The sequence below is a fragment of the Actinokineospora sp. UTMC 2448 genome, assembly GCF_024760565.1.
Classification (GTDB): domain Bacteria; phylum Actinomycetota; class Actinomycetes; order Mycobacteriales; family Pseudonocardiaceae; genus Actinokineospora; species Actinokineospora fastidiosa.
The window spans coordinates 1243357-1301027 of the sequence record NZ_CP031087.1; the positions used below are offsets into that span (position 1 = coordinate 1243357).

The window sequence follows — 57671 nt, forward strand, 5'->3', positions numbered from 1 at the left end:
CTGGCCGAGGAGCTGGAGGTGTCCGTCGCCACGGCTCGGCGTGATCTGGAGGCGTTGTCGGCGGCGGGCGTCCCGGTGTACCCGCAGCCGGGCCGGGGCGGCGGCTGGTCGCTGGTCGGCGGGGCGCGCACGGACCTCACGGGGCTGTCGGCGACCGAGGCGCAGGCGCTGTTCCTGCTCGTCGGCCCGGCCGCCGCGGTCTCTCCGGAGGCGAAGGCCGCCCTGCGCAAGCTGGTCCGGGCCCTGCCCACCCCGTTCCGCGCCGACGCCGAGGCCGCCGCCACCGCGACCATGACCGACCCGACCCGCTGGGGAGACCGGCCGAGGGACCGCCCGGAGCTGGTCGACCTGCTCCAGGCGGCCGTGGTCCGCCGCAGGAAGGTCCGGCTGACCTACGTCAACCGGGCGCGCGAGGAGACGGTTCGCCTGGTGGACCCGTGGGGCTTGGTGGACAAGGACGAGGTCTGGTACCTCATCGCCGGCACACCGCGCGGCAGACGCACATTCCGCTTGGACCGCGTCGTCGCCGCCGAGCCCACCGACGAGCCCGCGAACCGCCCCGCCGACTTCGACCTGACGGAGGCGTGGGACCAGGTGGTGGGCGAGGTGGAGGACCGCCGCTCCCGGACATGGGCGACCCTGCGGATCGAGGCCCGGTACATCCCCATCCTCCGCGACCACTTCGGACGCCACTGCCACGTCGACGGCGACCTCGTCCGGGTCGGCGCCCCAACCCCACTCGACATCGCCCGCCAGTTGGCGGGGTGGGGCGGGCTGGTGGAGGTGGTGGACCCACCGTCGGTCCAGACGGAACTGGCGCGGATCGGTGGAGAGTTGGTGGCCCGGTATCGGACGTGAGGGCGCCCGGCTGGTGTGCGGGGGCTGGTGCTGAACCGCTGTCGGTTCGGGTGCGAGTTGACTCGGCGCTGAGCGTGGGCGGCTGGCTGAATGCGGGGCGGGGGCACCGATGGTGTGTTAGGCCGCTGTCGGTCCGGATGGGACTTGGCGCGGTGCTGAGCGTGGATTGGCTGGTTGTTGCGGGGTGGTGTGCGCTGGTGGGTGTGTTGGGTCGCTGTCGGTTCGGGCGGGGGTTGGCGCGGTGTTGGGCGTGGGTGGGCTGGTTGTGCGGGGCGGGGTGCGTCGGTGGGTGGTGGGTCGCTGTCGGTTCGGGCGGGAGTTGGCGCGGTGTTGGGCGTGGGTGGGCTGGTTGTGCGGGGCGGGGTGCGTCAGTGGGTGTTGGGTCGCCGTTGGTCCGGTGCGAGTTGGTTCGGTGCGGGGTGTGGGTTGGAGGGCTGGTGGGGTTGGGCCGCTGTCGGTCCGGGCGGGACTGGGTTCGGTGTCGGGAGTGCGTTCGCTGGCCGGTGTGCGGGGTGAGGAGCGGGTGGGAGCCGCTGGGTTCACCGTGCGGGCAGTCGCTGTCGGTGTGATCAAGCGAGCGAGGGCGCCCGCGTGGGGTGCGGGCGCCCTCGTCTCACCTCACGGGCGGCCTGTGGCCAGGGAGTAGCTGCCGGAGCCGCTGTACGCGTGGACGATCCAGCGGTAGTAGCCCGCTGTTCCGGTGTACGTGACCCGTTCCGATGCCGCCGGAGTGGTGCCGCTTGCGACCGTCTGCCAGGTCGAGCCGTTCCACTTCTGCAGGTACAGGTCGAAGTCGGTGCCGGAGGGGCCGGTCAGGCAGCCGAGGTGGCCGCCGGAGGACGACGAGTAGTAGTAGCTGCCGTTGGGCTGGGCCTGCTGGCCGCCGCTGGACAGCGAGCCGGTGTAGGTGGCGCTCGCGCCGTCGCAGTCCGCCGGGTCGGGCGGGTTCCCGCCGCCGCCGGAGGTGAGGAGGGTGCGGCCGTAGGTCTGCAGGATCTCGTTCACCGGCTGGAAGTACGTCGTCCCGCCGGTGCGGCAGTTGCCGGAGCCGCCGGAGGTGACGCCCTGGGCCTGGTTGCCCGAGATCGCCGAGCCGCCGGAGTCGCCAGGCTCGGCGCACACCGTCGTGCGGATCAGCCCGTACACCGATCCCTCGGGGTAGTTGACGGTCGAGTTGCGGGCCTGGATGGTGCCGCAGTGCCACCCCGTGGTCGAGCCGGAGCGGCAGATCGACGAGCCGACCGGGGCGTCCTGGGAGCCCGCGACGGCCACGCGGCCGCCGTTGTAGTTGTTGACCGCGGCGATCATCGTGTTGCCCGAGGACACCGCCACGTAGGCCATGTCGTCGCCCGGGAAGCTGGACCCGGAGAACGTGCCGCTGGGCTGGCTGGTCGTCGCTCCCCGCCGTCCACAGTGGCCCGCGGTGATGAAGCCGCCGTTGACCGAGAAGCCGATCGAGCAGCGGGTCCCGCTGCCGATGTAGTACGCGTTGCCGCCGACCACGTCGATCAGCGGGCGCGGGGCCTCCGTGGACGCCTGGACGCGCACGGCCTGCATCGGGACGCCGCTGGCCCTGGCGAACCGGTGGGCGTCGGCCAGCGCGTTCGGGCGGACGGAGACGACGATGGAGTTGGTGGTGACGTCGACGTGCCAGCCGATCACCGACGCCGGGACGGCGGCGCGGTTGGCGTCGAGCCTGGCCTTCAGCTTGTCCAGCGTGGCCTCGCTGCGGGTGACCATCCGGACCTCGGCGCCAGCGGCGCGTGCCGTCCGCGCCGATGCCGGGTCGGTGGCGCCGACGACGAGGGAGCCGGTGGCGGCGTCGTACCAGCTGCCGCCGAAGCGGTGGCCGAGACGCTTGCGGATCGTGCGGTCGGCCCGCGAGGCGGTGGCCTCGTCGGCGAGCCGGACGGTGGCCTCGGCCGAGGTCAGGCCGAGGTCGCGCTGGAGCGCGGTGTGCATGGTGTCGACAGGGGCTGCGGATACGGTGGGCGCTAAGGCCACGAACGTGCCCGCCGCCATGATGGCGGCGCCGAGCACGGCTGTGACTTTCCTGGCCATGCCGTTTCTCCTCTGAACGCAGGGCGAGTGCAAACGGATGGCTGCCACCCGGGTAGGCAGGTGCAGGAGACGGTAATCGGGAGAAATCGGTCAGTGGTAATAGCACTTGGTCATAGCGCCGCGCGGTCTCCCTCGACCCCGTACATGGGGTAGCGCTCCAGGAACCGGGAGTACCTCGGCCTGCGCGCGATCACGTCCTGGTATGCCGCGCCCGCGAGTTTGACCAGCTGGTCGGCGAAGGACGCGGTGGCGCTGTCGGGATGCCAGCCGACCAGGTTGCGCCAGCGCAGCGGGTTGCCCGCGATCGGCACGGGCACGACGCCGGGCATCTCCCGGAACATCGGCTGGCACAGCACGACGGCGTCCCCGGCCTCGACCATGTCGATGCAGGTCACCACGTCGGTCTCGTACAGGGTCCTCGGTGTGAAGCCCGCCCGCGCGCAGGCCGCGGCGAAGCATTCGGCGAAGCAGCCGTCGCCGGGCGTCGCGCCCCACTGCTCGCCCGCGAGCGCGGACAGCTCGACCTCGGCCTTGCCCGCCTCCGGGTGGTCGGTGGACAGCAGCACGAACACCGGGTCGGTGGCCAGGGTCCGCCAGATCAGCCCCGGCTGGGCGGGCGGCGGGGCGTCGCCGCACACGCCGACCAGGGCGTAGTCGACGCGGCCGTCGGCGAGCATGCCCGCCAGCTCCTCCGACGACCACGACACGTGCGTGGTCACCTCCAGCTCCGGGTGCACGGCGTTGAGCTGGTGCACCAGCCCGCCGAGCACCGGGCCGGTGGCCGAGCCCAGCCGCAGCCGGGCCGGGGTGTCGCCGGGCAGCGCGGCGTTGTTGGCGAAGCGGGCGGCCTCCTCGCGCAGGCCGGACACCGCGGGCAGCAGCAGCTTGGCCCTGGCCAGCACCAGTTCGCCCAGCGGGGTGGGCCGCGCGCCGCGACGGTCGCGTTCGAACAGCGGGCCGCCGAGCGCGCGCTCGATCCGGTGGAGCTGGGCGGTCAGCGCGGGTTGGGCGAGCCCCAGCGTCGACGCGGCCTTGGTGATGCTGCCTGCCTCGGCCACGGCGCAGATGATTTTGAAGTGGCGCAGCTCCAACTCCATGGTGCAACGCTAAGCCGGTTCTCCCAGCACGCCAAGTCCCAGCGCCGCCCGTGATCAGGTTGAGGCTTCACGCAGCAGATGACTGTTGCTGAGCGAAAATGGTGATTAATGTGCACCTTTGAACAAGGAGGTGGCGGTGTACTACGCCCTGCGGTTCCAGGTGCTGCCCGGTCCGGACGTCGCCGACACGGCGGCGCGGGTGGCGGATTTCTGCGGTGACCACGGGATCGGCGAGGTCGTGCTGATCACCGGCGGCGAAGAGGTCTGGACCGCGCAGGCCGACGAGGACGTCTGGTTCGACACCGTCGCCACCGCGGCCCCGGTGCTGCGCGCCGCCGGACTCCAGGTCAGCCTCAACCCCTGGGTGACCGTCGGGCACGCCGACCGAGGCCGGGTGTCGCGGCTCGGGTTCGCGCCGATGGTGTCCCCGTACGGGGAGGTGGCGACGGCGCAGGCGTCGTTCGCGTGCCCGCGCTGGCGGGCGTGGTTGGCCGCGCACTACGGCCGCTTCGCCGGGCTCGGCCTGCGCGTCCTCTGGCTGGAAGACGACTTCCGCTACCACAACCACGCGCCGCTGACCTGGGGTGGCGGCTTCGAGCCGGAGATGCTGGCGCGGTTCGCCGAACTGGCCGGGGAGCCGGTGACGCGCGCTGAGCTGGTCGCCGCGATCACCGGCCCGCCGCACCCGTGGCGGGCGCTGCTGGCACGCACGTGGTTCGAGGCCCAGCTGGAGGCCGTCGAGGCGGTCCGGGCGGCGGTCGCGGGGCGGGCCGCGCTCGGCCTGATGAGTTCGACGCTCGGGGTGGCGTCGGTGGAGGGGCGGGAGTGGCGGCGGCTGCTCGCGGCGCTGGGGCCGGGGGCGGTCCACCGTCCGCACTATGCGCCGTACACCGACGCGGTCGGCAGTGAGCTGGCGTGGTCGGTGGCGATGTTGGAGTTGCAGCGTCCGCTGCGGCCCGCGGGGGTGGAGGTCGCGCCGGAGGTGGAGAACTACCCGTTCACGTCGTGGGCGAAGTCGGACACGCAGACGTGGTCGGAGATGGTGGCGTGCGCGCTGTCCGGGGCGGACGGGCTGCTGCTGGACGTCGTCCCGTTCACCGCGGGCTCGCCTGACCGCTTCCCCGCCGTCGGCGCGATGCTGAGCGCTTCGCGGCCAGCACTGGACTTCGCGTCGTCCACTGTGGAGACACTGGGCGTCGGGATCCCGTGGTACGACGACACGGCGCTGCACGTCCACGGCACGGGCGACCTGGACTCCCTCGCCGTCGACCCGACCCGCGCGGCCAGGTATCTGCTGGGGTACGGCGTCCCGATCCGGGCGGGTTACGCGCCGCTCACCGCCGTCTTCGGCCAACTCGCCCGGGCGATCCCCGACGCCGACCTGCCCCGCCTCCTCGCGGGCGGCCTCCTCCTCGACGGTGTGGCCGCGTCGATCCTGACCGAGCGGGGCGCGGATCTCGGGGTCGTGGTGCACGAGATCGCAGACCGGGAGTCGGCGCTGTACGCGGTCGAGGATGGCGAGTCGGTGAACCAACAGCCCGCGCTGGCCCGCCTGACCGTTGGCCCTGGCGGTCGGGCGTTGACCACAATCCGCACACCGGACGGGTCGTACTGGGGCGATGGGATGGTGGTGACGACCACCGGCCATGGCGGCCGGGCGATCGTCCTGGCCGCGACGTCCCCCGAGGACCTGCCGCGCTCCGACGAACGCCAGGCCCGCCTGCACGCCGCGATCGCCGCGTTGGTCCCGGATATCCCGTTGGTGACAGGGGGTCCGCACCTGATCCCGCACGCAGCCTTGGTCAACGGCCGCCTCCGCGTCGCCGTCGCCAACGGCTCGGCTGATCCGGCGCACGCCAGGGTGAGTGTGGGTGGTGATGCGGCGGTTGCCGAGGTCGGCGGTGATGGGACCGTTGGTTCGGCTGAGTCAGCGAGTGCGCGGGTGAGCGTTGCTGTGGACCGTGGTTCGGCTGGACCTGGGGGCAGGGTCGCCGTGGCCGATGGCTGGGCTGGATCGGCGAGTGCTGCTGGCGATGGCACGGTCGGTCCCGCGGGCACCGGGGACGCTGAAGCCGACGATCCGGTCGGCGGTGCTGGCGCTGATGGGTCGGCTGGCGCCGGGGGCGGTTTTGGGGCTGAACGTTCGGCAGGTGGGCGGGTTGCCGGTGCAGGGGATGGTGTTCCGGCGGGTGCCGGGGTCGGCAGCGCTGCGGCCGGTCCGGGCGAGCCGGTTGGCAGTATCGGGGGCGACGGCTCGGCGGACTCGATGGGTGCACCGGCGGATGGCTCGGTCGGGCCTGCGGGTGGCCTGATTGCTGACGATTCGGCAGGTTCGGTGGGTGGCCGGGTTGGTCGCGAGTCGGGGGTAGGTGGGGTTGCCGGTGGTTCGCCCGGTTCAGTGAGTCCCTGGGGTAGTGGTGGGTTGGCGGGTGCGGTTGCCGGTGGTTCGCCGGGTTCTGCGGATGCCTGGGGTAGTGGTGGGTCGGCGGGGTCGGTCGCCGATGGCTCGGCCGGTTCGGTGGGCGTCTGGGGTGTTGGTGGGTCGGCAGCTGTTTCGGTTGCTGATGGATCCGCCGGTTCCGCGGCTACTCCCGAAAGCGGCGGGTTGGCTGGGGCGGAGGGCGGTGGGGCTGGGGCGCCTGTGCGTGCGACCTTGCTCGTCCCCCTGGCTGAGCCGGCGCCAGCCGTTGGGCCGATTCCGCACCGGGGGTGGGTTGTGTGGGAATGGTGATCACTCGTTTGGACTAATTTCGGCGGGTTCGCGTAATGGCGGGCGTCTTCGTCCCTTTCGTTCATGTCCGGCGGAAGGAGCAGGCGTGCGCATCGAGGCGGCCGTCTACCAGCGGGTCCTTGGGGACGAGTTGCGCAAGGCGCGCAAACAGCGGGGGTGGACGCGGAAGGAGTTGACCAGCAGGCTGCAGACCGGCATCTCCCTGCAGACGCTGGCCACCTACGAGCTCGGCACCCGCCAGTGCACCATCGTGCGGTTCGTGGAGTTGTGTCTGGCGCTGGAGGAGATGCCGCACGAGCTGATGTCGCGGGTGCACGACCGGGTGTTCGCGGGCACGACCATGGGGCGGGTCCGGGTCGACCTGCGGCGGGTTGTCCGGGATGACCGGCCCGAGTTGTCGCCGCTGCGGCGGTGGGCCGCGGGCAGGCTGGCCTGCCACGTCGGGCCGGAGCCGCCGATCGTGCAGCTCGACCCCGCCGCGCTCGAACGGTTGGCGGAGTTGTGCCGGGTGGAGACCGTCGAGCTGGTCAGGAAGCTCGGCGACGTGCGGTGATCAGCCAGGCGGCGGAGCCGTACCGGACGCCGTCCTCGGTGCGGTGGGCCTCGACGCTCTCCCGCAGGGCGGCGAACGCGCGGGCCTTGGCGTCGTCGTCCAGGCCGTCGGCGATGTCGCCGTAGTGGTCGGCGATGAAGTCGTAGGCGTCGTCGTCGCCGAAGTCCATCGGTTCGCTGAGGGCCGACATCTCCACATCGACGAACCCGGCCGCGCCCAGGATGTGGTGGACGCGCTCGGGCCTGCTGAGCGCGAAGGGGCTGGGCGCGTCGTCCGGCGGCACCGGCAGGGCGCGCCCGCCCGCCAGCGCGGCCCGGAAGGCGGTGAGGAACTCGTTGCGCTCCAACGGCTGCCAGGTGATCAGCGCGAGCCTGCCACCATCCTTGAGCGCGGACGCGATGTTGGCGAACGCCGCGACCGGGTCGCCGAAGAACATCGTCCCGTGCCTGCTGATCGCGACGTCGAAGCGCCGCTCGGGGAACGGGTGGATCTGGGCGTCGGCGCGGACGAACTCGACGTCGTCGCCGCCAGCGCGGCGGGCCATGGCCAGCATCGGCTCGGACAGGTCGACGCCGAGCGCGCTCGCGCCGCGACGGGCGGCCTCCCTGGTCGTCTGCCCGCCGCCGCAGCCGATGTCGAGCACGTGGTCGGTCGGCGTGATCGCGGCCGCGGCCATCAGGTGGTCGAGGTAGCGCGCGACGCACCGCTCGAACCGGGCGAGGTTGTCGGCCCAGAACGCGCCCCTCGGGCCGTTCCAGGCTTCCAGCTGCGCGGTGTTGCCCTGATCGACGTTCATCGTTCTCCCCCAAGCCAGGTGGACCAGTCGAGGGCGTCGGCCAGCAGGCCGTCGCCCGCGCGCTGCGCCGCCACGAGCCGGGCAGGCGGTCCGCGACGCGCAGCGGTCCCCCTGCCCCGCGTTGAGGACCAGCACCCGCACGTCGAGGTCGGCCAGCGCCTCGACATCCTCCACAACCGCCGCGGACAAGTCGAGCCGAATAAGCGCGGGTAGCGCGGCGAGGTCCGCCGCCAGCACGGGAAGCCCGGAGACGGTGAGCTCCCGCACCAGAACGCGCCGGAGGAGCTGATGCCCCAGCGCGCCCTCGCCGCGCACGGGGGCCACCAACTCGGCGATGAGCGCGTCTCGCTCCTCGGTCACACCGCCGGGGTCCGCCTCACACGTCCCGGGCGAAGGCCGCCAGGAGGGCCCGGACGTGGGCCTCCTCCGGCACCGACAGCTCGGCGAAGATCTTCAGCGCGGCCCGCCAGTCGTCCACCGCGCCGGGGATGTCGCCGGACACCTGCCGCACCAGGGCGCGCACGTGGCGGGCCCGGCCGCGGGCAAGGCGCTGGCCCGCGCGCTCGGACACGGTCAGGCTCTGCTCGGCGAAGTCGGCCGCCGTGCTCGTCTCGCCCGCGTCCAGGAAGGCGTGCGCCAGCTCGGTCAGGGCGCGGCCCTCCAGCAGCCGCATCCCGGTGTCGCGCATCAGCGCCAGCGCCGCCATCCCGTGCCGGATCGCCGACTCCAGGTCGCCGGTGCGGCGGGCCAGCGCGCACAGGCCGGTCAGCACGGACGCCTCGCCGTAGCCGAAGCGGATCTCCCTGGCCAGCTCCAGCGCGGCCTGGTAGTGCTCGGCAGCGGCCGACCACTCGCCCGTCCGCTGCTGGATGGTCGCCAGCACGTCCAAAGCGGACACCTCGTGCCTGCGCTCGCCCAGCTGCCGGGCCAGCTCCAACGCGCCGCGCACCCCGGCGGCGCTCTCGGTGAACTCCCCGGCGTCCAGGCCCGTCTCGGCGAGGCAGATCAGCATCGCGACCTCGCCGTGCCGGTAGCCGTACCGGCGGCACACCGCCAGCGCCCGCTCGTAGCACTCCGCGGCCCGCCGCAGATCGCCCAGCGCCCAGTACGCCAGCCCGAGCCCCTGCGCCGCCGCGCCCTGCACCTGCCGGTGATCAATGCGAGTCGACAGCTCCAACGCCTCGGTGTGGCGCTCGATCGCCACCTCCGGCTTGCCCAGCGACAGCGCGACCGCGCCCGTGTAGTGCAGCGCGGCGGCCTCGCCCCTGCGGTTGCCGATCGCCCGGTTGATCACCAGGGCTTCCTCGTAGAACGCCTCGGCCTGCGCGGGCTGGCCCAGCTGCGAGTACGCCCGCCCCAGGTTGTGCAGCGCCGTCGCCTCGACCACGCGGTTGCCCGTGCCCCGGCTCAGCTCCAGCGCCCAGCGGTGGTGCTCGACGGCGGCGCTGTAGTCCGACAGGTTGCAGTGCACCAGCCCCAGCAGGTCGTGCACCGACGCCTCGGCGTCGACGTCGCCCGCCGAGCGGGCAGCGCCCAGCGCCGCCGTCGCCGCCATGACCGCGTCCGATCCGCCGCCCCGGTTGACGAAATAGCCGCGCAGCGCCTCGGCGAAGCGCCACGAGTGCGCGGGCAGGCCCACCTCCGGCGCGGCGATGGTCGAGGCGACCAGGTTCGCGCGCTCCTCGTCCAGCCACGCCACCGCGGCCGCCTCCGCGCCGGGCGGGGCCGCCGCGGGCGCGCCGATCTGCCACAGCACCGCGCTGTGCGCGCGGATCGAGTCGATGTAGTGGTCGAACAGCCTGCCCAGGGCGTTGACCCGGTCGGCGGCGGTGTCCTCGTGCTCGGCGCGGTTGCGGGCGTACTCGCGCAGCAGGTCGTGGAAGGCGTAGCGGCCGGGGCCGGACTCGCGGATCAGGTTGCCCTGCACCAGCACCGTCAGCAGCCGGGTCGTCGCGGCCGGGGCCATGCCCGCCAGCGCGGTCGTGGCTGCCAGGTCGACGTCGGCGCCTGGCACTAGGCCCAGCAGCCGGAACAGCCGCCGGGCCGAGGGCAGCAGCTTGTCGTAGGACAGGTCGAAGGCCGCGCGCACCGCCGCGGACTCGTCGCCCGCCACCGCCAGCCCGCTCAGCCGCCCACGCGCGCGCAGCTCCCGGGTGTGGTCGGCGACGCTGTCCCCGGGCCGCACTGCCAGGTTCGCGCCCGCGATCCGCAGCGCCAGCGGCAGGTGGCCGCAGGTGTCGGCCAGTTCGGCCGCGGCCCGCGCCTCCCGGCGCGCCCGGACCGAGCCCAGCAGCCCGCCGAGCAGGTCCACCGACTCCGCCGGGGCCAGCACGTCCAGGTGCACCGACTGCGCGCCGTCGCGGGCGGTCAGCCCGGTGAGCCGGTCGCGGCTGGTCACCACGACGAAGCAGCCCGCGGCGCCGGGCAGCAGCGGGCGCACCTGCTCGGCCGAGGCGGCGTTGTCCAGCAGCACCAGCACCCGCCTGCCCGCCAGCATCGTCCGGTACAGCCCGATGGCCTCGTCGACGTCGACCGGCACCCGCTCCGGCGGCACGCCGAGCGCGTGCAGGAACCGGACCAGCACCTCGTGGGTCGACGGCGGCCTGCGCGCGGCGTACCCGCGCAGGTCGACGCTGAGCTGGCCGTCGGGGAACCGGTCGCGCACCCGGTGGGCCCAGTGCACGGCCAGCGCCGTCTTGCCCACGCCCGCCGCCCCGGAGACCACGGCCACCACGGCGCTGGCCTGCCGGTCCGGGGAGGGCAGCAGCGCGTCGAGCCGGGACAGCGCGGCGGCCCGGCCGACGAACCCCGGCGGGTCCGGCGGGAGCTGCGCGGGCGTGCGCTGCGGGCCGGGCTCGGCGTCGGGGGCGCGCAGCACCCGCAGGTGCGCCGCCCGGATCTCCGCGCCGGGCTCCACGCCGAGCTCGTCGCCGAGGCGGGCGCGGATGTCGGCGAACACGCGCAGCGCGGCGGCCTGCTCCCCGGTGCCAGCCAGGGCCAGGATCAGCCGGGCGTGCAGGCCCTCGTGCAGCGGCTCCTCGTGGGCCAGCGGCTGCAGCCGCTCGACGGCGAGGGCGGGCCGCCCCAGCGCCATCGCCAGGTCGGCGTGGGCGAGGGCGGCCTGTCGCCTGCGCACGGTCAGCCCGACCGCGGTGGGATGGCCGCGCAGCCTGCTGCCCATGTCGACCAGCGCGGGCCCGCGCCAGCAGGCGAGCGCCCGGTCGTAGAGGTCGAGCGCGGCGCCGGGATCGGTGTGCGCGCGGGCCTCGGCGCGGGTCAGCAGGTCCTCGAACACCAGCGCGTCGACCTGCTCCACGCGCGCGCTCAGCTTGTACCCGCCGGGCACCGACGCGATGGCGTTGCGGTTGCGCCTGCTCACCCCGCCCAGCGCCCGCCGCAGCCGGGAGATGTAGGTGTGCACCAGGCCGAGGCAGGTGTCCGGCGGCCGGTCGCCCCACAGCACGTCGATGATCTCGTCCCGGCGGACCGGCTGGTTGGCCCGCACCGCCAGAAGGGCGAGCAGGGACCGCTGTTTGTGCGCGCCCACCTCGACCGGACGGCCGCCCTGTGTCACGCTGAACGCGCCGAGCACCCCCAGCGCCAGCCGGGCGGTGTGCGGCTGTGCGGCGTCGCCTCCGCGCCGGGTCAGCTCCTCCGGGGCCACCCCGACCGCGGCGGCCAGCCTGCGCACCGAGTCCGGACGGGGGTGTCCGACGGACCCGCGCTCGATGTAGCGCAGGGCCCGGACGCTGATGCCGGAGCGCTCGGCCAGCTCCTGCTGGGTCAGCCGGGCCCGCAGCCGGTGCGCGCGCAGGACCTCGCCGAACGACCCGGCGGCCTGCCCGCCCATGGCCTCACCCCTTCTTGCCGCCCGGCCTGCAGGAAAAGTTGCCGGTCAGATCATTCTAGGACATCGAATTCTGCCATCCGCGCAGGTAGCGGGCCCACCGCTAAACGTATGCACGTGCTGTAGCGGGTACAGGTCCGTTGCCAACCGAGCCCCGTAGCCTAGTCACGCGGGCGGCGTCCTGGGGGTGCGCCGCCCGCGTTCGCCCTCCTCCTGCCGGTCCATCCACTAACCTGCCGGTCGTGGGGGGAGCCACGGTGGAGATGGGGGCGTCCGGGCGGCGCGTGTCCCTGCGCCTGCGCATCGGCTGGCTGCTGTTGATCGTGCTGGCCGCGGGCGGTTACGCGGTCGTCGCCTCGCGCGGGCCGCGCCCGCCGGAGCGGGTGCCGCCGAATCGGGTCACCGTCGCCGTCGACGCGTTGCTGGACCCGCGTCCGGACACCGATCCCACCCGCCTGCTGCCGCCGGACTTCGCCGCCGTCACCGGCGTCCGCCACGGCCTCATGCGCGCCCCGGACGGCACGATGCGCGCGGTCAACCTCGCGGGCGGCTGCTCGGCGCCGTGGGGCGACACCGCCACCCGCTGGGACTACTCGGTCGGCTGCATGGCCCACGACCTGGGCTACGACCTGCTGCGCTACGCCGCGGCGACCGGCCTGCCGGTCGACGGCGAGCGCAGGCGCGCCCTGGACGAGCGGCTCTCCCTCGACATGCACGCCCAGTGCCGGATCAACCCGCGCGACTCCGCCGGGCTCTGCCGGATGGTGGCCTCGCTGTTCTCCGTCGGCCTCGTCGTCAACTCCTGGCACCAGAACTGGGGTCCGCCCGCGGCCGAACCCGTCGGGGTGTGGGCCGTCGTGCTGGTGATGGTCGTCGTGCTGCTGGCCGCGCGGCTGCCCGCCTTCCGCAGGGCGCCCCGGCCGCTGCCCCGGCCGCCCCCCTCGGTCGACGACCCCGACCGGGCCGGGTACGTCTCGCTCGTCGGCGTGCTGGCCCTCGGCGCGGTCGTGCTGGCCGAGACCGCGCTGGCCTTCGCCCCGCTCGCCGCCGTGCCCGCCGCCGCGCTGTGGCCGCTGACCTGGGTGCTCCAGCTCGTCCCGCTGTTCTTCTTCGCCTGCGGCCACACCAGCCTGCTGGCCTGGCGCGCGGGTCGCGGCTACGGCGCCTACCTGGCCGGGCGCCTCTGCTGGCTGATCCGCCCCGTGCTCGCCCTGGTCACCGCCTGGCTGGCGGTGCCGCTGTCGTTGGAGCTGTTCGCCGCCCCGCCCGAGGTCGCCACCGCCTTCAGCCGCCTCGTGGTCCAGCCGCTGTGGCTGCTCGGGCTGTCCCTGCTGGTCGTGGCCGTCGCGCCCGTGCTGAGCCTGCTGCACCGGGCGATGGGCGTCGGCGCGGCGGGGCTGTGGCTGGTCGTCATGCTCGCCCTGGAGATCGCCGGTCCGAGCACCTTCGCCGACTACGGTGCGGGGATCGCGCTGGCGCTGCTGTTCGCCCAGCTCGCGCACGCCTACGCGGCGGGCACGCTGCCGCGCGCTGCACTGGGGGTGGCCGGGCCCGCCGCGGTCGGCGTGCTCGTGCTGTCGACGGCGCTGGGCTGGGTGGACCCGCTGCTGATCGCCGAACCCGCTGGCACGGCGAGCTTCGTGCCGTCCGCGGCCGGGGTGCTGCTGCTCGGCGTCGCCCAGGTCGCGGTGGTCGCGCTGCCGCGCAGGCCGCGGCCAGCGCCCGCCGTCGCCCAGGTCGTGGGGATCGTGCGGACCGCGCCGATGACGGTGTACCTGGCCTATCTGTGCCTCGCGCTGCTGGTGACGGGCCTGGTGACCGCGCTGAGCGCGCGGCCTGCCTTCCCCGCGGAGTGGCTGGCCAGGCCGTCGACGCTGCTCGCGCTCGGCCTGGTCGCGGTGCCGGGCCTGGTCGGGTTCCTGCTGTTCGAGTGGCGGACCGCGCCGGAGGACGGCTTCGCCGACGGGCTGTCCCGCTGGGACGGCGTCGCCGCCGTGCTCGGGGTTGCCTACGCCGCGCTGGGGGTACTCGGATTCGCCGCGGGACCGGGGACGGCGGTGCTGGGACTCCCGCTGGACCCCATGGCGGGGATCATCCACCTGCTGCTCGGCTGGTACCTGCTGCACGCGGTCCGGGTGGGAACCAGCGCGCTGCCCGGGCCGTGGCTGCTGGCGGCGCTGGCCTGCGGGCCCGCGCTGCTGGCCAAACCGAGCGTCGCGGGCCTCGTCCTGCACGGCGCGACGGTCGCGCTGGCGGGCGTCGCGGCCGTCGCGTGTGGCGCTCGTCGCAGCGGGCAGGCGGCTGACCGGGGAGAACCCGTGGTGTGTCAGGCTAGCGGGCAACCCGAGGGCGTCCGAGGACGTCTCTATCTGCACGGGTCAGGGAGGGATTGAGTGGAGCACCAGCGGCCGAGGTCTGGCAGTCGCGACGGCGCGCGCCGCTCGGTCCCGCCGCCGGACCGCCACCGCGAGGCGCACCGCCGGGACCTGCCGCCGGAGCGCCGCCGCGACCTCCCTCCCGACCGCGGGGGCGACGCGGCCGACCGGCGCAGGGCCGGGCGCGCCGCCGGGGCTGAGCGGGGGACCGCGTCGGGCCGGGGCCGCAGGCCCGCGGACGAGCGCGGGACGGCCGCCGAGCGCGGCGCCGTCGACCGGCGCCGTGGGGCCGCCGCCGAGCGCGGGGCCGGTGTGGACCGTCGGCGTGACGCTGGCGGGGTCGATCGTCGTAGTGAGCTGGCCGCGGAGCGCGGGGCCGCTGTGGACCGCCGTGCCCCGGACGGGTCGGCGGAACGGCGCCGGGCCGCGGCCGAGCGTCGTCGGGCCGTGCCCGCCGCCGAGGGCGGCGCGTCGCCCTCGCGTCGGCCGCGGCTGGCCGACCTGCGCACCGAGCGCATCGCGCCCAAGCGGCCAGCGCCCCGTCCGGTCGCCGCGCCCCCGCGCAGGCCCGGGCTGATGGCGGGCAAGGCGGCCGCGGGCGCGTTGTCGGCCGTCGTGCTGGCCGCCACCGGCTACTACTGGCAGGTCGCCGACGACTTCTCCGACGGCCTGGCCACCACGGACGTCATCGCCATGGGCCCCACCGAGCGGCCCGCCGACGGCGCCATCGACATCCTCATGGTCGGCATGGACAGCCGCACCGACGCGCAGGGCAACCCGCTGTCGGAGGAGCAGCTGCGCATGCTCAGCGCGGGCGTCGCCGACGGCGAGCAGAACACCGACACGATCATCATGATCCGCATCCCCAACGACGGGAAGCAGGCCTACGGCGTCTCCATCCCCCGCGATTCCTATGTGGACATCCCGGGATACGGAAAGCACAAGGTGAACTCCGCCTACGCCAGGGCGAAGATCCAGTCCAGGAAGGACCAGCAGGCCGAGGGCGTCACCGACGAGCGCGAGCTGGAGCGGGTCGGGCGGCGCGAGGGCGCCAAGAGCCTGATCGCCACCGTCCAGGAGCTGACCGGGGCGACGATCGACCACTACGCCGAGGTCAACCTGCTCGGCTTCTACGACATCACCAACGCCGTCGGCGGCATCGAGGTCTGCCTGAAGGAGCCGGTCAGGGACCGGTACTCCGGGGCGAACTTCCCGGCGGGCGTGCAGACCCTCAAGGGCGTGCAGGCGCTGGCGTTCGTGCGGCAGCGGCACGGCCTGCCCAACGGCGACCTCGACCGCATCGTGCGCCAGCAGACGTTCATGACGGCGATGGCGCGCAAGGTGTTCTCCCAGGACATGATCCTGCCCGGCTCGGAGAAGCTGACCGCGCTGCAGGAGGCCATCAAGAAGTCGGTCGTGCTGGACGAGGGCTGGAACATCATCCAGTTCGCCCAGCAGATGGTGAACTTCACCGGCGGGAACCTGGAGTTCCTGACCATCCCGCACGGCCGCATCGACCTGCCGACCCCGTACGACGGCTCGGCGGTGGAGATCGACCCGCTGCAGGTCCAGGAGTTCGTGGACAGCCTGCTGCGCGGCGGCCCGTCCGCCCCGGGCGAGGAGACCCGCGAGACCAAGCCCACGGTCACGGTGCTGAACGCGACCGGCCGCCGGGGCTTGGCGGGCGAGGTGACCGAGAAGCTGCAGGGCGCCGGCTACCAGACCGGGGAGCCGGGCAACTCGGCCGCGCGCTCGAACACGGTCATCCGCCACGCCACCGGCGAGGAGGCGGGCGCGCGCGGGGTGGCATCGGCCCTGGGCGGGGACTACACCGTGGAGCCGGACGCGAACCTCGGGCCCGGCCAGGTCAAGGTGTTCCTGGGCGCGGACTACGAGTCCGGCGGGCAGTCGCTGGCCGCGGACCCGCTGCTGGCCCTCAACGGGGCCCGGCAGGGCCCGCCCTGCGTGAACTAGGGCGTGAGCTGAAACCGGGAACGCGGGCCGCCCCCCGTCCGGGGCGGCCCGCGTCACGGGGTGCGGATCAGAACTGGAGCGCCCAGCTGTCGATCCGGCCCGTGTCGTAGCGCGCCACGTCGCCGACGCGCAGCTTCCAGGTGCCGTTGGCCGTCTCGCTCGACGCGTCGACGGTGTAGGTGGCGATCACGTTGTCCGCGGAGTCCGAGCTGGAGGAGTTCTTCAGCCGGTACGCCGTGCCGTCCGGGGCCACCAGGTCGACCACGACGTCGCCGCGGTAGGTGTGCAGGATGCTCACCTGGACCGCCAGGTCGGACGGGGCGTTGCCGCTGACGCCGGACACCGTGATCGGGCTCTCGACCGTGGTCAGGTCGGGGATGGCCACGTCGGTGCCGTTCTCGAAGCGCGGGTCGGGGTCGGGGCCGCCGCCGCCCTCGCCCGCCAGCGTCCAGACGGCGTGCGCGATCGCGTCGGTGTTGCGGTCCAGCGCCGCGGTGTTGACGTTGCCGGTCCGGTCGCAGGAGCGGTGGTAGCAGGCGTCGTAGGCCTGGCCGGCCGTGCCGCCCCACTTCTGGGCCTGGGCGCTGGTCTTGGTGCCCTCGGCGCCGGTGAAGGTGCCGCCGACGGGGATGCCCGCGCGGGCGAAGGCGGCGTGGTCGGAGCGGCCGCCGACGCTGGTCAGCTCGGTCGGCACGTTGATCGAGCGGAAGTAGCCCTCAAGCACCTGCTGCAGCTCCAGCGAGCCCGCGGGCTGGCCCGAGGCGCTGTAGACGAAGTAGCCGGGGTTCGGCGAGCCGATCATGTCGAAGTTGAGGTAGGCGTCAATCTTCGCCTTCTCGGTGGACGGCAGGCTGTTGACGTAGTTCGTCGAGCCGATCAGGCCGAGCTCCTCCGCGCCCCACCAGCCGAACCGGATGTGCTTCTCCGGGGCGAGGTCGGCTGCGGAGATCGCCAGCGCGACCTCCAGCAGGCCCGCGGACCCGGTGCCGTTGTCGTTGATGCCGGGCCCGGCGGTCACCGAGTCGAGGTGCGCCCCGGCCATGATGATCGCGTCCGGGTTCCCGCCCGGCCAGTCGGCGATGAGGTTGTAGCCGGTGGCGCCGTTGTAGGTGAACGACTTGACCGATGTCGTCCAGCCCGCGGCGTCGAGCTTGCCTTTGACGTAGTTGACCGAGGCCTGGTACCCGGGCCTGCCGTGCGCCCGGTTGCCGCCGTTGTTGGTCGCGATCGTCTGGAACTGGTCGAGGTGGGCCTGGACGTTGGCGACCGGGATGTTGGGCGCCGTCTGCGCGGCGGTGGCCAGCGGCGCCACGAGAAGCGCGCCGGTCAGCGCCACCCCGACCGCGATGGGCACGAGGGGATAACGGGACATGGTTGCTGCCTCCAGCAGGGTAAAGGGGGACAACCCGCTGGATGGTCGCGTACGGCTTGTTCACTCAGTAGGGGCCGACTGTGGGGTGAAATTGCCATATATGCATACCGTGAACGGACATTCCCGTCACGCGGCGAGCACGAGCGCGGGCCGCCGCACGGGCGCGGGCTGCCGGGCCCGGAGGAGTTGGGCGAGGATCGCCAGCTGGAGGACGAACATCATGCGCTGGAACAGGCCGCGCATGTCCTGGATCTCCGTGGGGACCAGACCGAAGTGGCTGACCAGGAACACCAGCAACAGGACCGCGGTGGCCGTCGCGCTGTGGAGGAGCCAGCGGCGGGTCGTCGAGCGGCGCAGGCGGGCCGCGACCAGCACGGCGGCGATGGGAACGCAGAAGAACGCCACCCCGGCGGCATAGCGGTGGATCTCCGCGGAGACCGTCAGCGGGCCGCTCCTGTTCGTCGGGAACACCGCGACCAGAAGGCAGGACAGGGCCGCCAGGCCGAGGGCGGCCCGCAGCAGCCGGTCGGTCCTCGGGACGGTGAGCAGCAGGCCCACGGCGGCCATGGCCATCGCCAGCACGCTCACCCCGAACATCCAGCCGTACCCGTCGACGAAGACGAGCGCGGACAGCGTCGAGTCGACGGGATTGATCTGTCCACTCCCGACGACGTGCACCCCCACCATGAACACCGCCGACAGCGCCAGGCCGACGAATCCCAGTGCCAAGCCCCGTGCGCGCACGCTCTCCGGCGCCGCGATCTCCCCATGAATGCTCACACGACAACGGTCGCCGAAACCGGCGCGCGGTCACATCCGGAACACTCCCGATTCGGGGCGGGGGTTGTCCCTACCCTTCCCCTCGGGTCCGCTGGACCCGGGTGGCCGACGGGCTCCGGAAGCGGACCGCGCCCCGTTTGCCGTCAAGGTCCCCTTAGGACTCTCGGGAGGCCAGGTATTCCGTCCAGACCTTCTTCGGGACCGTCATCCGCCACGAATCTATGACGAGCTCCTCCAGCTCCGCGTGGTCGATCGCGGCCAGGCGCACGCGCATCCAGTTGTAGCGCATGTCCGACGGGACGGGCAGGAAGAACTTGTCCGGCTCCGCCTCGATCAGCGCGGCGCGCTCCTCCTTCGGGTAGCCGAAGCCCAGGACCGTCTCGTCCGGGGACAGGGAGAGGAACACGATCCGGCCGACGCGGAACTTGACGCGGTCGCGGACCAGGGCCTCGTAGGCGCGGGGCAGGGACAGGGCGATCGCCCGGACGTCGTCGGCGGTGACCACGGGGCCTCCTCAGTTCGCGGCCGTGATGGTGACGTAGAGGTACTCGTCCAGAATCTTGGCCAGCGAGACGGGACGGGCGAGCATCGCGCACAGAGCCTGCTCCTCCTGGGCCGACTCCGCCAGCACGGCGTTGGCCCACGTGCGCCCGAGCCGCAGGTGGGCGGCAAACGCGGCGCCGTCGCGCGTGCCGTGCACGCGGGTCGCGATCGCGGCGTCCCACGGCATCACCGCGCGCGGCCGCAGCGCGTACAGGGCCTTCGACGCCGCCGTGGCGCCCAGCGTCCTGCGGGACGACACCGCGACCGCGGCCAGGTCCGCGTACGCCCGCCCCAGCGCGTCGATCTCGACGTCGGACAGCTCCGCCAGCGCGCCTGCGGGCAGCGCTGCCCCCCACGACTCCCACCAGGCCGCGAGGTCGGCGTCGAAAGGGTCGCCGTCGCCCGGGTAGCGGATGCGGCAGCCCCACGAGTTCAGGAACCGCAGCAGCAGGGCGCGGTGCTCGGCGTCGGCGAGGTCGAGCGCGGTCCCGGCCAGCCGCAGCCAGGACTTGTCGACGCCGCTGTAGTCGTTGAAAATCGCCGAAGTCCGGCGCAGCGCGGCCAGGGTGGGCGGGTCAGGTAGCACAGGCGAAACAGTAGTGGGCGCGGTCTGTTACGGGACCGGACGTTGATAGGCACTTTTTTAGGCCGACCGAGTGACGGTGCCTACCGTTCGGACCATTCGTCTTATTGCGTTTGGTCACTTTCGGCGAACTAATCACGTTCCTAGGGTTGGGCGTGGTTGGCCGTTGGGGGATATGGAGCGAGCTGTGCCATCAGGGGAGACAACGCATGGGCAGACCCGAGAGACCGCTGGACGGGACCAGCGGTCCGATCGTCGCTTTCGCGCAAGACCTGCGCGCGCTGCGCCATCAGGCGGGCAACCCGAGCTACCGCGAGCTGGCGCGCACCGCGCTGTTCGCGCCGTCGGTGCTGTCCAGCGCGGCGAGCGGGCACAAGCTGCCCACGCTGGCCGTCACGCTGGCGTTCGCCGCGGCCTGCGGCGGTGACCGCGCCGAGTGGGAGCGGCGGTGGCGGCAGGTCGCCGAGGACGTCGGCGCGCCGATGGACATCCGCGACGACGGCGAGCCAGCCGGGCCCGCCCGCCCGGCGCAGCTGCCCATGGGCCCCGCCGTCTTCCTGGGCCGGGGGCAGGCGCTGACCGCGGCGGGCAAGCTGCTCGGCGCGGGCCGCACGCCGCTGGTGGTCACCGGGCCGGTCGGCGTCGGCAAGACCGCGTTCGCCCTGCGCATGGCCGACGACCTCGCCGCCGCCTTCCCCGACGGCCAGCTCTACGCCGACCTCGGCGTCTCCGACGGCCCGGACTCGATCGTGCGCGACTTCCTGCGGGTGCTCGGCGTCCCGGCGCAGCAGGTGCCCGACGACTCCACCCAGCGGCTCGGCCTCTACCGGTCGCTGCTCGCCCAACGCAAGCTGTTCGTGCTGCTCGACAACGCGCGCGACGAGCGCCAGGTCCGCCCGCTGCTGGGCCGGTCGGCGCGCAGCCAGGTCGTGGTGACCAGCCGGGCCCGGCTGCTCGGCCTCGACGGCGCCCGCCGCGTCGAGCTGGCCACCTTCGCCCGCGCCGAGTCCATGGCGCTCATCGGCAGGCTCGCCGGGGCCGAGCGGGTGCAGGCGGAGTACGAGGCCACCGAGGCGCTCGCCGAGCTGTGCGACGGCCTGCCGCTCGCGGTCAACATCGTCGGCCGGATGATCGCCGCGCGTCCGGAGTGGTCGATCGCGCACACCGCCGAGCTGCTGGCCGACCACGAGCGGCTGATGGACACCCTGGAGGTCGGCGACGTCAGCGTGCGCGACCGGTTGGCATCGGCCTTCCGGCAGCTCTCGCCCGCCGCCCGCCAGGCGCTCTACCTGATCGGCCGCGACGGGGCCGGGTGGACGACCGCGATCGGCCTGGCCTCGGCGATGACGGTGTCCGTGCGCGACGCGGACGACCTGCTGGAGTCGCTGGTCGACGCGGGACTGCTGACCCGGTCCGGGGTCGCCAGCCGCTATCGCGTCTCCCCGCTGGTCGGTGTGTTCGCCTCCGACGCCGAACGCGACGCCGGACAGCGCACCCCGTTGCTCGTCGAGCGACGCGCGCGACGCGGCCTGGATTAGCGTTGATTGTTCGCTGACGCCGGTCCTTCCGGTCAATCCGGCGGGCGGCTTGACTGTCCTCGTGCGAGTGGGGCCCCGCCTCACCGCCGGTGACAGGGAGGCCGATCGTGTTGTGCCGCAACGGTGATGGCGCGCGTCCGGGAGGCGTGCGATGCGGATCGTGATGGTCGGCGGAGGCGTCATCGCGCTGCTGACCGCCATGGACTGCGTCTCCGCCGGACACGACGTCATCCTGCTCGACCAGGGTGACATCCCGTTCACCGGGGCGACTTCCTTCGATCGCAACCGGGTCATCCGGGCGCAGCACACCGACGACCCGGACGCCAGGGTCGCCGCGGTGCGCGCCCACTACCGGTGGATCGAGCTGGAAAGCCTGCTGTCCACGCGTATCTACGAGCGGATCGGCTCGCTCACGATGAACGCGACAGACCGGATACCGGGCGCACGGGTCGTCGGTACGGACGAACTGGCCGCGTATCCGACCGTCGCCTTCCCCGACGGCGCGACGGCGCTTCACGAGTCCCACGCGGGAATCCTGCTCGCCGACCGCTTGCTCGCGGCCTGCGCGGGATGGCTGCGCTGGCACCCGCGCGCCGAGCTGCGCCCGCACCGGCGGGTCGTCGCCGTCGACGCCGACCGCGCCACCGTGCGCTTCGCCGACGGCGGCGAGCTGGCGGGGGACGCCGTGCTGGTGGCGATCGGACCGTGGTCGCGCGACCTGCTCGACCCGGCCATCGCCGGGGAACTGGTGCTGCGCAGGCAAAGCATGATCTACTGCGATGTTCCCGACCCGGCGGCATGGGCGGGCGTGCCGACCATCCGCTCCCTCGGTCCGACAGAGGGCGCGTGGCTGGTGCCGCCGATCGCGGGCGCCGCGCTCAAGCTCAGCGCGGACAGCGCCTGCCGCGTGGTCGACGAGGTCGGCGACAACACCACGCCGCCGCACTGGCGCGACCACCTCATCGAGGTGTTCGCCGACATCGTGCCCGGCGTGCGCCGGGATCACGTCATCGACGCGCGCGACTGCTACTACCTGTCCCGCGAGTCCACAAAGGGCGCGATGGTCGCCGCGCTGGGCGACCGGGTCCTGTCGCACGCGGCCTGCGGCGGCACGTCATTCAAGTTCGCCCCGCTCATCGCCCGCTCCCTCGCCCAGCGGCTGACCGGCGTCGACCCGGAGCCGACCGGGATCGCGTCGCTCGACCGCGTGGTCCGCCCCTCACTGACCCGAGGTGTCTCATGAAGCTGCTCGCCCTGGAAGCCCGCCAGAACGGCTACTACTACCAGAGCCGCTACCAGCAGATCGCCGACTTCGGCGCGGAGCTGTACGTGCTCAACGGCGTCGGCACCGACGACCTGTGGCCCGCCGACCGCTACCGCCGCGCGGACAGCACCCACATCGCCGACCTCATCGCCCACGCCAAGGCGTGGCACGCCGAGGAGGACTTCGACGGCGTGCTCACCTTCTCCGAGTCCGGCGTGGTCGCCGTCGCCGCGGTGGCCGCCGCGCTCGGCCTGCCCGGCATCGGCGTCGACGCGGCCCTGACCAGCCGCAACAAGCTCATCATGCGCCAGGCCCACGAGCGCGGCGGGGCGGCGCACCCGCGCTTCGCGTTCGTCGAGACGGTCGAGTCGGCGCTGTCGGCCGCCGAGGAGTTCGGCTACCCGGTCATCCTCAAGCCGACGCTCGGCGCGGCGAGCAACTTCGTCTTCCGCATCGATGACGCCGACCAGCTGCGCGAGCGGTACGCCCAGGCGAGTGCGGGCATCGACGAGATGTCCTGGTACGCCATGGAGGCGGGCGGCGTCGACCTCGGTCCGCACGGCCTGCTGCTGGAGTCGTTCCTCGACGGCCACGAGCACCTGATCGAGGCCCTGGTGTGGGAGGGCGAGGTGTTCCTCGGCTCCATTGTGGACCGGGTGACCATCGAGGGCGACACCTTCGACGACGACGTCCACCACGCGCCAACGTCGCTGCGCCCCGAGCAGGTCGCCGAGGTGCACGCGCTGGTCGCGGCGGGCGTGCGGGCGCAGGGTCTGGCCAACAGCGCGCTGCACGCCGAGGTCCGCTTCCACGGGGGCAAACCGCATCTGCTGGAGATCGCCGTGCGGCCCGGCGGGGGCGGGTTGGACCACATGGCGCGCATCTCGGCCGGGTACGACCCGATCCGCGCGGTGATGGACGTCGCCCGCGGCGTGCGCCCGGACGTCCGGCACTTCACCCCGACCGCCGTGCACACGTTCGCCATGTGCCTGATCTGCGACAGCGGCACGGTCGAGTCGATCGGCGTGCCCGGCGAGGTGACCGACGCCGAGGAGCTGTTCTACCTCAAGGTCTCCGCCCGCCCCGGCGACGTGATCCGCAGGCCCCCGCACGGCAACAGCATCCTGGGCGGCATCGGGGCCACCGGGACGTCGTTCGACGACGCCATGCGCGCCGCCACCGACCTGGCGGACCGGATCGAAGTCAAGCTGTCCTGATCGGACTTCTGAATGGAGGCACGCGTGGCGCGCACAGCGACCCCCCGGCACTACCTGATGGTCAGACCGACCCACTTCGACGTCGAGTACTCCATCAACCCGTGGATGGACCCCGGCAAGCCGACCTTCGCCCAGCTGGCCGTCACCCAGTGGGAGTGGCTGCGCGACCTGTTCGGCGAACTCGGGCACCGCGTCGAGCAGCTCGACCCCCGGCCCGGCCTGCCCGACATGGTGTTCGCGGCCAACGGCGCCACCGTGCTCGACGGGCGCGTGCTGGTCGCCCGGTTCCGCCACACCCAGCGCTCGGCGGAGGCGGGGGCGTACCTGTCGTGGTTCCGGTCGCGGGGCTATGAGTCGGTGCGCCAGGCGCAGTGGGTGAACGAGGGCGAGGGCGACTACCTCGTCGCCGGGTCCCGGCTGCTCGCGGGAACGGGGTTCCGCACCAGCCCGCGTGCCCACGCGGAGGCGGCGGACTACTTCGGCGTGCCGGTGGTCAGCCTGACCCTGGTCGACCCGCGCTACTACCACCTCGACACCGCGCTGGCCGTGCTGGACGACGAGATGATCATGTACTACCCACCCGCGTTCTCCGACGAGAGCCGCCGGGTGCTGGAGGACCTGTACCCGGACGCCATCCTGGCCTCCGCGGAGGACGCCGCCGCCTTCGGCCTCAACGCCGTCTCCGACGGCCGCCACGTGATCCTGCCCCAGGCCGCGACGACCCTGATCGCCCAACTCCGCGACCACGACTACGACCCCATCCCCGCCGACCTGTCCGAACTACTCAAGGCAGGCGGCAGCGTCAAGTGCTGCACGCTGGAACTGCGGACCTGACCCGCCATGCGCCCCTTTCCGCAGGCCGATCGGCCGGTCCCGTGGGCAACGCCCCAGGGGACCGGCCCCACAGCCCACCGCCCTGAAGCCGCCGGTGCGTCGGGGGCTGGGGCTGTCTTTGCGTCGCGGCTTGGGTCCGGTGCGAGTGCGGCGGTGGCCGGTGTCGGTGCGTCGGGGACGGCGACCGCTGTCGGTGGGCTGGGGGCCGGAGCGGCTGCCGGTGGGCTGAGGGCTCGGGCCGCCGCTGTCGGCGTGTCCGAGGTGGGGGCTGGCGACAGTGTGTGTCGGGCTGGAGCCGCTGTCGGTGGGTCGGAGGCTGGGGCTGGCGTCGGTGGGCCGGGCGCTTGCGTCGGTGGATCGAGGATTGCGGTCGCTGCCGGAGAGCTGACGGCCGGAGTCGCTGCCGGTGTGTCAGGGGTTGGCGCCGCTGTCGGTGCCTCCGGGGTCTGGGCTGGCGTCGGTAGGCGGGGGGCTGGGGCCGCTGTCTGCGAGTCGCGGGCTGGGGTCGCTCTCGGCGCCTCCGGGGCCGGAGCCGCTGTCGGTGAGTCCAGGGCTGGCATCGGTGGGTTGGGGGCTGGAGCTGTTGTCGGCGTGTCTTGGGCCGGAGCCGCTGCTGGTGGAGCCGGGGCTGGTCTCGGTGCGTCGAGGGCCGGAGCCGCCGTTGGTGCGTCGAGGGCTCAAGTCGCTTCCGGTGTGTGCGGGGGTGGAGTCGCTGCCGGTGGATGTGGGGGTGGGGTCGGCGTTGGTGTGGCCAGTGCTGGTGCCGTTGTGGCTGAGTTGGGGAAGGCGGCCCGGTCGTGAGTGCTGTGGTGGCCGTGGCGGGCCTGTCTCCCTCGTCTGCGCAGGCGGCGTTGGATCCGTATCCCCGGTTGTTGCTCGCCCTCCCGGTCATCCTGGCCGCCTGTTACCTCGTGGGTGCGTTGTTCCGCCGCATCGGGCAGCCTGCGGTGATCGGGGAGATCGTGGCTGGGGTGTTGCTCGGTCCGTCGTTGCTGGGGGCGGTGTGGCCTACCGGGTTCGGGTGGTTGTTTCCCGAGCACGTGGTCGGGACCATCAACACGATCGCCCAGCTCGGGCTGGTGTTCTTCATGTTCCTGGTCGGCGCCGAGATCAATCCGACGGCGTTGCGGGGGCGGGGGCTCACGGCGACGATGGTGGTGCAGGTCAACCTCGTCGTGCCGATCCTGACCGGGGTCCTGCTCGCGTTCTGGCTGTACCCGCGCTTCGGCGGCGACGTGAGCTTTGCCGGGTTCGCGCTGTTCCTCGGGGTCGCCATGAGCGCGACCGCGTTCCCCGTGCTGGCCAGGGTCCTCACCGACCGCGGTATCTCCGACACGCCGCTCGGGGCGCTCGCGTTGACCTGTGCGGCCGTCGGCGACGTCGTCGTGTGGTGTCTGCTCGCGCTGGCCGTCGCGGTCGGGGTCGGTGGGTCCATCGGCGGGGTGCTGGTGACCGTCGGGCTCACCGCGGCGTTCGTCGGGGCGCTGTTCGCGCTGCGGCCGGTGCTCGCCCGGGTGATCGCCGCGGTCTCCGACGCCGCCGTGCTGCCGATCCTGCTCGGCGGGCTGATGCTCTGCGCGCTGGCCACCGACCGCATCGGCGTGCACCCCATCTTCGGCGCGTTCCTGTTCGGCGTGGTCGTCCCGCGCACGCCGGTCATCGAGCGGGCGGGCGCGCGGATGGAGAGCATCACCGTGACGCTGCTGCTCCCGCTGTTCTTCGTCCACACCGGGCTGCAGACGACCTTCGGCCTGCTCGACTCGGCCGCCCTCTGGGCGGTGTGCGCCGCCGTCACCGCGATCTCCGTGCTGGCCAAGTGGGGCGGGACGACCGCCACCGCCCGGCTCACCGGCCTCGGCTGGCGGGAGTCGCTCTCCCTGGGCGCGCTGATGAACTGCCGCGGCCTGACCGAGCTCGTCGTGCTCACCATCGGGCTGCGCATGGGCGTGATCAGCCCGACCGTGTTCGCGATCCTGGTGGTCATGACGCTGGTCTCCACGATCGCCACCGCGCCCGCCCTCACCGCGATCGACCGTATCCCCGCACGACTGTAGAGGAAAGACATGACGACGACCCTCGCCCCGGCGACCTTCGCCGAGATCACCCTGCCCGACTCCGCCCGCGACGCCATCGGCGCGGAACTGCTGCCGCTGGCCGATCCCGTGCTGGACATCGACCGCGCCTTGGCCCGCCTGCACGCCGTCTTCGCCCGCCTGCCGCTGGGCGCGTTGCAGGCCGTCCTCGACTTCGGCAGGCACGTCGACACGCCCGGTGTCGCGCTGGTGCGCAACCTGCCGGTCGATCCGGAGCTGCCCGCCACCCCCGTCGACGGCAACCCGAGCCCGGACAAGCGCACGTTCGTCGCCGAGGGCGTCCTGCTCGGCCTGAGCCAGCTGCTCGGCGAGCCGGTCGGCTTCACCACGGAGAAGGCGGGCAGGCTGGTCCACGACGTCGTCCCGGTCTCCGCGGGCGCGGCCACCCAGACCAACCAGAGCTCCGGGGTGTTCCTCAACTTCCACAACGACATCGTCCACGACGAGGCCGGCCGCTACGACGTGTCCAACCCGGACTTCCTGGTGCTGCACTGCCTGCGCCAGGACCCCGGCAAGGAGGCCGTCACCTACTACGCCGACGCCCGCGACATCTCCCGCGCGCTCGCCCCGGACGTCCTCGACACGCTGCGCGCGCCGCTGTTCCGCCTCAACGCGCCCGGCAGTTACGTGCGCGAGTTCGCGGGCGGCGCCGAGGTGCTGTCCGACCCGGTCGCGGTGATCTCCGGCCCGGACGAGTCGCCGGAGATCTCCGTCTCCGCCAATGGCGTGCGCGGGCTGACCGAGGACGCCGAGGCGGCGCTGCACGTGTTGCAGCGGGTCTGCCGAGAGGTCGCCCACCAGGTCTACCTGGAGCCCGGCACCGCGCTGCTGATCAACAACCGCAAGGGCCTGCACGCGCGGTCGCAGTTCCTGGCCCGCCACGACGGCCGGGACCGCTGGCTGCAGCGCACCTACCTGCGCCGCAGCCTCTGGGCGATCCGCTACCGGGGCGTGTCGGGTGAACGCAGAGTGCACTGAACCCGTCTCCACCGGCCGCTACGAACTGGGCGAGGGCGCCCGCTGGGTGGACGGCGAGCTGCACTGGGTGGACATCCTCACCGGGCGGCTGCTCGTCCGCCGCGGCGGCGCGGACGTCACCCTGGTCGAGCTGGACGTCCCCCTGGGCGCCGTCGCCCCGCTGGCTGGTCGCCCCGGCCGCTGGGTGGCCGCCGCGGGCACCGGGATCGCCGTGCTGGACCCGGCCGCGCCGGACCCGCTGACCTGGCTGGCCCGGCCCGCAGAGGAAGGCGTGCGGCAGCGCATGAACGACGCCACCGTCGACCCGGCGGGCCGGTTCATCGCGGGCAGCATGGCCTACGCCGCCGACGAGCAGCCGGGCGCGGGACGACTGCACGCCGTCGACCCCGACGGCACGGTCCGCACGATCGTCGACGGCCTGGCCATCCCGAACGGCCCGGTGTTCTCACCGGACGGGACGGTCATGTACCTCGCCGACAGCTCGCGCAACCGCATCGACGCCTACCCCTACGACGTCGCGACCGGCACGGTCGGCGAACCGCGGCTGTTCGCCGAGATCGAGGACCACTGGCCGGACGGGATGGCCGTGGAGGCCGACGGCACGGTCTGGAGCGCCGTCTGGGGCGGGGGAGCGGTCCACCGCTACCGCCCCGACGGCTCGCTCATCGAGGCGATCCCCGTGCCCGCCACCCGCCCGACGAGCGTCTGCTTCACCGAGTCCACTGTGTACGTCACGAGCGCCAGCATGTGGCTGGACCGGCCGTCCGCCACCGACGGCGCTGTGTTCCGACTGCCGCGCCGGGTCCGCGGCGCCGCCGTCCCGGCCGCGCGCCTGGACGCCTGTTGATTGTTCTGGCCGCGCGGGCCTTCCGGTCAACCGCGCCTGCCGTTGTCATTGGCCGCGACGAGATGGGGAGAAGATGAGCGAACCAGACGGCGTCGTCCTCGTGATCGGCTGCGGGATGCGCCCCTACCGCGAGTACCTGCTCGCGTCCGCGGCGGGAAGGCATCCACTGTGGATGTTCACCGCCGACGAGCCGACCTGGCAGTCCGGCTACCTCGCGGGCGCCACCGTCGTCGACCTGATGGACCGCGACGCCGTGCTGGCCGCCGCGCGGGAGCTGGCCGCCGCTGTCCCGGTCGTCGGGGTGCTGTCCTGGGACGAGGCGCTGATCGTGACGACCGCGCACGTCGCCGCCGACCTCGGCCTGCCCGGCGCGGGGACCGGCGCGATCGAGGGCTGCCGGGACAAGTTCCACAGCCGCGAGGTCCTCACCGCCGCGGGCGTCGACCAGCCGAGGTTCGCGTTCGTCCGGGACGAGGCGCACGCGGTCGCGGCAGCGGACGCGATCGGCTACCCGGTGATCGTCAAGCCGCGCGGCCTGGGCGCCAGCATCGGCGTCGTCCTCGCCGAGGACGCCGACGCCGTCGCCAGGGCGTTCCACGCCGCCGAGGAGTCCAGCCTGATCGGCGCCAAGGCCTACCAGGGCGGCGCGCTGGTCGAGGAGTACCTCACCGGGCCGGAGATCAGCGTGGACGGCGCGGTCGTCGCGGGCGCGTACACCCCGCTGTTCGTCGCCCGCAAGACGATCGGCATGCACCCCTACTTCGAGGAGCTGGGCCACGTCGTCAGCGCCGACGACGACCTGCTGGACGACCCCGGCCTGCGGGCCACGCTGGCCGCGGCGCACAAGGCGATCGAGTTCGACCACGGCGTCACCCACACCGAGCTGAAGCTGACCCCGCGCGGGCCGGTCATCGTCGAGATCAACGGACGGCTCGGCGGCGACCTGATCCCGCTGCTGGCCCGCCACGCCACCGGCGTCGAGCCCGGCGCGGTCGCGGTGGACGTGGCCATGGGCCGCACCCCGGTGGTCCCCGAGGCGCGCGAGCCCCGCAGCGTGGGCGTGCGCTTCGCCTACCCCGCCGCGGACTGCGTCGTGGCGGCCGTCCACGTGCCCGACGACGGGGTCGTCGCCGCGGCCGCGCTGGTCGAGCCCGGCACGGAGATGCGGCTGCCGCCCGCGGCGTTCATCTCCCGCCACGCCTACGTCGTCTGCGCGGCGGCCGACCCCGACGAGTGCGCGGCACTGCTGGACAAGGCGCTGTCCGAAGTCCACCTGAGCACGGCATGAACGGAGCGAACATGGACGTTGAGTTGCTGGCAGTCGGCGCGGGCCCGTCGAACCTCGCCCTCGCGGTGGCCCTGGAGGAGATGGCCCCCGACATCGCCCAGGACACCCTCATCATCGAGCGCGACGAGGAGGTCTCCTGGCAGCGCGGGATGCTGCTGCCCGAGGCGCTGTCGCAGGTCTCGTTCCTCAAGGACCTGGTGACCCTGCGCAACCCGCGCAGCCGGTTCTCCTTCCTGAACTACCTGCACGCCACCGGCAGGCTCGACGAGTTCATCAACATGGGCAGCTTCGTGCCCTACCGCGTCGAGCTCGCGGGCTACCTGAAGTGGACGGCCGAGTCGCTGTCCATGGTGGACATCCGGACTAAGTCGGAGTGCGCGCGGATCGCCCCGGTCTGGACCCGCGAGGAGATCACCGGCTGGGAGGCCCACCTCACCGACGGCCGCACGGTCCGCAGCCGGTACCTGGTCATCGGTGCGGGCCGTGACGCCCGCATCCCCGACCAGTTCGCCGCCATCGCCCGCGAGCGGGTCATCCACAGCACCGAGTACCTGCCGAGGGTGGCCACGCTGCGCAAGGACCTGCCGTACCGCGTCCTCGTGGTCGGCGCGGGCCAGAGCGCGGCCGAGCTGTTCTCCGCGGTGCAGCAGGACCTGCCGGAGTGCCGCCCCACCATGGTGATGCGCAGCATCGGGCTCAACTGCTACGAGACCAGCAAGTTCAACAACGAGCTGTTCTTCGGCTCGTTCATCGACACCTTCTACGCCTCCCGCCCGGAGGCGCGCAGGCAGATGCTCGCCGAGATGCGCCACACCAACTACGCGGGCCTGGCGCCCGGGATGATGGAGTCGCTGTACCGGCAGCTCTACCTCGACCGGCTCTCCGGGCGCTCCCGGCTGCGGGTCGTGCCGATGCACGACATCACCGCCGCCCGCGAGGAGGGCGACGAGGTGGTCGTCGAGCTGACCGACTGGCGCACCGGGGCGGTCCAGGAGGTGCGCACCGACCTGGTGCTGCTGGGCACCGGCTTCTCCCCGGAGATGCCCAGGATGGTGCGCCACGTCGCCGACGCCATCGGGCTCGACGACATCCGCGTCACCCGCGACTACCGGCTGGTCATCGACCGGCCGAGCAGCGCGGCCTGCTACCTGCAGGGCGTCAACGAGGCCACCCACGGCATCGCCGACTCGCTGCTGAGCGTGCTCGCCCCGCGGGCCAACGACATCGTCCAGGACATCCTCACCCACCGCGGCGCGCTGCGCGCCCCGCTCCCGGTCGCGGCCGCGGGCTGACGGCACGAGAAGAAAGGCCAGATCATGGAAATCCGACCCCTGCTGCGCGAGCAGATGAACCGGGAGAACGGCGCGGACGCCCAGCGGCTGGTGCCGTGGCCCGCGCTCAACGCGCCGTTCGAGGGCGCGTGGTGCGTGGTGCACCCCGGCGACGCGACCGGCATGCACGCCCACCACGAGTACGAGATCTTCATCGCGCTCTCCGGCGAGGCCGAGTTGGACTCCGAGGGCGAGCGCCGCCCGTTCCGCGCGGGCGACATCGTGCACTTCCCGCCGAACACCGCCCACCGGGTGGTCAACGACGGCGCCGAGCCCTTCCAGATGTACTGCGTCTGGTGGGACGCGGAGATGTCCGAGCGCTTCGTCGAGCGCCACGGGACCGCGTCGTGAGCCGCCCGGTCCTGGTGATCGGCGGCCCGCCGACCACGAACGGGGACATGCACATCGGCCACGTGGCCGGGCCGTACGTCGCCGCCGACACCCACGTCCGCTATCTGCGCGCCGCGGGCCGCGAGGTGCTGTTCGCCTCCGGCGGCGACGACAGCCAGACCTACGTCTACACGACCGCCGCGCGGCTCGGGACCACCCCGCAAGCGCTTGCCGACAAGTCCTGGGCGCAGATCAAGACCACCTGGGACGCCATGGGCATCCACGTCGACGGCTTCGCGCCCACCGACGACGGGTACCGCCGCAACGTTTACGACTACGTCCAGCGCCTCTACGACCTCGGCAAGTTCCGCCTGCGCACGGTCCGCCTCCCCTACAGCGAGGCCAAGGGCATGTACCTGGTGGAAGGGCTCGTCGGCGGCGACTGCCCGACCTGCCTGGCCGACAGCCGGGGCGGCATCTGCGAGGCGTGCGGGCACCCGGTCGACTTCGACGCGCTCATCGAGCCGTACTCGATCATGGACCCCAGCGACCCGGTGACCTACCGCGAGGCGGAGATCCTGGTCTTCCCGCTGGAGGAGTACCGCGAGCAGCTGCTGGCCTACCACGAGGCGCGGGCCGACCGGTGGCGACCGCACGCGGTGCAGTTCATCCGCGAGCTGCTGTCGCGGCCGCTGCCGGACTTCCCGATCACCTACCCGGTCTCCTGGGGCATGCCCGCGCCGTTCGCCGAGACCCCCGGCCAGACGCTCAACGCCTGGCTGGAGGGCATGCCCGCCTCGATGTACTGCCACAACTTCGCCCAGCGCGAGCAGGGGACGACCCCGCCGTCCGGCGACGACGCGTGGCGCGCGGAACACGACGCCGAGCTGGTCTTCTTCGTCGGCTTCGACAACCTCTACATCTGGGCGGCGGTGCACATCGCCGAGCTGATCGCGCACGAGGGCCGCTACATCCTGCCCGACACCATCCTGTGCAACGAGTTCTACGAGCTGGAGAACGAGAAGTTCTCCACCAGCAAGGGCCACGTGGTGTGGGCGCGCGACCTGGTGGCCGAGGTGCCCCGCGACCTCGTCCGCTTCTACCTCAACCTGACCGCCCCCGAACACGCCCGCACCAACTTCAGCCGCGCGGCGCTGAACAAGATCGTCGGCGAGCGGCTGGTCGGCCCGTGGAACGAGCTGGCGGCCACGCTCGGCAAGCTGACCACGGCGGGCGAGACGCTCCCGGTCTCCCCGGAGGGCCCGGCCCGCGCCGCGGCCATCGCCGACCGCTTCGGCCTCTGCTTCGAGCTGTCGAGCTTCAGCCTCAACCGGGCGGCCGACCTGATCGTGCAGCACGTCGAGCGGCTGCGCGCGCACGCGGCCCGGGCGCTCGACGGCGAGCCCGTCGAGCTGGGCGACCTGTTCCTCCAGCTGCGGGCGCTGATCAGCGGCGCGTCGCCGATCCTCATCGACATGACCGCCCGCGCCGCCGAGGCCGGGGGCTTCACCCCGTCGCTGTCGGCGGCGGCCTACGCCGTCGCGAGCACCACCGCGTTCCCCGTCCCCGGCCTGGACACCCGCGTCCAGCCGACCCCGACCCTGGCCGAGGTCTCCTGATGCCCACCGCACCGCTGACTACCGACCTGGCCGTGCGCCGCTCCAAGCGCGCCGAGCGGCTGCTCGTGCCCGCGGGCTTCATCACCACCGCGGGCAACGCCTTCCAGATCACCGCCGCCGCCATCCTGGTCTTCCGGGCCGAGGAGACCACCCTGTCGGTCGGGTGGCTGTTCATCGCGGTGTCCATCCCGCAGGTCGCGCTCGCGATGAGCTTCGGCCGCCTCGCCGACCGGCTCGACCGCCGCACGCTGTGCGTGATCGCCGACCTGGTCGGCGCGCTCACCGCGTTCGCGCTGCCCGCCTGGCTGTGGTTCGGCGGGGAGGCCAGTCTCGGCTCCTACGCGGCGAACTTCCTGCTGGCCTGCACGGCGGCGATGTTCATGCCCGCCAGCAACGCGCTGGTGAAGGAACGCGTGCTCGATGAGCGGCTGGGCAAGTTCAACGCCCGCTTCGAGATGGCCACCAACACCGGCATGCTGCTGGCCTCGGCGCTCGCCGGCTTCCTGGTCACCTGGTTCGGCGCGACCCCGCTGTTCGTCATCAACTCGCTGACCTTCGTCGGGTCGGCCGTGCTGATCTACGCCATCGGCCACAAGCACGTCGTCGCCAAGTCCACTGAGGACGTCGCGGACGACGAGCCCGCCGCCGTGGCGACCACGGCCCCGGCGAACCCGCCGGTGCGGCGCCTGGCGCTGCTGTTCACCACCGGCAACATCAACCTGATGGTCAGCAACACCATCCTCACGACGCTGATCCTGCAGACCTTCCAGCAGGGCGCGTGGATGATCGGCGTGGTCGACGCGCTCGCGGGCGCCGGGTTCATCCTCGGCGCGGCCTGCTACGGCTGGGTCAGCTCCCGGATCAAGGGACTGCACCTCGCGCTGCTCGGCACGCTCGGCTGCATGGCGATGGTCGCCCTCGAACCGCTGCACCACATCGTGCTGATGGTGGTCATCCCGTTCGCGGCGTTCTCCTTCGCCCAGGGCCGCATCGCCGCCCGCACGCTGCTGATGCAGTCCAGCCCGGAGGACCGGGTGGGCCGGATCTTCGGCTTCGCCCAGGCCATGGGCCTGGCGATGGGCGTCGCGGCCACGGTCGGCCTCTCCGCGCTCGCCGACGCCACGTCGGTGCCGTGGGCCTTCTGGGGCCTGGTGACCATCATCGGCGGCCTGGCGATCGGCACGTACCTGAGCCTGGTCAAGCCGATGCGCGCGCTGGAGCGGCCGGTCGCCGCCCCGGAGCCCGTCCCCGCACCCGCCCCCGCGTGAGAAAGGGTCCATCCATGGGCGAGACCGCGATCCGCGGCGGCGTGGCGACCTGGGCGTGCCTGCCCGGGTTCCCGCCAGCGGTGATCTTCCCCTTCACCCCGGCCGAGCGCTTCGGCATCCGCAGCCTGTACGAGTTCCAGCTGCTCATGTACCGCCCGCTGTACTGGCTGGGGTGCGACGGCAAGCCGGGCATCGACTACGACCTCAGCATCGGCGAGCCGCCGGAGTGGACCGAGGACGGGCGCACCTGCACCGTCCGGATCAAGCCGTGGCGCTGGTCCAACGGCGAGACGGTCACCGCGGACAACGTGATGTTCTGGATGAACATGCTCGTCCGGAAGGGACCGAAGTACGGCGCCTACACCGAGGGCTACTTCCCCGACAACCTGGTCTCCTACGCCAAGGTCGCCGAGGACGCGGTCAGCTTCACCTTCGACCGCGCGTACTCGCGGAACTGGGTGCTGATGAACCAGCTCACGATGATCACGCCCATGCCGAAGGCGTGGGACCGCACCGAGGACGGGCCCGCCGACGCCACCCACGACCCCGACCAGGTCGACGCCGTCTACGACTTCCTGATGGCCGAGAACGGCGACCCGGTGACCGAGGACAACACCCACCGGACCCGCTGGGCGGACAGCCCGGTGTGGAGTGTGGTCAACGGGCCGTGGCGGCTCAAGGGCTTCACCGAGGACGGCGTGGTCACGTTCGTGCCGAACGAGCACTACAGCGGCCCGAACCCGGCGCGCCTCGACGAGTTCCGCCAGATCCAGACCGAGTCCGACGAGCACCAGTACCGGCTGCTGCGCGAGCACCCCGAGCAGGTGCAGGCCGGTTTCCTGCCGCTGAGCTACGGCGTGCAGCCCGGCGACGACCCGACCGTGGGCGGGCCGAACCCGCTGGCGGCCACCCACACCCTCGCCCCGCAGGTGATGTTCAACGTCAACTTCATCGCGCTGAACTTCGTCAACCCCACGGTCGCGGGCCACCTCATCCGCCAGCCGTACCTGCGCCAGGCGCTGCAGAGCTGCCTGGACCAGGACTACGGCGCGCGCGAGGTCTACCAGGGCTACGGCTGGACGCAGAGCGGCCCGATCCCCATGCACCCGCGCAGTGACCTGGTCTCGCCCAAGCTGGCCGACGGCCGGGGGACCTGGCCGTTCGACATCGAGCGGGCCAGGGAGCTGCTGGCCGACAACGGCTGGGACACCAGCGTCACCCCCGCGGTGTGCGTGCGGCCCGGGACCGGGCCGGGCGAGGCGGGCGCGGGCATCCCGGCGGGTACAAGGCTCAGCCTGTCGCTGCGCTACTGGGCGGGCAGGCCCGCGCTGACCCGCGTCATGGAGCAGTTCGAGGCCGACGCGGCCAAGGCCGGGATCGAGCTGCGGCTCTCGGAGGTCGTCGGCTCGGTGCTCGTCGCCGAGGACGGCCCCGGCCCGCACACCCCGGAGAACCCGAAGCTGTGGGAGCTGTCCTGCTGGGGCGGCGGCTGGGTCTACAACTACCCGACCGGCGAGAACCTGTTCCAGAGCAACGCCGCCTGCAACTTCAGCAACTACGCCGACGCCCGCGCCGACGAGCTGATCGCCAGGACGGTCACCACCGACGACCTGGAAGCGCTGTACGAGTACCAGGAGTACATCAGCGAGCAGGTGCCGGTCATCTTCACGCCGACGTTCCCGAGGCGGCTGTTCGAGATCGGCGCCGACCTGCGCGGGGTGACCCCGTTCAACCCGTACGGCCTGATCAACCCCGAGAACTGGTACTACGTCGAGGACACGCCATGACCAGACCCGTGCTGCTGGTCGGGTTCGTGGGCGTGGCGCTGACCGCGCTGCTGCCCGTGCTCGGCGAGGACTCCGTGGTCTTCGTCGAGGAGCCCGACGTCGTGCGCAAGCGCGACGTGCGCCCCAAGGTCGCCGAGTCGGCCCTGGTCCGCGAGCTGATCGAGTGGGAGTTCCACCTGCCGGGCAAGGCGGACGAGTTCTACAACGCCCACCGCGACCTCGACCCGGCCGCGATCGTCCCGCTGACCGAGTACGCCACGCCGTTCGCCGCCCGCCTGGCCGAGCGCTACGAGCTGCCCGGCGCCGGGTACGGCGCCGCGCTGATCCTGCGCGACAAGGCGCTGCTGCGCCAGGTCAGCGCGGCGGCGGGCATCGCCAACCCGCAGAGCGTGGCGGTGTCGAGCCCGGCCGACGTGGTCGCGTTCATGCGCGGCTGCCCCGGTCCGGTCGTGCTCAAGCCCGCCAACCGGCAGGCGTCCGTGGGCACCCAGGTGCTCGCCGACCCGGCCGACGCGGCCCGGGCGTGGGCGGAGTGCGTCGTGCAGGACGAGGGAGTGTTCGTGCCCGACCGGCCGATGGACCTGCGGATGCTGGTCGAGCGCTTCGTCTCCGGGCACGAGTACAGCGTCGAGATGCTGGTGCGCGACGGGGAGTCGCTGTTCGCCAACGTCACCGGCAAGCAGCTGTTCCCCGGCCCTCGGCCGGTCGAGCTCGTGCACGTCGTGCCCGCCGACATCGACGACGGGCTGACCGCGCTGCTGACCGCGCAGACGCTCAAGGTGATCGACGCCGTCGGGTTCCAGGACGGCATCGTGCACTGCGAGTGGATCGTCGCCGACGGCGTGCCGCACCTGGTCGAGTGCGCTGGCCGCTTCGCGGGGGACGGCATCATCGAGCTGATCCAGCGGGCCTACCCGGTGGAGCTGAACCGCTGCTACTTCGCGGTGATGCGCGGCGAGCCGCTGCCGGAGGTCATGCCCCGGCGCGCGGCGGGCGCGGCGGCGGTGCGGTTCCTGTCGGTGGAGACCGGCGTGGTGCAGGACGTGCGCGGCGTCGAGGAGGCCACGCGCGCCGAGGGCGTGTTCCTGTGCGATGTCAGCGTCGAGAAGGGCGACACGTTCACCGGGCTGCGCAGCTCGTGGGACCGGGTCGGCGACGTGATGGTGACCGCGGACACCCCGGCCGAGGCGCTGCGCCGCGCCGAGGCGGCCGTCGCGCTGATCGAGATCGACGTGCGGCCGTTGGCCTCCCCATGAACGGACCCACCATGAGCATCGAGGTCGCCGGGCTGTCGGCCATCGTGACGAGCCTGTCGTCGGACGCGCACACGTGGAACCTGGTGTACCTGCAGTTGGTGCTGGAGGAGCTGGGCGTGCGGGTGGCCAACCTCGGCGCGTGCGTGCCCGACGAGGTGATCGTCGGGGAGTGCGCCGAGCGGCGGCCGGACCTGGTCGTGGTCAGCAGCCTCAACGGGCACGGCTGCCGCGACGGCGTGCGGCTGATCGGCGCGCTGCGCGCCGAACCCGCGCTGGTGGCCACCCCGGTGGTCATCGGCGGCAAGCTCGACGTGGCCGCGTCGGACAACTCGGCGCGGCTGCTGTCGGCGGGGTTCGACGCGGTCTTCGACGACACCGCGGGGCTGCTGCCGTTCCGCTCGTTCGTGCGGACCCTCGCCGGGCGCGCGGGCCTGCCGATCGGGACGCGGTGAGCCTGCTCGCGCCGCCGGTGGCGGCGCCGTTCGGCGCGGTCGTGGCCGCCTGCCAGGCCCGGGGCGAGCTGGTCGTGCAGCCCAGGATGGGCTTCGCCGACCCGGCCGCGATGCGCGCGGGCCTGCTGGCCACGGGCGCGGCGCGCGCGGCCACGATCGGCACCGTCACGCTGGACAGCTACACCCGCGTCGGCGACCACGGTGCCGTCCGGCAGGCCTTGGCCGCGGGCGCGGACCTCAACGGCTACCCGCTGGTCGACCACGACCACGACGTGACCGCGGCGATGCTGGCGGGCCTGGGGTTCCCGGTGCAGGTCCGGCACGGCTCGGCCGACCCGCGCCGGATCGTGCTGGCCCTGCTGGACCACGGCCTGCACGCCACCGAGGGCGGCCCGGTGTCGTACTGCCTGCCCTACAGCCGCACGCCGCTGGCCACCGCCGTCGAGCACTGGCGGCAGGCGTGCGCGCTGCTGGCCGCGCACCCCGACGCGCACCTGGAGACCTTCGGCGGCTGCATGATGGGCCAGCTGTGCCCGCCGTCGCTGCTGGTGGCGCTCAGCGTGCTGGAGGGGATGTTCTTCTGGGAGCACGGCATCCGCTGCATCTCGTTCTCCTACGCCCAGCAGACCCATCCCGGCCAGGACGAGGAGGCCCTGGCCGCGCTGCGGACGCTGATCGGCCGGTACGTGCCGCACGCCCGCGCGCACATGGTGGTCTACACGTACATGGGCGTGTACCCGCGGACGCCCGGCGGCGCGCTCGGGCTGCTCGCCGAGTCCGCCCGGCTGGCCGTGCGGGCCGGGGCCGGACGGCTGATCGTCAAGACCACCGCCGAGGCCCACCGGCTGCCCACGGTGGCCGAGAACGTGGCCGCCCTGGAGTACGCCGCCGTCGCGGCCAGGAGCGCGCACCGCCGCTCGTCCACAGCGGACACCGGCGTGCTCGCCGAGGCGACCGACCTGATCGACAACGTGCTGTCCCTCGACGACGACCTGGGCAGGGCCCTGGTCAAGGCGTTCGCCACCGGACAGCTGGACGTGCCCTTCTGCCTGCACCCGGACAACGCCGGGCGCGCCCGCGGCTACCTCGACGCCGAGGGCAGGCTGCGCTGGCAACGGGTCGGCGCCATGCCGATCGCCGCGGGCCCGCCCGGCCCCGACCGCATCACCGCAGCGGGCCTGCTCGACGCCCTGCGCTTCGTCGAGCGCCGCTTCGACTCGACCTCCCTGGAATGGAGTGGCCCATGACCGACACCCTGACCACGCTGCCCCCCGGCACCCGGGAGCACCTGCTCTCCCCGGTGACCCAGGCCGCGCTGCGCGTGCAGAACGCCATCACCACCGGCGCCCGCGACTACCTGGGCGCGCACGGCTTCCAGGAGCTGATGCCGCCGCTGATCGGCCCGGTGACCGACCCCGGCATCCGCGGCTCCAAGCAGGTCGACGTCGACTTCTACGGGCACCGGTACAAGCTGATGACCAGCGTGATCCTCTACAAGCAGGCGTCGCTGCTGGCCTTCGACAAGATCTTCTACGTCGCGCCGAACGTGCGGCTCGAACCGCTGGAGACCGCCGACACCGGCAGGCACCTGGCCGAGTTCACCCAGATCGACGTCGAGGTCCGCGACGCCTCCCGGGAGGACGTGCTGGAACTGCTGCAGGGCCTGGTGCGCCACATCGTCACGCACGTGCTCCGCGAGCGCCGGGCCGACCTCGACCTCCTCGGCCGCGACCCGGCCGCCTTCGAGGCCCTGCTGCGCGAGGACTTCGAGCGCATGACCCACCGCGCCGCCGTCGCGCAGCTGCGCGGCCTGGCGCACGGGCAGAGCGCCGACGCCGAGATCGACTGGGCGGGGGAGAAGCTGATCTCCGAGCAGACCGACCGCCCGTTCTACATCGTCGACTACCCGAAGGGCTCGCGCGGCTTCACCGACGGCGAGTCCGCCGCGGAGCCGGGGATCCTGCGCAACTTCGACCTCATCGCGCCCGCGGGCTTCGGCGAGGTGGCCAGCGGCGGCGAGCGCACCCACGAGTACCGCAGGCTGATTGAGCGCATGCGCGAGACGGGGGAGAACCCGGCCAAGTACGCCTGGTACCTCGACCTCGCCCGCGACGGCCTGCCCGCCAGCGCGGGCTTCGGCCTCGGCCTGGAGCGGCTGACCCGCTACCTGTGCGGGCTGGACTTCGTGTGGCAGGCCAACGCCTACCCCAAGCTGCCCGGGATCGCGTCGCCATGATCCGGGCCGCCGGTTTCCCCGAGGCGGCCGTCCGGGCCCGCGCCCGCGGCGGCCCCTCGGCCGTCTTCCCCGACGCGGACGGCTACGGCGGGGCGGTCTTCGGCGCGGCAGCGCCCGAGGGCGACGACCTCGACCGGGTGCGGCTCGTTCCCCCGGTGTTCGTCCCGCACCGGCTGGAGAAGATGTACGAGCTGGGCCGCGAGCCGCTCTACAGCGACGTCGAGCTGGGGCGGTCGGTGGGCGGGTTCACCGCGCCGCTGCCGGTGTTCCTGTGCGCGTTCGGGTCCACCCAGGTCGGGACCGGCCTCGGGGTCGCCGTCAGCGAGCAGGCGGGCAGGCTGGGCGTGCCGATGGTGATCGGCGAGAACGTCGTGCCCATGCACGGGTACGGCCGGGTGGACGCGGTGGAGGACGGCCTGCTGGCCCGCATCCGCGCGTACGCCCGCGCCGTGCCCGACGGCCTCGGCGGGGTGGTGGTCCAGCAGAGCACGGAGGACGCCGACGCCGAGGTCTGGAACCTCGTCTACAGCGACCCGGACGCCACCCGGCTGCTGGAGACCGGGCGGCTGGCGTTCGAGCTCAAGGTCGGCCAGGGCGCGAAACCGGGCCTGGGCGGCATGACCGTCCTGTCCCCGTCCGTCGCCGCGGCGGTGGCCGACCGCTACGCCCTGGACGACTCGCTGGGCGATGTCGTGCTGCGCTCCAGCAGCCCCGGCACGTTCACCGAGGAGATCCTGCGCCAGCAGCTCCGCCTGATGCGCAACAACTACCCGAGGGCCCGCGTCTGGGTGAAACTGCACCCCGGCCGCGACATCGCCCACGCCGTCCGGGTGGCGTGGTGCGCGGGCGCGGACGCGGTCACGGTGGACGGGGCCGAGGGCGGCACCGGCTGGGCGCCCACGGTGTTCCTGGACCACGTGGGCCTGCCCCTGGCGGAATGCCTGGCGCGCATCGGAAAGCACGACGGGGACCTGCTGGTGTCCGGCCGCATCTGGGAAGGCGCACGGGCGCTCAAGTGCCTGGCCCGCGGCGCAACGGCCGTAGGCCTGGGCCGAGCCGCCCTGATCGCGGCCGCCGAGGACCCGTCCGACGGCCTGATCCGCCTGATCGCCTGCCTCGACCTCGAACTCCGCCTACTCCTGAGCGCCCTGGGCAAATACACCCTCACCGACCTCACCGACGACGATCTGTGGAGCCCCACCGATGATCAACTATGACGGCCGCCGCTTCCGCAAGCCGGAAAGCCCCGACGCCCCCGTGTCCACCTACCGCCAGAAAGACGACCTGGTGTGGGCCGAATTCGGCGCCGGCGGATCAATCCGCCGCGGCTCCCTGACCGGCCTGTGCTCCGCCGAGGGAGTCGTGTCGTTCGCCTACACCATGGTGATGACGGACGGCCGCGTGATCTCCGGCCACAGCGTCAACACCCCGGAGTACCTCCCAGACGGCCGAATCCGCCTGAACGAGGTCTGGGAACGCTACGGCCCCAACGCCGAACGCGGAGTATCGGCGATCGTCGAGGTGGTGGACTGAGCTACGCCCAGCAGCCCCGCGACTTACCCGGTGGGATTCGGCGAAATGGACCATGCCGTGGTTCGCGGGCGAATAACCCCGGCATGGCAGTGGACCCGTGTCGTGAGGGAGTTCCGTGTCCGGACAACGCGCCTGGCAGGTCACGTCCGCGGTCGTCGCGGTGCTCGTCGTCCTCACCGGGTGTGACAGCGCTCCGCCGGAGCCCGGTCCGAGCACGACCGCGCCCCCGTCCGTGACGCCGACGAGACCCGCACACGGCGCGCCCTCGGTCGCCGCGCCGTTGGATTTCGCCGAGGACCCGTGTCTGGGCCTGACCCCTGCCCAGCGAAGCAAGCTCAACCTGGGCGAAGGGCGGGCGGAGGCCGCGACCGAGGCCCCCTGCGAGTACGTCGTCCTGGGCACGGGGGACAAGCACTCCGTGGACATCGAGTTCGTCACCGGCCACGGCATCAGCGACCTGTACGTGGCTAAAGCGGCGGGCGCGTATCAGCTGGGAGCCTATGGACCTGGCCGGATACCCGGCAGTCACCCATCGACGGCAGGGCACCGACTGCCACACGTCCGTCGGCCTCTCGGATTCCGGACTGTTCTTCGTGTGGTACCGCGACTGGATGGGCCGGCCCGACGTCGACACCTGCGGCCCGGCCACCCGGATCGCCGCCGAGGTGCTGGCGACAATCCAGGCGGCTCAGTAACTCAGTACCTGTGTTTGGCGCTGATCGGCCCATCCCGCCGGTGGGTACCCGATAGTCTCGACGCGCAAGCGTGTTCGTCATGCTGGAGGGGATCGTGTTTGGGAAGCGCACCGTTGAGGTCGCGTCGGCGGTCCTCGCCTCGCTCGTCGTGCTCGGTGGGTGCGGTGAGACGCCCCCGCCACCTCCTGGCCCGACGACGGCTCCAGCCGGGACGACCCCGCTTCCCCACGGCACCCCGTCGGTCGCTGAGCCGCTCGACTCCACGGCCTTCTACAACGAATCCTGCCTCGCCTTGACCCCTGAACAGCGAACTGAGCTCAAACTGTCGGAAGGACGCCCGGAGGCTCGACGGCCTGGCGCCGAATGCACCTATGCGGTGGAAGGTTCAGACGGTGAGCATTTGGTGGACATCCGGTTCGCCAACACCGGCCTGGTTAAAGAGTACGAAGCCAACGCGGCAGGCGCGTACGAACGCTGGGAGCCGATGGAGTTCGACGGGTACCCCGCGGTCGTGCACGATGGGGAGCTGAGGGATTGTCACGCCGTGGTCGGCCTGTCCGATACGACTACCGTCCACATCTGGTACCGCGACCAACTGGTGCGTCCGGAGGTGGACACCTGTGGTCCGGTAACCCGGATCGCGCCTGCGGTCCTGGCGACGATCCGGGCAACCCAGTAGCGCGCGGATCAGTGGTAGTCGCGTATATGCGGCACGGTTGCTCGAGTCACATCGCTCAGCGGTTTGTCTGAGTACTTCCGATCTTCGCGCAGGCGGTCAAGGGTGATCCGGAGTTCGTTGTAGAGGTTTCGGACCGCCTCAGCCGCTTCCTGCTCTATCCTGCCCACACCGTCGAGATACTGGTAGGCCACGTCCCGGAGATGCAGATGGTTCTCCAGGAGGAGCTTCTTTTCTGAGTCCTGGGCCGTCTTGGTCGCTTCTCCGAGCAACTCGGTGAGCGCGACGCCGAAGACTTTCGCCACCGTCGCACCACCGCTGATCAGTGTGGTTGCGATGCCTACGATGGTGGTGATGATGACGGAACGTAGGTCGAAGGTGAGTCCGCCGCTGTAGGGGCTGGTCCTCGCGAATATCTCGGTCAGGGCCTTCATGAGGGCTGTGATGTCCTCGGCCGCTTTCCTGAAGATCGCCCGATACTTCACCAAATGTTCGGCGACGACAAAGAGACAGTTCTCGGTGTACACCTGGAACGCGATGAAATCGCCCTCGAATTCATGGGCGTAGTTGGACTCCGGTGCGACCCAGCTCTTGCGCATCTGCGCCCAGTCGAAGCGCGCGGGGTGCAGCTCGGGGTATGAGAGGTGGACGCCCGGTGGGTTGGTCGCCGATCCTCGTTGTCCTCCGGCAGAGTCCAGGTCCGGCAGGATGAAGCAGGCCTGAGTGAGTTTCGCGTAGGCGGCGTCTATCGCGGCGTCGGTCACACCGCTGACCGCCTGTGCGGATCGGATGAACGCGGTGGGGTCCGCGGCGAAGTCCTCCAGCACGGAGACCGTGTCGTAGCGGTGCGACTGCTCGTCCAGGTTGGGCATCCGACGCGGCATCTCGGCGTCGCGGCCGTCCGGGTGGTCCGGCATGCGGTCCCGGTAGACGCGCGGCCCGTCGTGGGTGTGGGGATGGAGCAGGTATTCCACCCACGCCGCCACCTCGCCCGCGGCTGCTGCCAACTCGGGATCATTGTGGGCATCGATGTCGGGCACGTGAGCGGCGCTGCGGCCCGGAGGCAGAACCACTCTTGTCACCCCTGCCCATCCATCGTGCGCCCGATGGCGAGGAAGCTCTCCGCCGCGTCGGCGTCGGTCTTCCTGGCCCAGGCGATGTGTTTGCGCAGGAGGTCGGCGTATTCGCGCAGCGCGATGGCCAGCTCGGCCTGCTCGTCACTGAGCCTGCCGAGCTGCCATTCGACTTCGTTGAGGAACGAACCGCTGGCCGCGAGCAGGTCCCCATTCCCTTGGCCACCACACCACCCTCCGCCCATACTGCGGTGTCCTGCGGTCACCTGTGCGTGCGCTTCGGTGTACGCCTTCGAGTTCACACTCAACCTCTCGACCACCGGATCAAGCCACGACTTGATGGCGTCCTCCATTTGATCGGGGTTGATCGAGTAGGTCTTCCTCGGATCGTCGTGCACTGACTCCCGCTCCCCCTTGCCTTCGGATCGAACGCAGTCAGGGTGGCAGGGCAACCGCGCGTTCGTGCTGCGAACTGGGCAACTCTCAGCGAACGGAGTAATCGGCGTGGCGAGCGCGCGGCCACGAACGCGCTCCGGCCGGAATCAGGGGACGAACTCGAATGGGGCGGTGGCCTGTTCTGCGCAGATGGTGTCGGCGGCCTGTTCTGAGGACTGGATGACCGCGACGCGGGCGGCGTAGGTGGTCCAGGAAGTGGCTTTGTGGCCGCGGATGGAGTCGGGGCCCAAGGCGTTGTCGGCGGTTAGGCGGGCGGTGCCGTCGGGGCCGGTGGTGGCGGAGCCGAGGAGGATGCCGTCGGGGCCCAGGGACAGGAACTCCACGTCGACGCCTGAGACCGGCTTGTCGTTGTTGGTGAGGGTGGCGGTGAGGGTGAGGTCGACGAGGGGTTGGCCGTGGCCCTCGACGTGGGCGGGGGGTAGGGACAGTTCGGCGGAGCAGCCGAGGCCGCAGGCGGACACGCCCGCGGGCGACGCCAGCACCAGGGCCAGCGCCGCCATCGCGGGTCGGGTCAGGTTCAGCAAGGGCCGCCGCCGCTGTCGCCTTCCGGGGGGAACGGGCTGAAGCTATTGGAGACGGCGATGTCGAGCAACTGGGCGGCCTCGCCGCTCAGGTACTGCATCTGACCGTTCACCACCTTGCCCGGGTCCATGAACGTGAAGACGAACTTGCGGTTGTCCGCGTCGCCGACGCCGGACTGGGGCGGCAGGACGGTGATGCCGGACAGGGACGGGTCCGCCGGGATCTGCTCTTCCAGGAAGCCGGGGCTGGACTCGACCGGGTAGACCGTGATCGGCACCGGGCCCAACTGGACCTGGAACTCGGCGTTGACCCGCTTCTTCATGTCGAACACGTGGAACCGCAGGCCGGTGTGGTTGTCCTGCGGGCTCAGGTTCAGGTCGAACTCGTAGAGCGGGAACAGCGGCTGGTCGAACTTCTGGATCTGCAGGCTCAGGTCCAGGTCCAGCTTCGCCCGCACGTCCGGGGCGACCATGCTGAACCGGTCGTAGGTCCCCTGCACCCCGAAGGCGACGTAGCCCTTGCCGGGGGTGAGCGTCATGTCGCTGAAGCCGTCGACGACCAGGTGGATGTCGTCGATGACCACCTCCGGCGCCTGAATGTGGCCGCGGTCCACGTGCAGGGTCAGGATCGGGATGCCGACGCAGGCGACGATGTCCTGCTCGAACTCCTCGATGACCAGCGGCTCGTTCTGCCGCAGCTCGAACGACCCGCCCACCAGCAGCGACCCGGTCTTGCCCGGGCTGGACTGCAACCGCGTGTCGAACGTGCCCAGGTCATTCGGCGCGACGGTGACCGTCACCTTCTCGCCCAAGTCGACCAGCGCGGCGAACACGTCGTTGACCTGCAGGCCGATCGGGTCGCCCGCGAGGGCGAAGCGGCCCTGCACGTACGCCTCGGCGTCCAGGCCCGGCTCGGCCGACACGATGTCGATCACCGGGACCTTCAGCGGCGTGCCCTCCTTGTCGGTGCCGGTCACCGTGACGTCCACGCACGGCGCGTTCGGTCCCGCGTCGCAGGCCGGGATGTCGGTCAGCCGCGCCCGCGCCCCGGCCGGTGCGCCGTCGTAGGTGCCGCCGACGTGCGCGTTGACCATGCGGATCGGCGCGTTGGACGCCACCCGCACCCGGCTGTTCGCGCCGAAGTCGCCGGTGACCTTCAGCGACGACGGCACGCCCTGGACGTCCGCCGCGCCGCGCAGGGTGCCGTAGGGGGTGGTCGTGTCCGCCTCGGCGCGCAGTTGGAGTTCGTCGACGCCGCCGGAGGCGGTGTACTCCACGCTGAGGTCGTTGGCCCGCGCCGCGTCGGTCTTGTCGAAGCCGAACGGGCCGATGTGCAGGTCGAACGGCGACGGCAGCCCGCGCAGCCTGGCCATGGCCGCCGTGCGCGGCGCGACGTCGAACAGGCCGTCGAACCGCGCGTAGGCGATCAGGTCGACGCCCGCGGGCGGGCGGTACCCGACAATGTCGATCTTGGTGGCCGCCATGTCGACGTCGACCCTGGTGGGCAGGCCGGGCAGCGACACCGTGCCGACCGCGCCGAAGCACTTGCCCAGCAGGCCGCACAGCGGGCTCTCGTCCGGGGCGCAGCCCGCGCCCGAGCACGCGCGCGCCTCGACCGCGATCCCGTGCGCGTACAGCGGCACGCGGTCGATGGCGTCGATCGCGGCGGTCTTGCCGATCCGGGCCTCGGCGAGCAGGCCCACCGGCCGGTCGGTGAGGTAGCTCAGCTTGCCGTCGCCGTAGGTGACGTCCAGCGTGCTCGGCAGCGTCACCCGGCCCAGCGCGGCGTAGCGGACGTCGGCGGCGAGCACGAAGTCGCCGTCGAAGTTGACCGCGCCGTTGCCGGTGCGCAGGTCGAAGGCGACGCCGTTGTCCCTGGGCCGCGCCGAGACCTCCGACAGCCCGAACACCGCCGCGCTGGCGTCGAGGTCGCCGCTGGCCTGCCGGTAGTGCGCGGCGACGTGCTGGCCGGTGGGGGCCGTGGCGCCGGGGTGGTTGGTCACCGCGAACGCCGCGGCGTCGATCGCGCCGGAGACGCCGCGGAAGGCGAACGCCCCGCCTGCCCAGTCGGCCTCCATCCGCGCCGGGATGCCCCGGGCCTCGGCGAACACCTGGTACTGCCTGCCCTGGAACGGCACCCGCGCCGCGCGGAACGTGATCCGCCCCAGCTCGGCCGACGCCACCGACTCGAAGTGCGAGGCCGGGGCGTCCACCAGGACGTCGAGGTCCGCCGGGATCCCCTGCGCCGACGCTGACAGCAGACCGGCGTCCACAGTGGACAGCGACGCGCTCACCTCGTCGATCGGCGCGGAGTTGTGCACCCCGAGCCGGGTCACCGCGTCGAACGTCCCGGTGACCCGCGCCGTCGCGGGCAGCCGGTCGATCGACGCCCGCGCCCGCAGCGTGCTCGGCGTGTCGGCCTCCGCGGCGATCCGCAGCGTGCCCAGCGGCGCCGACGCCCGGTACCCGACGTCGACCCGCGACGGCGCGTCCTCGACGGTGATGGGCCCCACGGCCAGGTCCACGTTCGACGGCAGCCCGGCCAGCTCGACCTGCCCCTCCAGCCGGGGCAGGCCCGGCAGCAGCCCGATGACCTCCAGGTACGCCGTCAGCGGCGCGCCCGGCGGCGGGGTGTAGCCGGTGATCTCGATCTCCCGGCCGGCCAGGTCGACCGACAGCGCGGTCGGCAGGCCGGGCAGCCGGATCGTCCCGGCCACGCCGAGGCAGCGCTCGAACAGCGTGCAGATCGGCGTGTCGTCGGGCGCGCAGCCAGCGCCCGCGTCGCAGCCACGGGCGCGCACCGCGACGCCGTTGTCGAACAGCGGCGCGCCGAGCCCGGCGAGCGCGGCGACCTTGCCGATGTGCACGTCGGCGGTCAGCCCGATCGACCGGTCGCCGGTGTAGGTGATCTTGCCGTCGGCCAGGTCGACGGTGAGCGTCAGGTCGGTCGGCAGGTTGTCGATGCGCGCCGTCACGGCCAGCCGGGTGTCGTCCACCCCGTTCGCGGCGAGCAGCACGTCGGCGTCGACGAACACGGGCTGCCCGTCGGTGTCCAGTTGCAGGTTGGCGACCTGGCTGGCCGGGCCGCGCGCGTACTCGGCCAGGGTCAGGTTGCGGATCGACACGCTGCCGTCGAAGTCGCCGGTGACCTGCCGGTAGTGCGCGGACACGTGCTGCCCGGCAGGCATCGTCGCGCCCGCGTGGTTGGTCACCGAGAACCGCGCCGCGCCCAGCGGGCCGGTGAGGCCGCGGAAGCGCATGAGGCCGTCGGCGAAGTCGGCGTCGAACCGCGCGGGCACGCCCGTCAGCTCGCCGATGGCCAGGTAGTCGCGGCCCGCGACCGGCGTGCGGGCCACCGCGGTGATGCCGCCCAGCGGGGCCGACATCGTGCCGTCGAGGTGGCGGGCAGGCAGGTCCACCAGCACGTCGACCTCGGTCGGCAACGCCGTCAGCGCCGCTGACAGGTAGTGGTTGCCGGTCGGGTCGAGCCGCTCGACGCCCTGCGGGCTGACGAACAGCTCCGCGCGCGGCACGGCGCTGCTGGCCCGGTAGGCCAGGCGGGGCCGCTCGCCGAGGTCGTAGGTCACCTCGACGCGCTCCGGCAGGCCCTCGATCGCGGCCAGCGCGCTCGGCCCGGCCGCGGTGTCCACATAGGCCGCCTGCACGCGGTTCACCACCGAACTGGCGGTGAACAGCACCCTGCGGGCGACGGTGTCGAGGTCGAACGCCAGCGACGCGGGCAGGTTCGACACGTCGAGGCGCGCCTTCTGCCTGCCGTCGATCACGCCCGCCGCGACGAACCGCTGGCCGCCCGGGGTGAACTCGGTCCCGCCGCGCGGGTGGTCGTCGAAGTAGACGTCGATGCCGCGCAGCCCGGTCACCCGGGCGCTGACGCCGAGCCGGTCGCCGTCGATGATCGCGGTGCCGTGCTCGCCGTCCAGCGGGGCGTAGTCGCCCAGCCCCTTCGACAGCGCCACCTCGGCCGAGCCGAGCGGGTTGTCGGCGGTGAACTGGACGTGCCGGGCGGGCAGGTCGGCGTTGACCACCACCGCCGTCGGCAGCTCGCGGAGCTTGCCGCGCAGCACTATCGCGGGCTCGCGGTCGTAGAAGGCGATGTCGAGCGCGGCGAGCGCGGAGGACGCCGTGTAGTCCAGTCGCGCGCTCTCCGGCGCGGTCGCCAGCACGCCGCGCCAGGTGGCCGGGACGGCCTGCGCCGATGCCCGCGTGGCCCGGGTGAGCTGTTGTCCTGAGTAGACGTAGTCGGCGAACAGGATGGTGTCGATCGTGTCGCTCGCGGTGTAGTCCACGGTCGCGTCGCCGCCGCCTGCTGGCCGGGTGAGCGCGGCCGACACCGAGGTCGGGAGCACGTCCACGACGAGCTGGTCGAAGCGGTCCGTCGGCGGGTCGGCGGTGCGGTTGTTGGACAGCACCTGGACGTCCAGCCGGGTCTCCGTCGTGCTGTTCGCGTCGACGGTCGCCTTCTGGTCGCGGTCGGGCGCGCCCGGGTCGATGAAGGCGTGCACGTCGAAGAAGGTCGGCACGGGGGAGAACTGCGCGCTCGCGACCGTCGGGTCGTACGGGTGCCCGGCGTCGTCGTCGGTGACGTTGGCCAGGCCCGCGGTGATCGCGAGCGAGTCCGCCGCGCCGACGGTGATCAGCCGCGCCTTGATGTCGAAGATCCCGCGCAGGACCTGCAGCGGCGCGAACGTGTAGACGCCGACGGCGGCCGTGGGCAGGCCCGCGCCGCGGCGCAGGCCGTCGAAGCCGACGGAGATCCGCTTGTGCGTGGGGAAGTCGTAGACCGCCCACACGTGCGCGGGCAGGTCCTCGCCCGCGAACTCGCTGGTGGGCAGCCGCAGGTTGACCAGGCCGAGTCCGAGGTGGACGAGGTTGAGCAGGGCCTCGACCTTCGCGGTGAGCGCGGCGCCGAGGTCGGCGAGCAGGTTCTCCAGCTGCAGCTTTTCCACCAGGAGTTCGGGGTGGAGGATGACGTTGAGCGGGTCGCTGAGCAGTTCGAGGACCACGTTGAGCCGGTTGGTCACGGCCGCGATCTCGGCCTCGAGGTCCAGGATCTCCCGGGCGACGGCGATGATGTCGCCCGGAGCGGCCAGCGGCACCAGGTCGGAGAGCACGTCGGGGGTGCCGTCGCCGGTGACGTCGACGATCGCGGGCACGGCCAGCGGGAGGGTCAGCGTGCAGGAGACCTCTTTGGTGCGCGACTCCGAGCAGATGCGGTACGTCAGGCGCGGGATGCCGTCGGGCAGGGCCTCCAGCAGCGCCAGCGGGTCGACCGGCAGCGGCGGCGGGATGTTGCCCGAGGTCAGGGCCTCCAGAAGCTCGCGCAGGGTGGCCGGTCGGGTGGGGTCGATGAACTGGGCGGAGCGCACCTGCGGCTGCAGGTCCTCGGCGTCGAGGTCGGGCTGCCCCTGCGGCGTGGTGCGGCCCGCGGCGGCCAGGGTGGCCAGCGCCTCGGCCGCGGTCGCGTCGACCAGCTCCTGCCCGGGGCGTCGGGGCAGGTCCAGCGGCGACGGCGTGACCGGCGGGTTGGGCGCGATCGGCACCCGCTCGACCGGCACGCGGCCGTCCGGGCCGGGGTCGAGCGCGGGCAGCGGCGCGATGGGCTGGGCAGCCGACGGCCCCCGGCCGATGTCCGGCGAGCCGTCGGGCCCGGGGTCGATCGGCCCGAGCTGACCGGGCGGCGCGGGCGGGTCCGCGCTGGCCGCGGCGGCGTCCTGCGCCTCAGTGACGGTCGTCTGGCGCGCGGAGGTGTCACCGGGAGCCGGTTGGCCCGCTGAGGTTTCCCCTTGTGGTTGGCCTGCGGTGGTTCCCTCTGCCGGAGATGTCGCCGTCGCACCGGACGCCGATGTGGGCGGCGTTGTCTGGTGGGACGCCGAGGTTTCGGAGCTGGGCGGCGTGGGCGCGACGGGCTGCGCGGCCGCGGGCGTGGTGACGCCTGCCGCCAGCGTGGCCGCCAGCAGCGGGACTATCGCCAGCCGGGCCCCGCGCGCGCGGAAACGGAACAGTGCCATGACATCCCCCAGGTGTTCTTGGTCACGACGCGTCCGAGGAAATCACACACCCCCGACAAAACCGGACGCCCCTTTACCACGAGTACCCAAATGGAGCAGTGCCGCCGCGACCACGAACGCCACCGCCGCCGCGACCTGCCCGCCACGCCCGACGATCCCCTCGACGCTCCCCGCGCCGTGGAGTGCCGCGAGCACGTGCCCGAACCCCACCGCCGCCGTCACGCCTAGCGCGCCTACGGATTCAGTGCGCACCGCTGTCGCCGCGCACCCCGCCACCGCGGCCATGACCAGCGCGAGGAAGACCCACACCACGAGCGGGCTGTCCATCCACCCGAGCCCCAACAACAGAGCGGGTATCACACAGAGACCGACCACCCACGGCGCCGCCCTGCCCGCCAGACTCCCCGCGACCACCCCGGCCGCGGCGATCGGCCACCCGTACCAGATCTCGCCCGCCACAACGGAATGCAGCAGCACCAAGCTCGTGAACGGCGCCGCGAGCACCAGCCCCAGCCCGCCGACGGCCCACCACTCCCGTCCCGCCGCGGCCAGCGCGGCGCCGACAAGCGCGACCCCGATCAGCGCGCCGATGAGACTCCCGAGGACCGGCTTCCCCAAGACCGCGACGACAAGCGTGGGAACCGCCGTCAACAGCACAATGCCTGCGGCGATCCAGTGCACCTGCCGCGACTCAGAGGACCGCTCCGCGCTCAACACAGCCGCGACGACCACAACCAGCGCCGCCACACCCACGATCCCCACCCGCGCCGGATGGCTCTGCAACGCGCCGGTCAACGACACCCCGAAGTACCCCGCGCCCGCCGCGACCCCGACAACCCACGCCGCGCCCACCCGCCGCGCCCCGGACACGACCCCGATCAGCAGCGCCCCGGACGCCGCCGCCAGCACCACACCCCAGAACGGATCGACCGGAAGCTCCACCGTGGACTCCCCGGCCGTCCGCACCCGCAGGGACAACCCGCCCCCGGGCGGCCCGCTCACCGCCAGCACCACCCCGACCCCCACGACTCCCGCCGCGACGACCCACCGCCACCACCGGGCCGCCACCAGCGCGCCCGCCATCCCCAGCGCGCCGCCGACCGCGACCGCCGCCTGGAACCCGATCACCTCCGGCCGGTCGACGCCGGCCCACATCAGGGCGTCCACCGACATCGGCGCCCCCACGAACGCGAGCACGACCACGCCCGCTCCGACCACGATCCCCGCCCAGTTGGTCCGCATGCGCCCCAACGTAACGCCCCGACGGCACTCGTCCACGTCGTTCGGCGAAGCCCGCGCGGACCTGATCGACTCGCGGGCCATCCCCAGGCGCGTGACGATCCACCGACGCGTCCACAGGAGACAGATCTGCCAATTACTGCATTCGCGTGATCGAAGATGAGTGAAAAGTGGGATAATCTCGCACTACCCTGCAACCAGGCGAGGGAGTCCCATGCGCACCAGCTATGGTCTAGTCCAATCTAGCAGGTCGGCGAGGCCCAGTCCACGCAAGCTCGCCGCCGTCACCGCCGCGCTCGCCCTGGTGGTCGGCGTCGTCCCGGCGGCATCGGCCACGCCGCAGGCGGCCGCCACGGCGACCGCCGGGCTCGTCCCGCTTCCGGTGTTGGTCGAGGAGGACACGCGGGCGCGGCCCTACGTCATCCGGCCGGATGTCTCGATCGTCGCGCCAGGCGCCGCCGCCCCCGTCGCGGAGCTGCTGGCCGACGAGCTGCGCGCCGCGACCGGCTACCGCGTCCCCGTGCGTCCCCGCGGCCACGGCATCCGGATCACCGTCGACCCCAAGGCCCGCTACACCGTCGACGGCGCCGCCCCCACCGCCGAGTCCTACACCCTCGACGTGAGCCACCGCGGCGTCGCCATCACCGCCCGCACCCCGCACGGCGCGTTCAACGGGGTGCAGACGTTCCGCCAGCTCCTCCCGGCGTGGACGGCGTCGCCGACGCCCGTCAAGCACGACTGGACCGTCCGGGCCGTCCACATCGAGGACGCGCCGCGCTTCGCCTATCGAGGCATCATGCTCGACGTCGCCCGGTCGTTCCAGGACGTCGACGAGGTCAAGCGGCACATCGATGTCCTGTCCGCGCTGAAGATGAGCGTCCTGCACCTGCACCTGGCCGACGACCAGGGATGGCGCATCGAGATCACCAACGACGGCAAGGCCGAGGGCGACCCCATCGACTACACCGCCCTCACCCGCGTCTCCGGCGCCACCGCGATGAACGAGCGCGGACACCGCCAGGAGCTGGGCCGCACCGGCTACTACACCCAGGCCCAGTACCGCGACATCGTCGCGTACGCGCGCGAGCGGTTCGTCACCGTCGTCCCCGAGGTCGACGTGCCCGGCCACACCAACGCCGTCCTGCACGCGATCCCGCAGCTCAACACCGACCGCTCGCTGCCCGCGCGCGACGCGGAGACCGGCGTCGTCCCGTGGAACGGCACCGCGAACGTCGGCTACTCCGCCCTCGACGAGCGCCACGAGCTGACCTACACCTTCGTGGAGCACGTCTTCCGCCAGCTCGCCGAGCTGACCGGCGGCCCGTACGTCCACATCGGCGGCGACGAGTCGCACGCCATGGGCCACGCCCGCTACGTCGACTTCATCACCCGCGCCGTGCCGAGGGTGCAGGCCGCGACCGGGGTCGGCACGATGGGCTGGACCGAGTACGCCGAGGCCGGGCTGGCGCAGGGCCCGGGCTACTGGGACGGCTCGGTCGTGCAGTACTGGATCGGCTCCGGCGACTGGGTGCGCGACTTCGTGGCCAAGGGCGGCAAGGCCGTCGTGTCGAAGGCGGACGGCGCCTACCTCGACCAGAAGTACGGCCCCACCACCCCGATCGGGCTCAGCTGGGCCTGCCGGACCGACTGCGACTTCCCGAAGTACTACAACTGGGACCCGACCACCACCGTCTCCGGCGGCATCCCGGAGGACGCCGTGCTCGGCGTCGAAGGTCCACTGTGGTCGGAGACGATCCGCGGCGGCGACCAGGCGCAGTTCCTCGCCCTCCCCAGGGCCGCGTCGATCCTGGAGACCGGGTGGACGCCCGCCGCCCGCAAGGACGTCACCGGCTTCACCGCCCGGCTGGCGCGGCTCGGCGCCCGCTTCGCGGTGTCCGGCGTCAACTTCTACGAGAGCCCGGCCGCGGCGTGGGCGGCCTCGGTCGCGGGCACGGACGTCACGGCCCGCCGGGGCGTCGCCGCCCGGCACGGCCTCGGGCTCGTCGCCGCGCCCGGCACCAAGACCGACGGCCGCGCGATCACCCCGGACACCGTCGACACCGACGGCGACCCGGCGTCGGGCAGCGCGCTGCGCGGCCCGCTGACCGCGACGGCGACCTGCGCGGGCGTCGTCCTCCCGGTGACGTTCACCCAGGCCCAGCCCAGGGACGCCCTGCACGGCGCGGGTGTCTACACCGCGGGCGTCGAGGCGGGCTTCACCCGCGACACCACGTGCGTGCTCACCCCGTCGGCAGGCGACCCGGTGAGCGTCCGGGTCCGCGTGGCCCGCGGTGGTGACGACCGCGCCGACCGGCAGGCCCCGACGCTGACGGTCGACGACACGGTGCGCGCGGGGACGTGGGTGCCGCTGACCCTCACCGGGTTCGAGCCCGGGTACGTCGACATCCGCATCGACGGCGTCACGGTCTACACCGTCCGCGCCGACGGCGAGGGCCGGTTCCAGCGCCACGGCGTCATCCCCGCGACGACCCCGACCGGGGCGCGGACGATCACCGCCGTGCAGGGCGAACGCACGGCGAGCGCCGCGGTCGAGGTGACCGGCTAGGGCCGGGGCCGGTCCGCGGGCACGTTCCGGACGTGCCTGCGGACCGCCCGGTCGTAGGCCTTGGCGCCGCCGACGAACGACCACGCCCACCCCGACGGCCTGCCCGCCACCGCGGCCAGGTGCGGCTCGGCGAGGCTGTACTCGTACATCCGCGTGAACGCCGCGGCGAACAGGTTGTGCGCCTCCACGGTGCGGGGGTGCGGCCGGGCCGCGGCGAGGAACCGCTGGGACAGCGCGGCCACCTCGTCGCGGACCGCGCCGCCGAAGTAGTCCCACATCGCCCGCCGGTCCGCCGCCTTCCCGGACGCCCGGAAGGCCGCCTCCAGCCCCGCGTGGACCCGGAAGTGCGCGAGCACCACCAGGGCGATCCTCGGGTCGCCCGAGCCCGCCGAGCGCGCGGTCGCCCTGGCGAAGGCCAGCGCCTTGACCGGATCGAGGATCTCGACCCGCGCGCGGTGGGCCGAGAACAGCGTGGGGCCGCGCTTCACCGCGCGCTCCCACGCCTTGTCGCACTCCGCGCGGTTCGTCGCCGAGGTGACGGTCTGCAGCAGGTCGTGCGGGACCGGGTCGGTGTCGACGAGTTCGGCGGCCTGGTTCAGCGGGCCGAGCGCGCGGCGCAGGTAGGCGTGCGCGACCCGTGCCGCGTTGGGGTCGCTCGCGCCGTCGGCGATCACCTGCGCCTCGGCGATCGCCACCGCGCCCGCCAGCAGCGACAGCTCGGGGTCCACGCTGTCCATCGCCAGCGACAGCACCTGCCCGCCCAGCCCCACCAGCCTGCCCGCCAGCACCTCGACGCGCAGCGAGCGCGTCTCAGGCTGGGTCCGCGCCTCGGCCAGGATCGTCCGCGCGGGGCTGATCCGGTGCTCCTCCAACTCCGCGATGGCCGCGTCCAGCGCGGTGTCGTCCCAGGCGTGGTCCATCTGCCCTCACAGGTACTTCGCCGCGGCGCGCTGGTAGGCGGCCTCGCCGCCGACGAAGGCCCACGCGGCGTCGTTGAGGTGGTCGTTCATGGCGCGCAGGTGCGGGACGGCGTGCGCGGCGTCGTCCAGGGCGGAGAACACGGCGGCGAACGCGTTGTGCGCCCAGCAGGTCTGCGGCAGCGACAGCGGGGTGGTGAGCAGCTTCGTCGACGCGGCCACGAGTTCGGCGCGGGCGGCCCTGGCGTAGCGGGCCACCGGGACGGACCGGTGCGCCGCGCCCTCGAACTGGGCCTCGGCGATGACGGCCGCGACCGGGTGCCCCGGCGGCGCGGCGGCCACCGACGCCCTGGCGAACTCGATCATGGCCGTCTCGTCGCCGCCCCACTTGGGCGCCAGGGACTGCAGCCTGCGCCGCACGGCGACGGTCATGGTGGGGCAGCGGCTGGCGATCTCGGCCCAGAGCGCGTCCTGCTCGCCGCGGTCGAACTCCAGCCCGCGCGCGACGGGGTCCATCTCGCTCCACGGCACCGGGTCGCCGGGCAGCAGCCCGGCCGCGGCGCGCAGCGGGGCGACCGCCTGCGCGAGGTGGTTGTGGAAGATGCGGAACCGCGGCGCGCCGACCGTCTCCGCCCGCCCCGCGCCGCGCACTGCCCACGCCTCGCGCACGAACACCGCGCCGCTGAGCAACAACAGGTCGGCGTCACCGGCCCCGGCGATGGTCGCGATCTCGTCGCCGAACCCGATCAGCGCCTCGGCGAGCTCGCCGACCCGGAACACCCGGATCTCCGGTTGGTCGCGGCACTCCCCGAGCACGGTGCGCGCTGCGCCGAGTCTGCCCTCCTCGGCCTCGGCGAGCGCGGCGTCCAGGATCGGGTCCCGCCAGCTCCGTCCTCTGGTGACCGTGCGAGCCGGACTCCTGCGCAACCACCCCATGGCGGGGCACGCTACCCGTCTTGTGGCGGTGGCCACTCCTCGGCCGACATGCTGCGTAACACGGCCCGCTTGGCAGCGGTGAACTCGTCTTCGGTCAGGACGCCGCTGTCGCGCAGGTCGCCGAGTTCGCGGAGCCTGCGCATGAGCACGTCCACATCGGGCGGGGCCGCGGCCGGGGCGTCGGGGCGCGAGCGGGGGATCCGCGCGACGACGGCGGCGGCGACCAACGCGGTCAGCAGCTCGTTCTCGGTGCCCCAGGTGAGCCGCACCGCGTGCAGGTCGCTCGTCGGGGCGACGTTCGGACTGGCGTCGCGGACGATGAACCGCAGCACGCCGTCGGTGAGCCCGCTGGACGGCCGCCACACGACGGCGGTCACCTTGTCGATCGGCAGCTCCTGCGTGCCCGACCTGCGCTTGACGTCCGGCGCCTGCCAGCTCCACTCGAGCAGCACCCGGCTGCCGTCGAACGACACGACCGCCTCGGACACCGTCGCGCTGACCGGCAGCGCGGGCCCGGGCAGCAGGAACCGCCCGACCGGCCCGTCCCCCTCCGCGCGCGGGGTGAACCGGAACGCCTCGACCAGGTAGTCGGCGTTGACGACCTGCGCGGGGTCGACCGCCAGCCGGTAGGGGTTGGCCTGCTCGGGCAGGTGGCCGCCGACCACCTGGCTCAGCGGGTCGGCCCCCTCACGCAGCCGCGCCCGCAGCGCCCCGCCCTTCTTGCCCGGCTCGTAGCTGATGCCCGCGATCGCCGCCGCGGGCACGACCAACTCCCCGAGCGCCTTCCTGAGCTTGTGCACCTTGCGATCGGTACCCGGCGTGATCCGCAGGGCGGCCCCGTCGAACCCCCAGGTCCCCTCGGCCGTGGTCACCTCAGCCATGGCGGCGACCCTACCAAGATCGGAAATGCCAACAGGACCAGGTCGATGACCTGGTCCTGTTGAATGTGCGCCGCCAGGGACTCGAACCCCGAACCCGCTGGTTAAGAGCCAGCTGCTCTGCCAGTTGAGCTAGCGGCGCTCGTTGCTGACGGGGGAAAAGTTAGCACAGCCCCCGCCCGGCGAAGAAATCGGGGGGTCGACGCCAGGCAACCGGACGTCCCGTTCAGGCGTCACCCATTCG

The 57671-nt window shown here is 72.7% G+C and carries 43 protein-coding genes, 1 tRNA gene and 1 pseudogene (1 of these 45 running past the window's edge); 28 read left to right on the forward strand and 17 right to left on the reverse strand.

Annotation, left to right across the window (positions count from 1 at the left end; genetic code table 11):
* Nucleotides 1-858: the 3' portion of a helix-turn-helix transcriptional regulator gene (locus tag Actkin_RS05925; protein ID WP_258906279.1), read on the forward strand. The gene continues 69 nt to the left of window position 1, outside the view; 858 of the gene's 927 nt are visible here — the last part of the coding sequence; the start codon falls outside the window, past its left edge; the stop codon is at nucleotides 856-858.
* Nucleotides 859-1476: 618 nt separating this feature from the next.
* On the opposite strand, the gene Actkin_RS05930 is transcribed toward Actkin_RS05925, so the two are convergent.
* Nucleotides 1477-2919 carry a S1 family peptidase gene (locus Actkin_RS05930; protein WP_309569112.1) on the reverse strand — a complete coding sequence of 481 codons (1443 nt, stop codon included), beginning with the start codon at nucleotides 2917-2919 and terminating at the stop codon, nucleotides 1477-1479.
* A gap of 110 nt (nucleotides 2920-3029) precedes the next feature.
* Nucleotides 3030-4016: a LysR family transcriptional regulator gene (locus tag Actkin_RS05935; RefSeq protein ID WP_189212280.1), complete on the reverse strand. Its 987-nt coding sequence runs from the start codon at nucleotides 4014-4016 to the stop codon at nucleotides 3030-3032.
* Nucleotides 4017-4254: 238 nt separating this feature from the next.
* Here Actkin_RS05935 and Actkin_RS05940 point away from each other — a divergent pair, with 238 nt between their 5' ends.
* Together Actkin_RS05940 and Actkin_RS05945 are read left to right on the forward strand one after the other, a co-directional pair.
* On the forward strand, nucleotides 4255-6747 hold the full coding sequence (locus tag Actkin_RS05940; RefSeq protein ID WP_258906280.1) for a hypothetical protein: 2493 nt from the start codon (nucleotides 4255-4257) through the stop codon (nucleotides 6745-6747).
* Between the two features lie 85 nt (nucleotides 6748-6832).
* The gene (locus tag Actkin_RS05945) at nucleotides 6833-7300 is read left to right on the forward strand and encodes a helix-turn-helix domain-containing protein (protein ID WP_189212277.1); all 468 of its coding nucleotides are present in this window, start codon (nucleotides 6833-6835) and stop codon (nucleotides 7298-7300) included.
* Here Actkin_RS05945 and Actkin_RS05950 read toward each other — a convergent pair.
* Together Actkin_RS05950 and Actkin_RS32570 are read right to left on the reverse strand one after the other, a co-directional pair.
* A complete protein-coding gene (locus Actkin_RS05950; RefSeq protein ID WP_258906281.1) occupies nucleotides 7275-8456 on the reverse strand; it encodes a class I SAM-dependent methyltransferase in 1182 nt (393 codons plus the stop codon). The two genes, Actkin_RS05945 and Actkin_RS05950, sit on opposite strands and share 26 nt — an antisense overlap.
* 16 nt (nucleotides 8457-8472) lie before the next feature.
* A complete protein-coding gene (locus tag Actkin_RS32570) occupies nucleotides 8473-11946 on the reverse strand; it encodes a tetratricopeptide repeat protein (protein WP_189212275.1) in 3474 nt (1157 codons plus the stop codon).
* Nucleotides 11947-12185: 239 nt separating this feature from the next.
* Between Actkin_RS32570 and Actkin_RS05975 the strand changes: the two genes are divergently transcribed.
* The gene (locus tag Actkin_RS05975; protein ID WP_258906282.1) at nucleotides 12186-14336 is read left to right on the forward strand and encodes a phospholipase A2 family protein; all 2151 of its coding nucleotides are present in this window, start codon (nucleotides 12186-12188) and stop codon (nucleotides 14334-14336) included.
* Nucleotides 14337-16292, forward strand: coding sequence for an LCP family protein (locus Actkin_RS05980; RefSeq protein ID WP_258906284.1), 1956 nt, complete (start codon nucleotides 14337-14339; stop codon nucleotides 16290-16292).
* A gap of 67 nt (nucleotides 16293-16359) precedes the next feature.
* Here Actkin_RS05980 and Actkin_RS05985 read toward each other — a convergent pair whose 3' ends face one another.
* The 4 genes from Actkin_RS05985 to Actkin_RS06000 form a co-directional block, all read right to left on the reverse strand.
* Nucleotides 16360-17664 carry a M28 family peptidase gene (locus tag Actkin_RS05985; RefSeq protein ID WP_189212272.1) on the reverse strand — a complete coding sequence of 435 codons (1305 nt, stop codon included), beginning with the start codon at nucleotides 17662-17664 and terminating at the stop codon, nucleotides 16360-16362.
* A 126-nt stretch (nucleotides 17665-17790) separates the two neighbouring features.
* A complete protein-coding gene (locus Actkin_RS05990) occupies nucleotides 17791-18444 on the reverse strand; it encodes a DUF998 domain-containing protein (protein ID WP_258906285.1) in 654 nt (217 codons plus the stop codon).
* A 154-nt stretch (nucleotides 18445-18598) separates the two neighbouring features.
* Nucleotides 18599-18949 carry an MmcQ/YjbR family DNA-binding protein gene (locus tag Actkin_RS05995; RefSeq protein ID WP_258906287.1) on the reverse strand — a complete coding sequence of 117 codons (351 nt, stop codon included), beginning with the start codon at nucleotides 18947-18949 and terminating at the stop codon, nucleotides 18599-18601.
* A gap of 9 nt (nucleotides 18950-18958) precedes the next feature.
* Nucleotides 18959-19573: a hypothetical protein gene (locus Actkin_RS06000; protein ID WP_258906288.1), complete on the reverse strand. Its 615-nt coding sequence runs from the start codon at nucleotides 19571-19573 to the stop codon at nucleotides 18959-18961.
* A gap of 206 nt (nucleotides 19574-19779) precedes the next feature.
* On the opposite strand from Actkin_RS06000, the gene Actkin_RS06005 reads away from it, so the two are divergent.
* The 22 genes and pseudogenes from Actkin_RS06005 (at nucleotide 19780) to Actkin_RS06110 (ending at nucleotide 42815) form a co-directional block, all read left to right on the forward strand.
* The gene (locus Actkin_RS06005; RefSeq protein ID WP_189212268.1) at nucleotides 19780-21108 is read left to right on the forward strand and encodes an AAA family ATPase; all 1329 of its coding nucleotides are present in this window, start codon (nucleotides 19780-19782) and stop codon (nucleotides 21106-21108) included.
* Between the two features lie 151 nt (nucleotides 21109-21259).
* The gene (locus Actkin_RS06010) at nucleotides 21260-22351 is read left to right on the forward strand and encodes an NAD(P)/FAD-dependent oxidoreductase (RefSeq protein ID WP_258906291.1); all 1092 of its coding nucleotides are present in this window, start codon (nucleotides 21260-21262) and stop codon (nucleotides 22349-22351) included.
* Nucleotides 22348-23589, forward strand: coding sequence for an ATP-grasp domain-containing protein (locus Actkin_RS06015; RefSeq protein ID WP_309569113.1), 1242 nt, complete (start codon nucleotides 22348-22350; stop codon nucleotides 23587-23589). The genes Actkin_RS06010 and Actkin_RS06015 overlap by 4 nt, the downstream gene beginning before the upstream one ends.
* Nucleotides 23590-23613: 24 nt before the next feature.
* Nucleotides 23614-24423 carry a dimethylargininase gene (ddaH, locus tag Actkin_RS06020; protein WP_258906293.1) on the forward strand — a complete coding sequence of 270 codons (810 nt, stop codon included), beginning with the start codon at nucleotides 23614-23616 and terminating at the stop codon, nucleotides 24421-24423.
* Nucleotides 24424-25220: 797 nt separating this feature from the next.
* A complete protein-coding gene (locus tag Actkin_RS06030) occupies nucleotides 25221-26477 on the forward strand; it encodes a cation:proton antiporter domain-containing protein (protein WP_229787127.1) in 1257 nt (418 codons plus the stop codon).
* Nucleotides 26478-26486: 9 nt separating this feature from the next.
* Entirely contained in the window at nucleotides 26487-27494 is a 1008-nt protein-coding gene (locus Actkin_RS06035) for a TauD/TfdA family dioxygenase (protein ID WP_258906295.1), read from the forward strand.
* Nucleotides 27475-28341 (forward strand): SMP-30/gluconolactonase/LRE family protein, encoded by an 867-nt coding sequence (locus Actkin_RS06040; RefSeq protein WP_258906296.1) that lies wholly within the window; start codon nucleotides 27475-27477, stop codon nucleotides 28339-28341. Before Actkin_RS06035 ends, Actkin_RS06040 begins: the two co-directional genes overlap by 20 nt.
* Before the next feature lie 73 nt (nucleotides 28342-28414).
* Complete coding sequence (locus Actkin_RS06045) at nucleotides 28415-29629, forward strand: ATP-grasp domain-containing protein (protein WP_258906297.1); 1215 nt, start codon at nucleotides 28415-28417, stop codon at nucleotides 29627-29629.
* A gap of 11 nt (nucleotides 29630-29640) precedes the next feature.
* Nucleotides 29641-30921: a SidA/IucD/PvdA family monooxygenase gene (locus tag Actkin_RS06050; protein WP_229787125.1), complete on the forward strand. Its 1281-nt coding sequence runs from the start codon at nucleotides 29641-29643 to the stop codon at nucleotides 30919-30921.
* Between the two features lie 24 nt (nucleotides 30922-30945).
* Entirely contained in the window at nucleotides 30946-31311 is a 366-nt protein-coding gene (locus tag Actkin_RS06055; protein WP_189212260.1) for a cupin domain-containing protein, read from the forward strand.
* Nucleotides 31308-32909: a class I tRNA ligase family protein gene (locus Actkin_RS06060; RefSeq protein ID WP_258906298.1), complete on the forward strand. Its 1602-nt coding sequence runs from the start codon at nucleotides 31308-31310 to the stop codon at nucleotides 32907-32909. Before Actkin_RS06055 ends, Actkin_RS06060 begins: the two co-directional genes overlap by 4 nt.
* The gene (locus Actkin_RS06065; protein WP_258906299.1) at nucleotides 32909-34177 is read left to right on the forward strand and encodes an MFS transporter; all 1269 of its coding nucleotides are present in this window, start codon (nucleotides 32909-32911) and stop codon (nucleotides 34175-34177) included. The genes Actkin_RS06060 and Actkin_RS06065 overlap by 1 nt, the downstream gene beginning before the upstream one ends.
* A gap of 14 nt (nucleotides 34178-34191) precedes the next feature.
* Nucleotides 34192-35964 carry an ABC transporter substrate-binding protein gene (locus tag Actkin_RS06070; RefSeq protein ID WP_258906300.1) on the forward strand — a complete coding sequence of 591 codons (1773 nt, stop codon included), beginning with the start codon at nucleotides 34192-34194 and terminating at the stop codon, nucleotides 35962-35964.
* The gene (locus tag Actkin_RS06075; RefSeq protein WP_258906301.1) at nucleotides 35961-37220 is read left to right on the forward strand and encodes an ATP-grasp domain-containing protein; all 1260 of its coding nucleotides are present in this window, start codon (nucleotides 35961-35963) and stop codon (nucleotides 37218-37220) included. Before Actkin_RS06070 ends, Actkin_RS06075 begins: the two co-directional genes overlap by 4 nt.
* 11 nt (nucleotides 37221-37231) lie before the next feature.
* Complete coding sequence (locus Actkin_RS06080; RefSeq protein WP_229787111.1) at nucleotides 37232-37672, forward strand: cobalamin B12-binding domain-containing protein; 441 nt, start codon at nucleotides 37232-37234, stop codon at nucleotides 37670-37672.
* The gene (locus tag Actkin_RS06085; RefSeq protein ID WP_309569114.1) at nucleotides 37669-38919 is read left to right on the forward strand and encodes a methylaspartate mutase; all 1251 of its coding nucleotides are present in this window, start codon (nucleotides 37669-37671) and stop codon (nucleotides 38917-38919) included. Before Actkin_RS06080 ends, Actkin_RS06085 begins: the two co-directional genes overlap by 4 nt.
* The gene (locus Actkin_RS06090) at nucleotides 38916-39908 is read left to right on the forward strand and encodes an asparagine synthetase A (RefSeq protein ID WP_258906303.1); all 993 of its coding nucleotides are present in this window, start codon (nucleotides 38916-38918) and stop codon (nucleotides 39906-39908) included. The genes Actkin_RS06085 and Actkin_RS06090 overlap by 4 nt, the downstream gene beginning before the upstream one ends.
* A complete protein-coding gene (locus tag Actkin_RS06095; protein ID WP_189212254.1) occupies nucleotides 39905-41125 on the forward strand; it encodes a glutamate synthase-related protein in 1221 nt (406 codons plus the stop codon). Before Actkin_RS06090 ends, Actkin_RS06095 begins: the two co-directional genes overlap by 4 nt.
* Nucleotides 41112-41441, forward strand: a complete 330-nt coding sequence (locus Actkin_RS06100) for an avidin-fold protein (RefSeq protein ID WP_258906305.1) — start codon at nucleotides 41112-41114, stop codon at nucleotides 41439-41441. Before Actkin_RS06095 ends, Actkin_RS06100 begins: the two co-directional genes overlap by 14 nt.
* 160 nt (nucleotides 41442-41601) lie before the next feature.
* A pseudogene (locus Actkin_RS32695) lies at nucleotides 41602-41820 on the forward strand (hypothetical protein); the annotation flags it as partial.
* Nucleotides 41759-42136: a DUF3558 family protein gene (locus tag Actkin_RS06105; RefSeq protein WP_258907864.1), complete on the forward strand. Its 378-nt coding sequence runs from the start codon at nucleotides 41759-41761 to the stop codon at nucleotides 42134-42136. The pseudogene Actkin_RS32695 and the gene Actkin_RS06105, both read left to right, overlap by 62 nt.
* 79 nt (nucleotides 42137-42215) lie before the next feature.
* Nucleotides 42216-42815, forward strand: coding sequence for a DUF3558 domain-containing protein (locus tag Actkin_RS06110; RefSeq protein ID WP_258907865.1), 600 nt, complete (start codon nucleotides 42216-42218; stop codon nucleotides 42813-42815).
* Nucleotides 42816-42823: 8 nt separating this feature from the next.
* On the opposite strand, the gene Actkin_RS06115 is transcribed toward Actkin_RS06110, so the two are convergent.
* From Actkin_RS06115 to Actkin_RS06135, 5 genes are all read right to left on the reverse strand, one after another.
* Nucleotides 42824-43852 (reverse strand): hypothetical protein, encoded by a 1029-nt coding sequence (locus tag Actkin_RS06115; protein ID WP_258906306.1) that lies wholly within the window; start codon nucleotides 43850-43852, stop codon nucleotides 42824-42826.
* A gap of 38 nt (nucleotides 43853-43890) precedes the next feature.
* Nucleotides 43891-44283: a hypothetical protein gene (locus Actkin_RS06120; protein WP_258906308.1), complete on the reverse strand. Its 393-nt coding sequence runs from the start codon at nucleotides 44281-44283 to the stop codon at nucleotides 43891-43893.
* Nucleotides 44284-44427: 144 nt separating this feature from the next.
* A complete protein-coding gene (locus tag Actkin_RS06125) occupies nucleotides 44428-44841 on the reverse strand; it encodes a hypothetical protein (protein WP_258906309.1) in 414 nt (137 codons plus the stop codon).
* Nucleotides 44842-44858: 17 nt separating this feature from the next.
* A complete protein-coding gene (locus Actkin_RS06130) occupies nucleotides 44859-50891 on the reverse strand; it encodes a hypothetical protein (protein WP_258906310.1) in 6033 nt (2010 codons plus the stop codon).
* A 42-nt stretch (nucleotides 50892-50933) separates the two neighbouring features.
* Nucleotides 50934-52133 carry a hypothetical protein gene (locus Actkin_RS06135; protein WP_258906312.1) on the reverse strand — a complete coding sequence of 400 codons (1200 nt, stop codon included), beginning with the start codon at nucleotides 52131-52133 and terminating at the stop codon, nucleotides 50934-50936.
* Nucleotides 52134-52344: 211 nt separating this feature from the next.
* On the opposite strand from Actkin_RS06135, the gene Actkin_RS06140 reads away from it, so the two are divergent.
* Nucleotides 52345-54696: a beta-N-acetylhexosaminidase gene (locus Actkin_RS06140; protein WP_258906313.1), complete on the forward strand. Its 2352-nt coding sequence runs from the start codon at nucleotides 52345-52347 to the stop codon at nucleotides 54694-54696.
* On the opposite strand, the gene Actkin_RS06145 is transcribed toward Actkin_RS06140, so the two are convergent.
* The 4 genes from Actkin_RS06145 to Actkin_RS06160 form a co-directional block, all read right to left on the reverse strand.
* Nucleotides 54693-55616, reverse strand: coding sequence for a hypothetical protein (locus tag Actkin_RS06145; RefSeq protein WP_258906314.1), 924 nt, complete (start codon nucleotides 55614-55616; stop codon nucleotides 54693-54695). The two genes, Actkin_RS06140 and Actkin_RS06145, sit on opposite strands and share 4 nt — an antisense overlap.
* A gap of 6 nt (nucleotides 55617-55622) precedes the next feature.
* Nucleotides 55623-56549 (reverse strand): hypothetical protein, encoded by a 927-nt coding sequence (locus Actkin_RS06150; RefSeq protein WP_189212245.1) that lies wholly within the window; start codon nucleotides 56547-56549, stop codon nucleotides 55623-55625.
* A gap of 11 nt (nucleotides 56550-56560) precedes the next feature.
* Nucleotides 56561-57430, reverse strand: coding sequence for a DUF4429 domain-containing protein (locus tag Actkin_RS06155; protein WP_189212244.1), 870 nt, complete (start codon nucleotides 57428-57430; stop codon nucleotides 56561-56563).
* 66 nt (nucleotides 57431-57496) lie between these two features.
* Nucleotides 57497-57569: transfer RNA gene (locus Actkin_RS06160), tRNA-Lys, on the reverse strand.
* Nucleotides 57570-57671 lie beyond the last annotated feature (102 nt).

Coding starts and splice junctions, on each gene's coding strand:
- Actkin_RS06075 (WP_258906301.1), top strand. CDS start 35,961: ATGACCAGACCCGTGCTGCTGGTCGGGTTCGTGGGCGTGGCGCTGACC.
- Actkin_RS06045 (WP_258906297.1), top strand. CDS start 28,415: ATGAGCGAACCAGACGGCGTCGTCCTCGTGATCGGCTGCGGGATGCGC.
- Actkin_RS06065 (WP_258906299.1), top strand. CDS start 32,909: ATGCCCACCGCACCGCTGACTACCGACCTGGCCGTGCGCCGCTCCAAG.
- Actkin_RS06015 (WP_309569113.1), top strand. CDS start 22,348: ATGAAGCTGCTCGCCCTGGAAGCCCGCCAGAACGGCTACTACTACCAG.
- Actkin_RS06130 (WP_258906310.1), bottom strand. CDS start 50,891: ATGGCACTGTTCCGTTTCCGCGCGCGCGGGGCCCGGCTGGCGATAGTC.
- Actkin_RS06110 (WP_258907865.1), top strand. CDS start 42,216: ATGCTGGAGGGGATCGTGTTTGGGAAGCGCACCGTTGAGGTCGCGTCG.
- Actkin_RS06125 (WP_258906309.1), bottom strand. CDS start 44,841: ATGGCGGCGCTGGCCCTGGTGCTGGCGTCGCCCGCGGGCGTGTCCGCC.
- Actkin_RS06155 (WP_189212244.1), bottom strand. CDS start 57,430: ATGGCTGAGGTGACCACGGCCGAGGGGACCTGGGGGTTCGACGGGGCC.
- Actkin_RS06095 (WP_189212254.1), top strand. CDS start 39,905: ATGATCCGGGCCGCCGGTTTCCCCGAGGCGGCCGTCCGGGCCCGCGCC.
- Actkin_RS06100 (WP_258906305.1), top strand. CDS start 41,112: ATGATCAACTATGACGGCCGCCGCTTCCGCAAGCCGGAAAGCCCCGAC.
- Actkin_RS32570 (WP_189212275.1), bottom strand. CDS start 11,946: ATGGGCGGGCAGGCCGCCGGGTCGTTCGGCGAGGTCCTGCGCGCGCAC.
- Actkin_RS06090 (WP_258906303.1), top strand. CDS start 38,916: ATGACCGACACCCTGACCACGCTGCCCCCCGGCACCCGGGAGCACCTG.
- Actkin_RS06005 (WP_189212268.1), top strand. CDS start 19,780: ATGGGCAGACCCGAGAGACCGCTGGACGGGACCAGCGGTCCGATCGTC.
- Actkin_RS06070 (WP_258906300.1), top strand. CDS start 34,192: ATGGGCGAGACCGCGATCCGCGGCGGCGTGGCGACCTGGGCGTGCCTG.
- Actkin_RS06050 (WP_229787125.1), top strand. CDS start 29,641: ATGGACGTTGAGTTGCTGGCAGTCGGCGCGGGCCCGTCGAACCTCGCC.
- Actkin_RS06140 (WP_258906313.1), top strand. CDS start 52,345: ATGCGCACCAGCTATGGTCTAGTCCAATCTAGCAGGTCGGCGAGGCCC.
- Actkin_RS05935 (WP_189212280.1), bottom strand. CDS start 4,016: ATGGAGTTGGAGCTGCGCCACTTCAAAATCATCTGCGCCGTGGCCGAG.
- Actkin_RS06035 (WP_258906295.1), top strand. CDS start 26,487: ATGACGACGACCCTCGCCCCGGCGACCTTCGCCGAGATCACCCTGCCC.
- Actkin_RS06080 (WP_229787111.1), top strand. CDS start 37,232: ATGAGCATCGAGGTCGCCGGGCTGTCGGCCATCGTGACGAGCCTGTCG.
- Actkin_RS06055 (WP_189212260.1), top strand. CDS start 30,946: ATGGAAATCCGACCCCTGCTGCGCGAGCAGATGAACCGGGAGAACGGC.
- Actkin_RS05985 (WP_189212272.1), bottom strand. CDS start 17,664: ATGTCCCGTTATCCCCTCGTGCCCATCGCGGTCGGGGTGGCGCTGACC.
- Actkin_RS06135 (WP_258906312.1), bottom strand. CDS start 52,133: ATGCGGACCAACTGGGCGGGGATCGTGGTCGGAGCGGGCGTGGTCGTG.
- Actkin_RS06010 (WP_258906291.1), top strand. CDS start 21,260: ATGCGGATCGTGATGGTCGGCGGAGGCGTCATCGCGCTGCTGACCGCC.
- Actkin_RS06150 (WP_189212245.1), bottom strand. CDS start 56,549: ATGGGGTGGTTGCGCAGGAGTCCGGCTCGCACGGTCACCAGAGGACGG.
- Actkin_RS05930 (WP_309569112.1), bottom strand. CDS start 2,919: ATGGCCAGGAAAGTCACAGCCGTGCTCGGCGCCGCCATCATGGCGGCG.
- Actkin_RS06145 (WP_258906314.1), bottom strand. CDS start 55,616: ATGGACCACGCCTGGGACGACACCGCGCTGGACGCGGCCATCGCGGAG.